Annotated in this window: 52 protein-coding genes, 5 tRNA genes, 1 other RNA gene and 2 pseudogenes (2 of these 60 only partly in view); 34 read left to right on the top strand and 26 right to left on the bottom strand. The window is 65.4% G+C overall.

Features of this window, described 5'->3' with window-relative positions:
• The 3 genes from VVS03_RS07220 to VVS03_RS07210 all read right to left on the bottom strand — a co-directional run.
• Positions 1–585, bottom strand: the 5' portion of a protein-coding gene (locus tag VVS03_RS07220; RefSeq protein ID WP_368520544.1) for a decaprenylphospho-beta-D-erythro-pentofuranosid-2-ulose 2-reductase. 174 nt of this gene lie to the left of the window's left edge; the window shows 585 of its 759 coding nt (coding positions 1–585); it begins with the start codon at positions 583–585; the stop codon falls past the left edge of the window.
• 12 nt (positions 586–597) lie between these two features.
• Entirely contained in the window at positions 598–2,013 is a 1,416-nt protein-coding gene (locus VVS03_RS07215; RefSeq protein WP_368520543.1) for an FAD-binding protein, read from the bottom strand.
• 161 nt (positions 2,014–2,174) lie between these two features.
• Complete coding sequence (locus tag VVS03_RS07210; RefSeq protein WP_368520542.1) at positions 2,175–2,450, bottom strand: hypothetical protein; 276 nt, start codon at positions 2,448–2,450, stop codon at positions 2,175–2,177.
• A 33-nt stretch (positions 2,451–2,483) separates the two neighbouring features.
• Here VVS03_RS07210 and VVS03_RS07205 point away from each other — a divergent pair, with 33 nt between their 5' ends.
• The 4 genes from VVS03_RS07205 to VVS03_RS07190 are packed head-to-tail and all read left to right on the top strand — an operon-like array spanning position 2,484 to position 4,879.
• Entirely contained in the window at positions 2,484–2,957 is a 474-nt protein-coding gene (locus VVS03_RS07205) for a hypothetical protein (RefSeq protein WP_368520541.1), read from the top strand.
• A gap of 57 nt (positions 2,958–3,014) precedes the next feature.
• Positions 3,015–3,917 (top strand): hypothetical protein, encoded by a 903-nt coding sequence (locus VVS03_RS07200; protein ID WP_409338200.1) that lies wholly within the window; start codon positions 3,015–3,017, stop codon positions 3,915–3,917.
• Between the two features lie 49 nt (positions 3,918–3,966).
• On the top strand, positions 3,967–4,383 hold the full coding sequence (locus tag VVS03_RS07195; protein WP_368520597.1) for a GtrA family protein: 417 nt from the start codon (positions 3,967–3,969) through the stop codon (positions 4,381–4,383).
• Between the two features lie 19 nt (positions 4,384–4,402).
• Entirely contained in the window at positions 4,403–4,879 is a 477-nt protein-coding gene (locus VVS03_RS07190; RefSeq protein WP_409338199.1) for a GtrA family protein, read from the top strand.
• A gap of 24 nt (positions 4,880–4,903) precedes the next feature.
• On the opposite strand, the gene VVS03_RS07185 is transcribed toward VVS03_RS07190, so the two are convergent.
• Genes VVS03_RS07185 through VVS03_RS07175 form a run of 3 tightly spaced genes read right to left on the bottom strand, consistent with a single transcriptional unit; the run spans position 4,904 to position 7,534 of the window.
• A complete protein-coding gene (locus VVS03_RS07185; protein WP_368521455.1) occupies positions 4,904–5,815 on the bottom strand; it encodes a glycosyltransferase in 912 nt (303 codons plus the stop codon).
• Between the two features lie 55 nt (positions 5,816–5,870).
• Positions 5,871–6,671 carry an ABC transporter ATP-binding protein gene (locus VVS03_RS07180; protein WP_290224192.1) on the bottom strand — a complete coding sequence of 267 codons (801 nt, stop codon included), beginning with the start codon at positions 6,669–6,671 and terminating at the stop codon, positions 5,871–5,873.
• Between the two features lie 14 nt (positions 6,672–6,685).
• A complete protein-coding gene (locus VVS03_RS07175; RefSeq protein ID WP_409338202.1) occupies positions 6,686–7,534 on the bottom strand; it encodes an ABC transporter permease in 849 nt (282 codons plus the stop codon).
• 300 nt (positions 7,535–7,834) lie between these two features.
• Here VVS03_RS07175 and VVS03_RS07170 point away from each other — a divergent pair, with 300 nt between their 5' ends.
• Positions 7,835–9,079 (top strand): aminotransferase class V-fold PLP-dependent enzyme, encoded by a 1,245-nt coding sequence (locus VVS03_RS07170; RefSeq protein WP_368520538.1) that lies wholly within the window; start codon positions 7,835–7,837, stop codon positions 9,077–9,079.
• On the opposite strand, the gene VVS03_RS07165 is transcribed toward VVS03_RS07170, so the two are convergent.
• On the bottom strand, positions 9,080–10,042 hold the full coding sequence (locus VVS03_RS07165) for an NAD(P)H-quinone oxidoreductase (RefSeq protein WP_368520537.1): 963 nt from the start codon (positions 10,040–10,042) through the stop codon (positions 9,080–9,082).
• A gap of 123 nt (positions 10,043–10,165) precedes the next feature.
• Between VVS03_RS07165 and VVS03_RS07160 the strand changes: the two genes are divergently transcribed.
• A tRNA-Ser gene (locus VVS03_RS07160) sits at positions 10,166–10,250 on the top strand.
• A 93-nt stretch (positions 10,251–10,343) separates the two neighbouring features.
• Here VVS03_RS07160 and VVS03_RS07155 read toward each other — a convergent pair.
• Genes VVS03_RS07155 through VVS03_RS07140 form a run of 4 tightly spaced genes read right to left on the bottom strand, consistent with a single transcriptional unit; the run spans position 10,344 to position 13,664 of the window.
• Positions 10,344–11,492, bottom strand: coding sequence for a ThiF family adenylyltransferase (locus tag VVS03_RS07155; RefSeq protein ID WP_368520536.1), 1,149 nt, complete (start codon positions 11,490–11,492; stop codon positions 10,344–10,346).
• Entirely contained in the window at positions 11,489–11,956 is a 468-nt protein-coding gene (locus VVS03_RS07150) for a molybdenum cofactor biosynthesis protein MoaE (RefSeq protein ID WP_368521456.1), read from the bottom strand. Before VVS03_RS07150 ends, VVS03_RS07155 begins: the two co-directional genes overlap by 4 nt.
• Complete coding sequence (locus VVS03_RS07145) at positions 11,946–12,419, bottom strand: MogA/MoaB family molybdenum cofactor biosynthesis protein (RefSeq protein WP_368521457.1); 474 nt, start codon at positions 12,417–12,419, stop codon at positions 11,946–11,948. The genes VVS03_RS07150 and VVS03_RS07145 overlap by 11 nt, the downstream gene beginning before the upstream one ends.
• A 45-nt stretch (positions 12,420–12,464) precedes the next feature.
• Positions 12,465–13,664, bottom strand: coding sequence for a molybdopterin molybdotransferase MoeA (locus VVS03_RS07140; protein WP_368534644.1), 1,200 nt, complete (start codon positions 13,662–13,664; stop codon positions 12,465–12,467).
• 128 nt (positions 13,665–13,792) lie between these two features.
• Here VVS03_RS07140 and VVS03_RS07135 point away from each other — a divergent pair, with 128 nt between their 5' ends.
• Entirely contained in the window at positions 13,793–14,068 is a 276-nt protein-coding gene (locus VVS03_RS07135) for a MoaD/ThiS family protein (protein ID WP_368520532.1), read from the top strand.
• Here the strand turns inward: VVS03_RS07135 and VVS03_RS07130 are convergent.
• Genes VVS03_RS07130 through VVS03_RS07120 form a run of 3 tightly spaced genes read right to left on the bottom strand, consistent with a single transcriptional unit; the run spans position 14,065 to position 17,313 of the window.
• Positions 14,065–14,517 carry a phage holin family protein gene (locus VVS03_RS07130; protein ID WP_368520531.1) on the bottom strand — a complete coding sequence of 151 codons (453 nt, stop codon included), beginning with the start codon at positions 14,515–14,517 and terminating at the stop codon, positions 14,065–14,067. The genes VVS03_RS07135 and VVS03_RS07130 overlap by 4 nt on opposite strands.
• A gap of 44 nt (positions 14,518–14,561) precedes the next feature.
• Complete coding sequence (gene hisC / locus VVS03_RS07125) at positions 14,562–15,620, bottom strand: histidinol-phosphate transaminase (protein WP_368521458.1); 1,059 nt, start codon at positions 15,618–15,620, stop codon at positions 14,562–14,564.
• Between the two features lie 10 nt (positions 15,621–15,630).
• A complete protein-coding gene (locus VVS03_RS07120) occupies positions 15,631–17,313 on the bottom strand; it encodes an alpha-keto acid decarboxylase family protein (RefSeq protein WP_368534643.1) in 1,683 nt (560 codons plus the stop codon).
• A 266-nt stretch (positions 17,314–17,579) separates the two neighbouring features.
• On the opposite strand from VVS03_RS07120, the gene VVS03_RS07115 reads away from it, so the two are divergent.
• Positions 17,580–17,668, top strand: a tRNA-Ser gene (locus tag VVS03_RS07115).
• A gap of 119 nt (positions 17,669–17,787) precedes the next feature.
• Positions 17,788–19,290 (top strand): MFS transporter, encoded by a 1,503-nt coding sequence (locus VVS03_RS07110; RefSeq protein WP_368520528.1) that lies wholly within the window; start codon positions 17,788–17,790, stop codon positions 19,288–19,290.
• Positions 19,291–19,304: 14 nt separating this feature from the next.
• Here VVS03_RS07110 and VVS03_RS07105 read toward each other — a convergent pair whose 3' ends face one another.
• Complete coding sequence (locus VVS03_RS07105; RefSeq protein WP_368520527.1) at positions 19,305–20,267, bottom strand: TIGR00730 family Rossman fold protein; 963 nt, start codon at positions 20,265–20,267, stop codon at positions 19,305–19,307.
• Between the two features lie 189 nt (positions 20,268–20,456).
• Here VVS03_RS07105 and mgtE point away from each other — a divergent pair, with 189 nt between their 5' ends.
• From mgtE to VVS03_RS07090, 3 genes are all read left to right on the top strand, one after another.
• Positions 20,457–21,821 carry a magnesium transporter gene (gene mgtE, locus VVS03_RS07100; protein WP_368534642.1) on the top strand — a complete coding sequence of 455 codons (1,365 nt, stop codon included), beginning with the start codon at positions 20,457–20,459 and terminating at the stop codon, positions 21,819–21,821.
• Positions 21,822–22,044: 223 nt separating this feature from the next.
• Positions 22,045–23,628 carry an SLC13 family permease gene (locus VVS03_RS07095; RefSeq protein WP_368520525.1) on the top strand — a complete coding sequence of 528 codons (1,584 nt, stop codon included), beginning with the start codon at positions 22,045–22,047 and terminating at the stop codon, positions 23,626–23,628.
• Positions 23,629–23,749: 121 nt separating this feature from the next.
• A tRNA-Arg gene (locus VVS03_RS07090) sits at positions 23,750–23,825 on the top strand.
• Positions 23,826–23,922: 97 nt separating this feature from the next.
• Here the strand turns inward: VVS03_RS07090 and VVS03_RS07085 are convergent.
• The 4 genes and pseudogenes from VVS03_RS07085 to VVS03_RS07070 form a co-directional block, all read right to left on the bottom strand.
• Positions 23,923–25,116: pseudogene (locus VVS03_RS07085) on the bottom strand (IS481 family transposase).
• Between the two features lie 171 nt (positions 25,117–25,287).
• Positions 25,288–25,650 carry a DoxX family protein gene (locus VVS03_RS07080; RefSeq protein ID WP_368521546.1) on the bottom strand — a complete coding sequence of 121 codons (363 nt, stop codon included), beginning with the start codon at positions 25,648–25,650 and terminating at the stop codon, positions 25,288–25,290.
• Positions 25,647–26,222 carry a TetR/AcrR family transcriptional regulator gene (locus VVS03_RS07075; RefSeq protein ID WP_368521545.1) on the bottom strand — a complete coding sequence of 192 codons (576 nt, stop codon included), beginning with the start codon at positions 26,220–26,222 and terminating at the stop codon, positions 25,647–25,649. The genes VVS03_RS07080 and VVS03_RS07075 overlap by 4 nt, the downstream gene beginning before the upstream one ends.
• 62 nt (positions 26,223–26,284) lie before the next feature.
• Positions 26,285–26,674, bottom strand: a complete 390-nt coding sequence (locus tag VVS03_RS07070) for an NUDIX domain-containing protein (protein ID WP_368520522.1) — start codon at positions 26,672–26,674, stop codon at positions 26,285–26,287.
• A 205-nt stretch (positions 26,675–26,879) separates the two neighbouring features.
• Between VVS03_RS07070 and VVS03_RS07065 the strand changes: the two genes are divergently transcribed.
• The 3 genes and pseudogenes from VVS03_RS07065 to VVS03_RS07055 all read left to right on the top strand — a co-directional run.
• On the top strand, positions 26,880–29,420 hold the full coding sequence (locus VVS03_RS07065) for a YhgE/Pip family protein (RefSeq protein ID WP_368521544.1): 2,541 nt from the start codon (positions 26,880–26,882) through the stop codon (positions 29,418–29,420).
• Positions 29,420–31,468 carry a YhgE/Pip domain-containing protein gene (locus tag VVS03_RS07060; protein ID WP_368534477.1) on the top strand — a complete coding sequence of 683 codons (2,049 nt, stop codon included), beginning with the start codon at positions 29,420–29,422 and terminating at the stop codon, positions 31,466–31,468. Before VVS03_RS07065 ends, VVS03_RS07060 begins: the two co-directional genes overlap by 1 nt.
• 74 nt (positions 31,469–31,542) lie before the next feature.
• Positions 31,543–31,848, top strand: a pseudogene (locus VVS03_RS07055) (TrkH family potassium uptake protein); the annotation flags it as partial.
• A 210-nt stretch (positions 31,849–32,058) separates the two neighbouring features.
• Here VVS03_RS07055 and VVS03_RS07050 read toward each other — a convergent pair.
• The 3 genes from VVS03_RS07050 to VVS03_RS07040 form a co-directional block, all read right to left on the bottom strand.
• On the bottom strand, positions 32,059–32,847 hold the full coding sequence (locus tag VVS03_RS07050) for an acetoin reductase (protein WP_368520519.1): 789 nt from the start codon (positions 32,845–32,847) through the stop codon (positions 32,059–32,061).
• Positions 32,848–33,076: 229 nt separating this feature from the next.
• Positions 33,077–33,583, bottom strand: coding sequence for a DUF1990 family protein (locus VVS03_RS07045; protein ID WP_368521542.1), 507 nt, complete (start codon positions 33,581–33,583; stop codon positions 33,077–33,079).
• Complete coding sequence (locus tag VVS03_RS07040) at positions 33,570–34,598, bottom strand: prephenate dehydrogenase (RefSeq protein ID WP_368520517.1); 1,029 nt, start codon at positions 34,596–34,598, stop codon at positions 33,570–33,572. The genes VVS03_RS07045 and VVS03_RS07040 overlap by 14 nt, the downstream gene beginning before the upstream one ends.
• A 39-nt stretch (positions 34,599–34,637) precedes the next feature.
• On the opposite strand from VVS03_RS07040, the gene VVS03_RS07035 reads away from it, so the two are divergent.
• From VVS03_RS07035 to VVS03_RS07005, 7 genes are all read left to right on the top strand, one after another.
• Complete coding sequence (locus tag VVS03_RS07035; RefSeq protein ID WP_368520516.1) at positions 34,638–35,162, top strand: tRNA adenosine deaminase-associated protein; 525 nt, start codon at positions 34,638–34,640, stop codon at positions 35,160–35,162.
• Positions 35,163–35,221: 59 nt separating this feature from the next.
• The gene (locus tag VVS03_RS07030; protein ID WP_368520595.1) at positions 35,222–35,653 is read left to right on the top strand and encodes a nucleoside deaminase; all 432 of its coding nucleotides are present in this window, start codon (positions 35,222–35,224) and stop codon (positions 35,651–35,653) included.
• A 96-nt stretch (positions 35,654–35,749) separates the two neighbouring features.
• Positions 35,750–35,956: a CsbD family protein gene (locus tag VVS03_RS07025; protein WP_070768522.1), complete on the top strand. Its 207-nt coding sequence runs from the start codon at positions 35,750–35,752 to the stop codon at positions 35,954–35,956.
• Between the two features lie 73 nt (positions 35,957–36,029).
• Positions 36,030–36,120, top strand: a tRNA-Ser gene (locus VVS03_RS07020).
• A gap of 174 nt (positions 36,121–36,294) precedes the next feature.
• Positions 36,295–38,709, top strand: a complete 2,415-nt coding sequence (locus tag VVS03_RS07015; RefSeq protein ID WP_368521541.1) for an MMPL family transporter — start codon at positions 36,295–36,297, stop codon at positions 38,707–38,709.
• On the top strand, positions 38,693–39,952 hold the full coding sequence (gene tgt / locus VVS03_RS07010) for a tRNA guanosine(34) transglycosylase Tgt (RefSeq protein ID WP_368521540.1): 1,260 nt from the start codon (positions 38,693–38,695) through the stop codon (positions 39,950–39,952). The genes VVS03_RS07015 and tgt overlap by 17 nt, the downstream gene beginning before the upstream one ends.
• A 49-nt stretch (positions 39,953–40,001) precedes the next feature.
• Complete coding sequence (locus VVS03_RS07005) at positions 40,002–41,777, top strand: ABC-ATPase domain-containing protein (protein WP_368521539.1); 1,776 nt, start codon at positions 40,002–40,004, stop codon at positions 41,775–41,777.
• Between the two features lie 17 nt (positions 41,778–41,794).
• On the opposite strand, the gene VVS03_RS07000 is transcribed toward VVS03_RS07005, so the two are convergent.
• A complete protein-coding gene (locus VVS03_RS07000; protein ID WP_368520512.1) occupies positions 41,795–42,505 on the bottom strand; it encodes a queuosine precursor transporter in 711 nt (236 codons plus the stop codon).
• A 41-nt stretch (positions 42,506–42,546) separates the two neighbouring features.
• Here VVS03_RS07000 and gluQRS point away from each other — a divergent pair, with 41 nt between their 5' ends.
• Both gluQRS and VVS03_RS06990 read left to right on the top strand, forming a co-directional pair.
• Positions 42,547–43,473: a tRNA glutamyl-Q(34) synthetase GluQRS gene (gene gluQRS / locus VVS03_RS06995; protein ID WP_368521538.1), complete on the top strand. Its 927-nt coding sequence runs from the start codon at positions 42,547–42,549 to the stop codon at positions 43,471–43,473.
• Between the two features lie 67 nt (positions 43,474–43,540).
• Entirely contained in the window at positions 43,541–45,097 is a 1,557-nt protein-coding gene (locus VVS03_RS06990) for a cation:proton antiporter (RefSeq protein ID WP_368521537.1), read from the top strand.
• A gap of 11 nt (positions 45,098–45,108) precedes the next feature.
• Here VVS03_RS06990 and VVS03_RS06985 read toward each other — a convergent pair whose 3' ends face one another.
• A complete protein-coding gene (locus tag VVS03_RS06985) occupies positions 45,109–45,477 on the bottom strand; it encodes a hypothetical protein (RefSeq protein WP_368521536.1) in 369 nt (122 codons plus the stop codon).
• Between the two features lie 98 nt (positions 45,478–45,575).
• On the opposite strand from VVS03_RS06985, the gene VVS03_RS06980 reads away from it, so the two are divergent.
• The gene (locus tag VVS03_RS06980; RefSeq protein WP_368521535.1) at positions 45,576–46,109 is read left to right on the top strand and encodes a GNAT family N-acetyltransferase; all 534 of its coding nucleotides are present in this window, start codon (positions 45,576–45,578) and stop codon (positions 46,107–46,109) included.
• Between the two features lie 154 nt (positions 46,110–46,263).
• Here the strand turns inward: VVS03_RS06980 and VVS03_RS06975 are convergent, their stop codons facing one another.
• Positions 46,264–47,346: a 2,3-butanediol dehydrogenase gene (locus tag VVS03_RS06975; RefSeq protein WP_368534478.1), complete on the bottom strand. Its 1,083-nt coding sequence runs from the start codon at positions 47,344–47,346 to the stop codon at positions 46,264–46,266.
• A gap of 131 nt (positions 47,347–47,477) precedes the next feature.
• Between VVS03_RS06975 and VVS03_RS06970 the strand changes: the two genes are divergently transcribed.
• Positions 47,478–47,759 carry a GIY-YIG nuclease family protein gene (locus tag VVS03_RS06970; protein ID WP_368521533.1) on the top strand — a complete coding sequence of 94 codons (282 nt, stop codon included), beginning with the start codon at positions 47,478–47,480 and terminating at the stop codon, positions 47,757–47,759.
• A 33-nt stretch (positions 47,760–47,792) separates the two neighbouring features.
• Positions 47,793–48,557 carry a hypothetical protein gene (locus VVS03_RS06965; RefSeq protein WP_368521532.1) on the top strand — a complete coding sequence of 255 codons (765 nt, stop codon included), beginning with the start codon at positions 47,793–47,795 and terminating at the stop codon, positions 48,555–48,557.
• 182 nt (positions 48,558–48,739) lie between these two features.
• Here VVS03_RS06965 and VVS03_RS06960 read toward each other — a convergent pair.
• Positions 48,740–48,828, bottom strand: a tRNA-Ser gene (locus VVS03_RS06960).
• 194 nt (positions 48,829–49,022) lie between these two features.
• On the opposite strand from VVS03_RS06960, the gene ffs reads away from it, so the two are divergent.
• The 7 genes from ffs to VVS03_RS06925 all read left to right on the top strand — a co-directional run.
• Positions 49,023–49,121: signal recognition particle sRNA small type (ffs, locus tag VVS03_RS06955), an RNA gene on the top strand.
• A gap of 155 nt (positions 49,122–49,276) precedes the next feature.
• On the top strand, positions 49,277–49,645 hold the full coding sequence (locus VVS03_RS06950; protein ID WP_368521531.1) for a GntR family transcriptional regulator: 369 nt from the start codon (positions 49,277–49,279) through the stop codon (positions 49,643–49,645).
• Positions 49,642–50,400, top strand: a complete 759-nt coding sequence (locus VVS03_RS06945; protein ID WP_368521530.1) for an ATP-binding cassette domain-containing protein — start codon at positions 49,642–49,644, stop codon at positions 50,398–50,400. The genes VVS03_RS06950 and VVS03_RS06945 overlap by 4 nt, the downstream gene beginning before the upstream one ends.
• A gap of 2 nt (positions 50,401–50,402) precedes the next feature.
• Positions 50,403–51,131, top strand: coding sequence for a hypothetical protein (locus tag VVS03_RS06940; RefSeq protein ID WP_368534479.1), 729 nt, complete (start codon positions 50,403–50,405; stop codon positions 51,129–51,131).
• Between the two features lie 92 nt (positions 51,132–51,223).
• Positions 51,224–52,495, top strand: coding sequence for an aminotransferase class I/II-fold pyridoxal phosphate-dependent enzyme (locus tag VVS03_RS06935; protein ID WP_368521528.1), 1,272 nt, complete (start codon positions 51,224–51,226; stop codon positions 52,493–52,495).
• Positions 52,496–52,637: 142 nt separating this feature from the next.
• A complete protein-coding gene (locus VVS03_RS06930; RefSeq protein WP_368521527.1) occupies positions 52,638–53,081 on the top strand; it encodes a suppressor of fused domain protein in 444 nt (147 codons plus the stop codon).
• 59 nt (positions 53,082–53,140) lie between these two features.
• A protein-coding gene (locus VVS03_RS06925) for a DNA polymerase III subunit gamma and tau (protein ID WP_409338400.1) crosses the window boundary here: on the top strand, positions 53,141–55,366 show its 5' portion. The gene runs 330 nt beyond the window's last position; only the first 2,226 of its 2,556 coding nucleotides appear in the window; its start codon is at positions 53,141–53,143; its stop codon lies off the right edge, out of view.

The raw sequence follows: 55,366 nt of genomic DNA, 5'->3' as shown, positions 1-55,366 counted from the left end.
CATGCGGGTGCGGACCTGGCCGGGGCGGACCACCAGCACGTTGACGCCGTCGCCGCGCAGGGCCTCGCCCAGGTTGACGTAGAAGCCGTCCAGGCCGGCCTTGGAGGCGCCGTAGACGAAGTTGGAGCGGCGCACGCGCATGCCGGCCACCGAGGACAGCGCCACGATGGTGCCGTGGCCCTGCGCCTTGAACCGCTCGCCCAGCAGCACGCCGACGGAGACCGGCGCGGTGTAGTTGACCTGGGCAGAAGCCACGGCCTTGGCCTGGTCCTGCCACAGCTGTTCCTGATCGCCCAGGGTGCCGAAGGAAACGATGGCGACGTCGACGTCGCCGCGGGCGAAGGCGGCATCGATAACCGCCGGGTGGGAGTCGAAGTCGGTGGCGTCGAATTCGATGACCTCCACGTCCGCGCCCTTGTGGGCCAGCTCCGCGCGGGCGGCCTCCAAGTGCTGGGAGCCCGGGCGGGCCGCCAGGGTGACCTTGGCCGGGCCGCGGTCCAGGAATTCTTCGACGATGCCCAGGCCGATTTCGCTGGTGCCGCCGAGCAGGAGAATGTGTTGTGCTTGGCCTACTGCGTTAAGCATGAGTGTCCTTTCTTAGTGCAGCTCGAGGCGCCGCGACATATCGGAGGCAAAGACGCCGGTCGGGTCGATTTCGTTGCGGGTTTTCAGCCAGCCCTCCAGGCCGGGGTACATGCGGTGGAAGTTCTCCGCCGAGGTACGCGACTCCTTGGCCAGGTAGAGGCGGCCGCCGAATTCCATAACGCGGCGGTCCAGGTCGTCCAGGAAGGAGCCCAGGCCCTCGCGGATGGGGAAGTCCACGCAGACGTTCCAGCCCGGCATCGGGTAGGACAGCGGCGCGCGGTTGCCTTCGCCGAAGAGCTTGAAGACGTTCAGCGCGGAGTAGTGGCCGGAACGCTGCATGTCCCGGATGATCTCCTTGAACGGCTCGACCGCGTCCATGGGGACCACGAACTGGTACTGCAAAAAGCCCTTGGAGCCGTAGCCGCGGTTCCATTCGCCGATGAGATCCAGCGGCTGGTAGAACTGCGTGAGGTTCTTGACCTGGTTCCGGGCGGGAGCGCCCATCAGGTAGTAGGCCTCACCGATGGCGGACAGCGTCAGCTTGTTCATGGTCCAGGACGGGAAGATGTCCGGCACGGTCATCAGCTGCGGCGCGTTGAACTTCAGCGGATCCTGCGCCAGCTTCGGCGCGAATTCCTTGAGCTGGTCCAGCGTGGCCAGGCTGCCGCGGGAGATGGTGGAGCGGCCCAGCTTCGGCTCCGGGGAGATGACGTCGAACCAGGCGGAGGAGTAGGTGTAGTTCTTCTCCGAGCCGTCCGAGTGGAAGGCGATGGTCTCTTCCAGGTTCTCGGTGCGGTCCGTGTCCGCGATGAAGTAGGCGGTCTCCGTCTTGGTCATGCGGATCTGCGCGCGCAGGATGATGCCGGTCAGGCCCATGCCGCCGACGGTGGCCCAGAACAGGGTGCCGTCCGGGTCATCGGAGCTGCCCTCCGGCTCCAGGTGGAGCACGCGGCCGTCGGCCACCAGCAGTTCCATGGAGACCACGTGGTCACCGAAGGAGCCGGCGGAGTGGTGGTTCTTGCCGTGGATGTCCGGGCCGATGGCGCCGCCGATGGTCACCTGGCGGGTGCCCGGCAGGACCGGGACCCACAGGCCGAACGGCAGGGCGGCCTTCATCAGCTGGTCCAGGGTGACGCCGCCGTCGACGTCCACGATGGCGCTGTCAGGATCGATGGAATGGATCTGGTTCAGTGCCTGCATGTCGATGACGAGGCCGCCACCGTTTTGGGCCGGGTCGCCGTAGGAGCGGCCCATGCCGCGGGCGATGACGCCGCGGCGCAGGTGCTGCGGGGCGTCGGCGTTGGCGTCCGCAACCTGTGCGACCGCGTTCTTGATGACATCTACATCCGGGGTGGACAGCACGTGCGCGGTGGTCGGCGAGGTGCGGCCCCAGCCGTGGAGAGACTTCTCAGTGGTGTGTAATTCCATCTTTCAACTCTTTGCTTGACGGATAGTTCAATGCCCTAGCCTACCTAGTGCCGATCGGTATAGGTGTGAAAGCCAGCGCGGCGAGTTCGTGATATTCGGAACAAAACGGGCAGTACAACCGTATTATTTGTGCCCGGTTTCTATCTTTTCGGGAAGGAAGCCTAGAGATCCATGAGCTCGCGGATCTCGGCGGGAAGCTCCTCCTGGGCGCAGATGACCGGGCCGTCGTAGGCCTTGATGATCTCCATGACCCGGGTGCGGGAGGCCGAGTCCAACATCGGCAGCTCCTGGGCCATCAGCCGCGTCATGAACCCGTCGAAGGGAAGGTTGGTGTGCTCGGTGGCCAGAAAGTGGCCGTGGCGGTGGTCGTCTTCGTGGGTCTGGTCTTTCGCCGCCTGCTGCGCCGGGGTGAGGTGTTGCGGATCCGAAGAATACATGCGCCCAATTCTAGCCCTGCCTACAGTGGTGTCATGACTTCTACCGACCGCGAACGGACCGAAACCACGGTCAGCGCAGACAATACTGACAACTACGCCCTGGATGACACGCTCGCCGGAAGGATCGCCCAATCGGCGATCATCGGCGTGGTGACTTCCTACCCGGACTGGATCAAAAACCGCACCGTGCTCATCGGCGCCTACGCCCTGTCCGCCGCCGGCTTTTTGGGCCTGGTGGGCTACCTGAACGCCCAGGACGAAGACGACGAGGAGTTCGGCCAGGTCCCGGACGACGCCCCGACCCTGCCCGCGTGGTCCATCGTGGCCGGCGTGGCGGTCTTCGCCCTCGGCGCGGCGCTGGACATCGCGGTCACCCGCCGGGTGGTCGGCTGGCTGCGCAAGCGCGGGGTCAGCAAGCCGTGGACGCTGCTGGGGGCCATCGGGGCGGGGTTGACCTTCGTGGTCAGCGAGGCAGAGGCCCGGGAGATCGCCCGCCGCGCGGATTAAGGTCCGTCTCAACTGGGGCAACGGTTAGCTAGCGGCGAAAGCGCTACGCTGGGGCCTATGTCAGAGATGGCCAGCGTCACCGATATCCGCGCCGCCCGCGGCCGCGGGGATCAGCTGGTGCGCCTTGCGCGCGAGCCGCTGACCGTCATCTGCCAGGTCTCCAACGTGCGCGCCGACGCGGAGGTCCACCGCCAGATCGGGCTGAACGACGCCCTGTCCTTCCACGACCTCCACGACGTCCTCACCGTCTGCTTCGACCTGCCGGACGAGGACTCGCCCTGGCACTTCTTCGAGCACCACGACGCCCGCGGCAAGCGCATCGATCCCACCCACCAGGTCTCGGAGTTCCTGTGGCGCGTGGGCTCGCAGGTGGACTACACCTGGGGGCTGTGGGACTTTTCCCTGGTGGTCGCCGATATTTACCCGCGCGACGCGGGATCGCCCCGGGCGCTGTGCGTGGGCGGATCGGGTTCCTTCCCGGGCTCGAGCTTCAACCTAACCGCGGTCAATGCGGCGCTGACCGGGCAGGACACCATCGACGAGGTCCTGGAGCTGGTCACCGACGAGGTGCGCCAGATAGTCGAGCGCACCCGGCTTTATGATTTCGTGCCGCTGCTGCAGGCGCTCGACTTGGAGCGCGAGGGGGATATCAGCCCCCAGGCGCAGCGGGTGCTGGCGAGCCTGCCGCGGGAGGTGACCTCCCAGGGCAAGGACGCCTTCTGGTCGACGGTGCTGGGGCTGGCCTGCCTGTCCGGGCCCGAGGTCACCGACAGCGTCATCGAGACCACCATGAACGCCCTGGGCTGGGTCGATGACGACGGCTCCGAGCTCGCCGCCGACCAGGCCCGCCACGAGTGCGAGGCCTCGCTGAGCGCCCTGGCGGAGATTGGCGGGCTGGGGGAGAAGAAGGCCTCCCCGGTCGAGCGCCTGGATATCTACCGCGCGCTGCTGCGGCGCTGATCATCAAGGCCGCGGGGCGCAGGCGGTAGGCTAGTGACCCGTGAATGACATGCCGGAGAATACCGAAGTCCAACGCGGATCCCTGAAACAGCAGCTGGGGCGCTTCATCGCGGTGGGCGTTTTCACCGCTGCCTTGGACTACGGGCTGACCATGCTGCTAATCGCGCTCGGCCTGCACCGCTCCGCGGCCAAGGCCATCGGCTGGGTCTTCGGCACCATCGCCGCCTACATGGCGAACGCGCGCTGGACGTTCGGCGCGCAGGTGACCGGTCGCACCGCCGCGACGGTGGCGGTGCTCTATGGCTGCACCTTCGCGGTGCAAAACCTGTTGTTCTGGCTGCTCAACTCGCCGCTGATGGCGCTGGGCCTGGACGGCGCGGTCAAAAACACCGTGGCCTTCGTCATCGCCCAGGGCGTGGCGACGGTGACCAACTTCGTCGTCCAGCGAGTATTCGTGTTCAAGTAGGCAAGTAGCGGAGAAACTAGTGGCGGAGCAAGCAGACCTATCGAAGATGGCGGGGCGGTTGTCCCAGTCGAACTCGCTGCGCGCCCAATCCACCAAGTTTATTATCACCGGCGCCATCTCCGCGGTCGTGGACTTGGGTCTGACCTGGCTGCTGCAGATCGCCCTCGGCGTGCTGGGGGAGACCGGGGCGCGCTCCGTCGGCTTCGTCGTGGGCACGCTCACGGCCTACCTGCTCAACCGCAAGTGGACGTTCAACGCGCGCCCCAGCCTGCGGCGCCTGCTGGCGGTGGCCGCCACCTACGCGCTGACCTTCCTGGTCAACATCACGCTCTACCGCTGGGGCTTTGGCTTCCTCGACCACGACCTCGACTGGCCGTCCACCCCGGCGCTGGTGGTGGCCTACGCCGTCTCCCAGGGCCTGGCCACCTTCGTGAACTTCTGGGTCCAGCGCTGGATCATCTTCCGCTCCACGCGCAAGAGCTTTGAGGTGGACTAGGCGCTAGCTACTAGGGCTTTAACGCTAATTCTTAGGCCGGCGGAAGTCCTCGGTGCGGCCGCGGTTGTGCAGCTTTAACCACTCGATGAAGCCGGCCGGGTCGCGGCGCTGGATGAGGAAGAACCAGCCGAAGCGGGCGAATTCCTGCGGCAGCAGCTTGCGCATGCCGCGCTGCCACAGCAGGTAGCCGCGGTTGCGGTAGGTGAAAAAGCGCTTGAACTCGCCTTCCGGGTACTGGGTGTGCATCCGCCCGCCCAAAATCGGCTTGAACTCGTCCGAGCCGTCCGGGTGCAGGTAGGCGCAGTTCAGTGCGGTGCCGAAGGGCAGGCCCGAGCCGACCAGCCGGCGGTGGTACTCGACCTCGTCGCCGCGGATGAACAGACGGTAGTCCGGCACGCCGATGACCTCCATCGCCTTGGCGGAGAGCAGCGCGCCGTTGAACAGGCTGGCGATGCCGGGCAAAAAGTCGCCCTCCAGCTCGTCCAGGCGGCGGCGCCAGACCAGGCCCTGGCGCAGCGGGAAGGCCAGGCGCTGCGGGTCGTCGATGTTGCAGACCGCCGGGGAGACCTCCGCCAGGTGGTGGGCCTCGGCCACGCGGTAGAGGGTTTCCAGCACGGAGTGGTCGGCCGGCCGGCCGTCGTCGTCGGCGCACCAGATGGCGTCCGCGCCCAGGGATAGCGCGGTCAAAAAGCCCAGCGCGAAGCCGCCGGCCCCGCCCAGGTTGGTCTCCGAGGGCACGTAGACCGCGCGCTCGCCCGCCAGTTCCTCGAGGGAGTCGCGCACGGCGTCCTCCGCGCCGTTGTCCACCACGATCACCCAGTCGACCGGGTGGGTCTGGTTGACCACCTGATCCAGCGAAAGGCGCAGCAGTTTGGCGCGCTGGTGGGTGACGATGACGGCGGCGGTGGTGCCGGAGGAATGCAAGGTGGCAGTCATGCGCTCTATTGTGCCACCGGCGGGGCGCCGGCCCGGCTACTGACACCCAGCGGAACTAGGATTGCGCGTCCTCGTTTTCGAAGCGCTTGCGCAGGTCGCGGACGTATTCGCCCACTTCGGGGCCTTCGTAGTCGGCCACCACGTCGGCGACCTCGCCGGCCGAGCGGATCTCGCCGTGGTCGATCCACAGGGCGGTGTTGCACAGCTGCGCCAAGAAGTCGTTGGAGTGGGACGCGAAGACCAGGATGCCGGAGCGCTTGACCAGCTCCTCCAAGCGGACGCGGGCCTTGGCCATGAAGGCGGCATCGACGGCGCCGATGCCCTCGTCCAGCAGGAGGATCTCCGGCTCGATGGAGGTGACCACGCCCAGGGCCAGGCGCACGCGCATGCCGGTGGAGTAGGTGCGCAGCGGCATGGACAGGTAGTCGCCCAGCTCGGAGAACTCCGCGATCTCGTCCATCTTCTTTTTCATCTGCTTGATGGTCTGGCCCAGGAACAGGCCGCGGATGATGATGTTGTCGTAGCCGGAGACCTCCGGGTCCATGCCCACGCCCAGATCGAAGACGGGCGCGACGAGGCCGCGCACGTCGGAAGAGCCGCGGGTGGGCTCGTAGATGCCGGACAGGAGGCGCAGCAGCGTGGACTTGCCGGCGCCGTTGTGGCCGACCAGGCCGACGCGGTCGCCCTCCCGCAGGTGCAGGTTGATGTCCTTGAGGGCCTCGACCACCACGGTGTTGTCCGAGTTCTTGCCGATGGCGCCGCCGGCGGAGGAGAGCACTGCCTTCTTTAGGGAGCGGGACTTCGCGTCGAAGATGGGGAAGTCCACGCAGGCGTTGTAAGTATCGATAGAAACCATAGTTGGTGCTCCTTCTAGACCCAGTAGCTCACGCGGAAGCGCCACTTGCGCATGGCCAGACCGGCGATGAACAGGCCGGCGATAGTGCAGCCGATGACGATCCACCAGTGGTAGGCGGCCACCGGCTCACCGATCATCGGGGCGCGCACGACCTCCAGGTAGTGGTACAGCGGGTTGATCTCCGCGATGCGGGCGCGGTCCGCCACGGCGCCGCCCTGGTCCTTCAGGGTGTTGGTCATCCAGACGATCGGCGTGACGTAGAACAGCAGCTGGGTCAGCGCCTCCAGCAGCGGGGCCACGTCGCGGAAGCGGGTGGCAATAATGCCGAAGAACATCGCTACCCACACGCCGTTGACCAGCAGCAAGAACAGGCCCGGGATGAACAGGAAGAACTCCCAGCCCAGGTGGCGGGGGAAGATGAGGATGAGCAGCAGCCAGATGATCATGTTGTGGCCCAGAAACAGCGTCTGCCGCCAGACCAGGCGGTAGACGTGCACCGACAGCGGGGCGGGCAGCTGCTTGATGAGCCCCTCGTTGTCGATGAAGATGGTGGAGCCTTCCTTGATGGCCCCGGAGATGAAGTTCCACATAATCAGGCCCACGGTGACGTGGGGGAGGAACTCCGCGACCGGGATCTGGAACAGCATGGAGTACAAAAGGCCGAGCGCCGCGGCCATCACGCCCGTGGCGATGGTGATCCACAGCGGGCCCAGCACCGAGCGGCGGTAGCGCTGCTTGATGTCCTGCAGGCCCAACATGAACCACAGTTCGCGCTGCTTGGCGCCTTGGATGAGATCGCCGAAAGCGGCGCTGAACGTCATGGACTTCGACTCCGGGGCGCCGCCGTCCGGAGTAGCCGTCATGCGCGCTACGTCTTCCTGCAGTTTATTTTCGTCTTGCACGTGAAATACCCTATCGCGCTGAAGGGCAAAAGTGGGTCTTGCCGCCCGAGAGTTAACGCACAACTGGCCAAATTACCGGCCGGCTCCGCACGCCTCCAGCGCAGCTAATGGCGGCATAAAGATGGTGAATATATACCTAATAACAGAGCGGAATAGCCGATCCTGGGCATTTCAGTATTGTGGTGAAGTGGCGTATAAAGTGGGGTGGCATAAGGCGCGAAGCCGCGCCCGCAACAACCACCCAAGGAGGGTTCGAACCGCATGGTCACACGGTACGATGTCGCCAGTGTGCGCGGCCTATATACCGGCTTGTCGGGCGGTTGGACGTATCTGAATGCACACGACGTGCCGCAAATCCCGGAAAAGGTGATCGCGGGCGTATCCCGTGCTTTCCGCACCTCCGCCTCGGTGGCGGATCAGGACATCCCCTCCGGCACGCACTCCGCAGCGCCGCAGCCCGGCCGCCTGGAGGGGCAGTACTATATCGACTCCGCGCGCACCGCCGTGGCCGACCTGGTGGGCGCTACCGCCGACCGCGTGGTGCTCGGCGCCAACCTGCCGGTGCTCTACCAGGCGCTGGCGCGGGCGATCGCGCCGCTGCTGCGCGCTAATTCCTCCGTGGTGCTGTCCAAGCTGGACCCGCCGGAGCTCTACTCCGCCTTCACGGAGGTCGACGCGCAGGTGCGCTGGGCGCAGCCGGACCTGGGGACCGGGGAGATGCCGGCCTTCCAGTTTGCCGATCTCGTCGACGGCTCGACCCGCCTGGTCTCCCTGGCCGCCGGCCACGAGCTGCTGGGCACGGTGGCGCCGGTGGCAGAAATCATCGAGAAGGTCAACACCCGCTCCCGGGCCTGGACCCTGGTGGACATCTCCGCCACGGCGGGCTACCGGCCGGTGGATATCGACGCGCTCGGCGCCGACATCCTGGGCGTCGACCTGGGCAAGCTCGGCGGTCCGCAGGTCGCCGCCCTGGTCTTCCGGGACACCCGCATGTTCAAGCGGATCGACGCGCTCAGCCCCGGCCGCCACGGCGCGGCGAAGCTGGAGACCCCCGTGTCCACGGGCCTGGCTGGCGGGGTCAGCCCGCTCATCGATCACTTCGCCGCCCTGGGCGGCGAAGCCGTCGGCCGCGGATCCCGGCGGCGCCGCCTGACGGCCTCGATGGAGCTACTCGAGCCCTACCTGAACGGGCTGCGCGACGATCTCTACCAGTTCCTCGGCACCCTGCCCGCCGTCCACATCCTGGGCGTGACCGGGGAAGCCGCCGCGGGCGCGAAGGAGGATCGCCTGCCGCGCCTGAGCTTCGCCGTCAACGGCGTGCCCGCGGAGACCGTCCACCAGCGGCTCTTTGATAACCGCCTGGTGACCACGCTGGCCCCGGCGACCCCGCTGCTGAGCGAGATGGGCGCCGACGAAATTGGCGGCGCCGTCACCGTCGCCCTGGGGCCGTTCAACACGGCCTGCGACGTGGAGCACCTCACGCGCGTGGTGGCCTCGCTGGCTTAATTAGTCCGCGACCTGCAGCACCAGCGTGCCGGTGACCTCGCCGGAATCCAGGGCCGCGTGGGCCTCGGCGGCCTCGGCCAGCGGGTAGGTGGCGTGCCAGTGGTGGCGCACCGTGCCGTCTGCCAGCCACGGCCAGACGTTGTCCACGGTATCCCGCACGATGGCCGCCTTGTCCTCCAGGGAACGCGCGCGCAGCGTCGTGCCCTGCAGGGTCAGGCGCTTGGCTACCAGGATGCCCATGTTCAGCTCTTCCTTGGTCCCGCCCTGCAAGCCGATGGTGACCATGTGGCCGTCCTTGGCCAGGGCCTTCATGTTCTGCTTCAGGTACTTCGCGCCGATGATGTCCAGGATGACGTCGCAGGAATTCTTGAGCTCTTCGGCGAAGTCCTGCTCGTGGTAGTTGATGAGGATATCCGCGCCGAGCTTCCGGCAGGCCTCCAGCTTCTCCGCCGAACCGGCGGTGACCGCCACCTGGGCGCCGAGCGCCTTGGCGACCTGGATGGCGAAGGTGCCGATGCCGCCCCCGCCGCCGTGGATCAGGATGGTCTGGCCCTCGTGCAGGCCGGCCTCCATGGCGATGTTCGACCACACCGTGCAGGCGACCTCGACGACCGAGGCCGCGTGCTCCAGGCTGTAGCCCTCCGGGATGGGCAGCAGCTGACCGGCCGGCACCGCGACGTATTCCGCGTAGGCGCCGCCGGCGAGCAGCGCGGCGAACTCCTGGCCGACCTCGAGATCGGTGTCGCCCGCGTCCGCGATGGTGCCGGCGCACTCCAAGCCGAGCAGCTCCGAGGCACCCGGCGGCGGCGGGTAGTTGCCCTGCGTCTGCAGGATATCGGCGCGGTTCACGCCGGCGTAGTGGACCTTGAGCAGCACCTCGCCGGGCTGCAGCTCGGGCCGGTCCACCTCGGCGAGCTCGAGCGAGCGTGGGGTATCAGGATCTTTTTGAATGATTGCCTTCATGCCCTTCCACGGTACCGAAACTTCCCCAGCTTCCGCAGGTAGAGAATCCGCAGCAAAGGCCCCGCTTTACCGGAGCGGAGACCCGCTCGGGTAAGGTGAGCATGTCGCCTGCGGGCGGCAGATGGAGACGTGGCAGAGCGGCCGAATGCACTGGTCTTGAAAACCAGCGTGGGGAAACTCACCGCGGGTTCAAATCCCGCCGTCTCCGCCGAAGGCTTCGGAAAATATCGCCTTCTGTCCTTTTCGCCGAACCCCGACCTGGGGAAACGTGCGCGCGGGGCGGCAAAGGTCGATATTTTCCTTAGCCCTTCGAATCCAACCAGGCATCAATCCCGCCGCGCAGCGAGTAGAGCGGGCCGGTAAGCCCGCGCTCGTGGAAAAGGTGCACGGCCTCGGCCGAGCGGACGCCGCCGGCGCAGTGGACCACCACGGTCCGATCATTATCCAAGGCGGCGGTCACCTCGGGCGGGGTATAGCCCTCGCGCAGGCGGGGCAGGGGACAATTCACCGAACCGTCGAGGGCGAAGGTGGCGACCTCGTCCGGGTTGCGCACGTCGAGCACGAGCGCGCCGGCGGGGATGGTCTCGGTTTCTTCTACGTCCGGGTAGGCCGCCGGCGAGGAGGCGGTGGGCTCCTCCGTGGCTGGGGCGTCGGTGACCGGCCCGTGCGCGCAGACCCGCTCGGCGACGGAAGGATCGCCGTTTACCGGGATGTATTCCCAGATCCCGTCGAGGGCGGAGAAGTATCCGAGCCGGCCGATGAGCGGGGCCCCGACGCCGGTCAGCAGCTTGAGGGCCTCGAGCGCCATGGCGGAGCCGACGGTGCCGACCACCGGGCCCAGCACGCCGGCCTGCGAACAGCTGGGCACCGAACCGGCCGGCGGAGGGGTGGGGAAGAGATCCTCGTAGATGGGCCCGCGGCCGGCCCAGAAGACGGTCATCTGCGCGTCGAAGCCGAGGATGGAGGCCCACACGTGCGGGATGCCGCGCCGCGCGCAGGCGTAGGAGGCCAGGTAGCGGGTGGCGAAGTTGTCGGATCCGTCCAGGACCACGTCGGCATCCGCCAGCAGCTTCTCGGCGTTGTCCGCTGTCAGGCGCGCGGAGACGGCGTTGACCTCGACAGTCGGGTTGAGGGCGAGCATGGCCCGCCGGGCCGACTCCGCCTTGGGCTCGTTCGCGCGGGCCGCGGCGTCGGTGTGGATGACCTGGCGGTGCAGGTTGGATACCCCGACGGTGTCGTCGTCGAAGACGGTAATATGCCCGACCCCGGCCCCGGCCAGGTACAACAAGGCGGGCGAGCCCAACCCGCCGGCGCCGATGACGGCCACGTGCCCCGCGCGCAGCCGCGCCTGGGCCTCACGGCCGAAGCCGGCCAGGCTGAGCTGGCGGCGGTAGCGCGCGACTTCCGCAGGGCTGAACTGCGGATCCGCGCCGGGCTGCCCTGTGCTCATTCGATTCCCACCCACTGCACCGAGTCGTCGTCCAGCAGCTGTTCCTTCCAGATCGGAACCTCGGCCTTCACGCGGTCGGCGAGCTCCGCGGCCGCGACGAAGGAGTCCTTGCGGTGGGCCGAGGCCGCGATGACCACGAAGGCCAGCTCGCCGATCGTGAGGGGCCCGGTGCGGTGGGCGGTCCACAGGCGCACCGCCGGGTGCGCGGCGGCGACCTCGCCAGCGATGCGGGCGATCTCCGCATCGGCGCTGGGGTGGGAGGAATAGGTCAGCAGTTTTACCCGCTGGCCGCCGTCGTGATCGCGGACGATGCCATCGAAGGTCACCGCCGCGCCCATCGCCGGGGTCAGGACCTCCTCGCGGGCGGGGCCGACCAGTTCTTCGAGGGGCTGTTGCGTCAGGAAAGCGCCCAGGACCTTGCCGGTCTGGGCGTGGACGTAATCCGGATCCCCGTTAGTGCTCATGTGTCCCTTCTAGCATGTCAACCAGGGGAACCACTAATTCTTCCAGGACTGAACAACCGTCCTTCACCCCTCCCGTAGAACCGGGCAGGGTCATGGCGAAAGTCGTGCCGGTCACCCCGGCCACCGCGCGGGAGGCCAGGGCTGTGGGCACGGATTCCAGGCCCTTCTGCCAGAAGGCCATGGGGATGCCGGGCAGCTCGCGCTCCAGGTGCTTGGCGACGGCCTCGACGGTGCGGTCGTCCGCGCTCAGGCCGGTACCGCCGGAGGTCAGGATGACGGAGTGCCCGGCGGCGAAGGCGGTCTCGACGGCCTGCTCGATCTCGGCGTCGGGGACGACCACCGGGTCGGGAGTATCAAAGCCCTTGCGGCGCAGGAACTCCACGGCGATGGGGCCGGAGCGGTCCTCGTAAATCCCGGCGGCCGCGCGGGTCGAGGCGACGATGACGAGTCCAGTGCGGGTCATGGCAGCTCCTTCAATTCCTTCACATTCGGGGAAAATTACAAAGAATTACAGCGGGTAGATGGTCACTTGGGCGCCGGCGTCCAGCTCCGCGGCGATGGGGATGCGGATGAGGCAGTCGGCGCCGATGGCCTGCGCGACCAGGTGGGAACCCGGCCCGCCGACCTGGCTGGCGGTGATGGCGTCGGCCCCGATGGTCATGTGGCCGCGCAGGAAGCGCTCGCGGTCGTCCAGCCCGGTCACCGGGTGCGCGAGCTGGGCGGGCAGGGCCGGCAGGGTGGTCCCCAGCAGGTCGGCTACGTAGAGGTGGAAGCTGACCAGCGAGGAGATCGGGTTGCCCGGCAGGCAGATGACCGGCGTCCCGGAAAGCTTGGCCAGCCCCTGCGGGCCGCCCGGCTGCTGGTCGACGTAGCCAAACCAGCCGTGCGGTTCCAGCACCTGGCGCACGACCTCGAACTTGCCGGCGCTGATGCCGCCGGAGGTCACGATGGCGTCCGGCTGCAGCTCCGCGATGGCGGTGTCCAGGTCGCGGCGCAGCTTGTCCGGATCGTCGTCGGTGCGCACGTGGCCGGCCACGACGATGCCGGCTTCCGCGGCCAGGGCCGTGAGCATGGGCCCGTTCGAGTCCGGGATGGCGGCCGAGCGATCCGCCAGGTCCGCGCTGCTGCTACCGATCTCCGCCCCGCCGGTGCAGATCACGATCCGCGCCGGGGCGACCACGTTGAGGGTCGGGATGTCCTGGCCCGCCAGGGTGGCGATGACCGCCGCGTTGATGCGCGTGCCGCCGGTGACCAGCGTGGAGCCGCGGGAGATATCGCTGCCGGCGGCGCGCACGAACTGGCCCTCCGGCACGGCCGGGGCCGTGACGGTCTCACCTTTAGCCAGAAAGTCCGCCGGCTCGGTGCGCTCTACTGGCACGATGGCGGCGGTGCCGCGCGGGACCTTCGCGCCGGTCATGATGGGCGCGGCCTGGCCGTCCAGGCCGTCCGCGTAGAAGCGATCCGGATCCGTGCCGGCCGGGATGGTCTCACCGACCGTAAAGGTCCCTCCCGCCGCGGTGGGCAGGGCATAGCCATCCATCTGCGAATTATCGAAGCGGGGGGAGTCATAGGCGGCGACCACGTCCGTCGCCAGCGTGGCGCCCAAGGATTCTCTCAGTGCTACCTCGTGGTGCCGGCTGCGGTGGAGCGCGCCGCAGTCATCCAGCAATTGCTTGACTTCCGCATGGTGCTGTTCCGGAGTACGCATGGGCCCCATCTTAGCCGCCCCGGCGCGGCGGCCGCGGAAAAGAGTTGGCCGCGGACTGAACGAGCGTTCTAGTCGCGCTGGGGTGGCGGGTTCGACAAGGAACGCCCTAGCCCGGCATAGTAGAGGCCATGTTGGAGGTGCACTATTTCGCGGCCGCCCGCGCCGCCGCCGGGACGGCCCAGGAGCAGATCCCGGACGCGCAGGTGCCCGCCCGCCTAGGCGAGCTGCTGGACCAGCTGGCCGCCGCGCACCCGGGGACCACGGAGGCGGGGATGGGCCTGGAGGAAATCCTTCCTCGCTGCACCTTCCTCGTCGACGGTTCGGCCGCCGGGGACAGCTACCGCGAGGTAGCCCTGGCAGGGGTCGCCCGCGTGGACGTCCTGCCGCCTTTCGCGGGCGGCTAGGAGCGGCCGCCGCTGGCCAGGCGCCGGACCGGGCTGGTGAAGAAGTTGACCACGCCGGAGACCAGTGAGAGCACCACCGCGCCCAGGATGGCCGGCCACCAACCGTCGATGGCCAGGTTGCCCACGCCCAGATCCAGCTGGTTGAGCAGCCATTCGACCAGCAGCAGGACGGCGCCGTTGATGACCAGGATGAACAGCCCCAGCGTCAGGCAGGTAATCGGCGCGCCGAGGATCCGCAGCACCGGGGTAACCACCGCGTTGACCACGATGAAGGCGATGGCCACGGCGATGAACGTGCCAGACGAGCCGGGCTCGTTGGTCGATCCGATTTCGTTGAAGCCGTTGGCCGCCGGCGGGACGATGTCCACGCCCGGCACGAAGGTGACCACGACCCACAGGGCGATCGCGATGGCCACCACGTTCAGGGCCAGGTTGACGAGGGTACGCATGGCGGGGCACTCCTAGCGGTTGACGTTTCGCCCCATTCTAGCGGTCAGTCCGCCTGTGCCGTGGCGGCGCGGAAGGCGGCCACCAGCGCGTCGGTTTCCTCCGCGGTGGTCACGGTGATGCGGATGCCCTCGTCGAAGGCGCGCACCAGCACGCCCTCGGCCGCGATCTGGGCGGCCAGCTCCTGCGGGGTGCCAAAAGCGGCGATGGCCGGCGCCGGCAGCCACACGAAGTTGGCCTCAGAGTGCGGGCTGCCGAAATCGGCCAGCTCGGCGGCGACGCGCTCGCGCTGCTCGACCGCCTCGTCGGTGCGGGACTGGAGCGTGGCAGCATCCGCCAGCGATGCCAGGGCGCCGGCCTGGCCCACGGCGTTGACGGAAAACGGCACGGCCACCTTATTGAGCGCGGCGATGATATTCGCGGCGCCGAAGGCGTAGCCCACGCGCACCCCGGCCAGGCCGTAGGCCTTGGAAAAGGTGCGCATGCCCACCAGGTTCGGGTACTGGCGCAGGTACTGGGTGGCGTCCGGGGTATCCGCGGCGCGGTTGTACTCGAAGTAGGCCTCGTCGAGGGCGACGATGACGTCGCCGGGCACTTGGTCCATGAAGTCGGTGAACTCCTGGTTGGTGATGGTGGTGCCTGTCGGGTTATTCGGGTTGCACAGGAAGATCAGGCTGGTGCGCTCCGTGATGGCACCGGCCATAGCGGCCAGATCCATGCCGTGGTCCGCGCCCAGCGGGATGGCCACCGGCTGCGCGCCGACCACCTGGACGAAGATCGGGTAGGCCTCGAAGGAGCGCCACGGGAAGATGACCTCGCTCTCGGCGGTGGAGGTCACCTGCACCAGCTGCTGGCAGATGGCCGAGGAGCCGGTACCTACCGCCACCTCGTCGAAGTCCACGCCCAGGTGCTGGGCCAGGGCCTCGCGCAGGGTCACGGCGCCCATGTCCGGGTAGCGGTTGGCCCCGGCGGCGGCACGGTTCATCGCCTCCTGCGCGGCCGGCAACGGTGGGTGGCTGGCCTCGTTGGAGGACAGCTTCACGGCGTCATCGTTGCGCGCGCCGGGCCGGTAGGCGGGTAGGGAGGAAAGGTCAGGGCGAATCATGGAATTAACCTTAGGGGTTGCGGGGCCCGCGTGGGCCGAAATCGAAATCAGCGGTGGTCGGGCCGAAGGCCTTGAGGTCTTGCGGCGCGTCGAAGGGATCGAGGCGGACCTCGAGGAAGGCGCCGGTCCCGCTGGCGGCAATCTGCTCCAGCGCGGCGTCGAGCTCGCCCTCGGTGGCGGCGCTGTAGGAGGCCATCGTGGTATCGGCCTTGAAGACCTTGGGCAGGGCGCCATAATCCCAGTTCTGGATGTCGTTGTACTCCTGCTCCATGCCCAGAATGTAACGCTCGATGGTGTAGCCGCGGTTGTTGACCAGCACGATGATGGGGTCCAATTCCTGGCGCAGGATGGTCGATAGCTCCTGGGCGGTCAGCTGGAAGGAGCCGTCGCCGATGAAGAGCACGTGCCGGCGGCCCGGCGCGGCCAGCTGGGAGCCGAGCAGGGCGGGTAGGGTGAAGCCGATCGAGCCCCAGATGGGGGAGTTGATGTACTTGGTCGCCGTGGGCATCGGCAGCGGCCCGAGCCCGATGTTGGAGGTGCCGGCCTCCGTGATGACCACGTCGCCCTCCCGCAGGAACCGCGCCATCCGCGGCCAGATGCGCGCCTGGGTGAGCGGGGTGGAAGGATCCGCGCCGAAATCGTCGGTGGCGGAACTGTCGGCGGCGAGGGCGGGGGAGGCGGGCATGCGGGCCGGGACCTTCTCGACGAGGGCGTCTAGGAGCTCGCGGGTGTTGATGCCCACGAAGTATTCGCCGCCGACGTTGACGTGCTGGTCGCCGAAGTTGATGATGGCGCTCTCGTCCAGCTGGTGGGTGTAAGAGCCGGAGTTGACCTCGATGAAGCGCGGGTTGGTGGTGACCAGGAAGTCGGCGGACTCGACGCGGTCCTGCACGCCCGGCGCGGAGGAGGCGCCGTTGTAGGTGCCGAGGAAGAGCGGATCGTTCTCGTCCAGGATGGCCTTGCCGGAAGACAGCTGGGAGTACGGGATCTGGGCCCGGTGCACCAGCGCGTCCAGGGCCGCGGTGAAACCGTGGCGATCGGTGTCCTGGTCGATGAGCACGAGCGGCTGGTCTGCTTTCTCCAGCCGCGCGAGGACGGCCTCGGTGGCGGCCTTCAGCCGCTCCGGGTCGGAGGGGGCCAGGGCGGTGCTGAACGGGGCATCGTCGACCTCGATCTCCAGGTGCGTGATGTCCGAGGGGATCTGGATGTGCACCGGGCGCTTTTCCCGCAGGCACGTATGCAGCGCGCGGTCGAATTCCTCCACGACGTTCATCGGGGAAACCCGGGTGGAGACCTCCGTGAAGGGGGCGAGGGCCTCCAGCATGTTCGCGTAGTCGCCGTCGGCCAGGGAGTGGTGCATATTCCACCGGAACTCCGTGGCGTACTGCGGCGGGGCACCGGCCAGGGAGACGACGGGCACGTGCTCGGCGCGGGAACCGGCAATCCCGTTGAGGGCGGACAGTTCCCCCACCCCGTAGGTGGTCAGCAAGGCCCCGACGCCGCGCTGCCGGGCGTAGCCGTCGGCCGCGTACGCGGCGTTGAGCTCGTTGCAGGCGCCGACGAAGCGGATGCCGCTGGCGGCGTCGATCTGCTCCAGGAAGCTTAAGTTGAAATCGCCGGGCACGCCGATGATCTCCGTGATGCCGATGGCCTTGAGCCGGTCCAGCAGGAACTCGCCGATGGTGGTGCGCATGAAAAATCCTTTCCGGTTAAGGTGCGCCAGCACGGCGCGGGGTGGTGGCTCGTGCTGTGGACGTCCTGCCTTCCGATTATGCCGCGAAAAGTGCGCTGGGTCACTATTTCTAGCGGAATTGTCCTGGCTTGTGGGTCTGGCGGGCGCTGCCGGGATGGTAGGGAGGGGCGAGTTTGTTTCTGTTTTGGTTAACAGGTACCCTAAATCTTCGTAACTCATGGTGCGATGGCTGGTTCGCGCTAGCTAGTAGCACCACGTTTTACGTTGGAGACGTGCCAGAGCGGCCGAATGGGGCTCACTGCTAATGAGTTGCCCTCTTAACGGAGGGCCGGAGGTTCAAATCCTCTCGTCTCCGCCGCATTTATAGCCCGCGCTCCGAGGTAGTTTATTCCTCGGAACGCGGGCGTTTTTGGCTTTGTGCAGGCCTTGTCCCGGCGGATTGCGAATCTGCGCGAGCAGAGTATAAGTAGTGTAATGACAAAATCCGGGCGCTTAGACAACGACGCATCTACAGTATCGGAGGCGAATGCCTCGGAGTACCCGGCCGGGCAGGATCCCGCCCGGTGGCGCGTGCTCATCGTCCTGCTTGTCGCGATCTTCATGTCGCTGATTAGCGTGTCCATCGTCAACGTGGCCCTGCCGTCCATCCAGGCCGGCCTGGACGCCAGCGACTCCGACGTGCAGTGGGTGCTGTCCGGTTACGCGCTCACCTTCGGCGTGGTGCTGGTGGCCGCCGGGCGCGCCGGGGACCTGGTGGGCCGCGGCGGCATCTTCCTCGGCGGCATTGCGATCTACACCCTGGCCAGCGCCTCGGCGGGGTTTGCGCCGAACGCCGAGTCGCTCAACCTCTCCCGCTTCATCCAGGGGGTGGGCGCGGGCCTGCTCAACCCGCAGGGCGTGGGCATGATCCAGCAGTACTTCCGCGGCGCGGAGCGCGGCCGGGCCTTCGGCTACTTCGGCTCCACCGTGGGTGTGGCGGTGGCCATCGGGCCGGTGCTGGGCGGCTTCCTCATCCGCATCGGCGGCGCGGACCTGGGCTGGCGCCTGACCATGCTGGTCAATTTCCCCATCGGGCTTCTGGCCATCGTCTTAGGGCTCATGTGGTTCCCGCGGCCGCTGTTTTCTAGGGTGCGCGACAGCGCCGGGGAGAAGGTCGGCGCGTGGCAGGCGTTTAAGTCCCTTGACCCGGTCGGCGCGCTGCTGCTGGGGCTGGCGGTGCTGTGCGTGCTCTTCCCGTTCGTGGAATCCTCCGGCTCGCGGTGGGTCTGGGCCCTCCTGCCGGCCGGGGCGGTCTGCGTGGCCATCTGGGTGGCCTGGGAGCGCCACCACAAGTCCACCGGCCACGAGCCGATGGTGGACCTGGGTATCTTCCAGACCTTTACCTTCCGCAACGGCACCATCATCGCGACGCTGTGGTTCATGGGTATTACCAGCATCTGGGTGCTGGTCGCGCTGTACTTCCAGAACGGGCTGGGTTATTCCGCGCTGGTGGCCGGTTGCGTGGGCCTGCCCTCGGCGCTGCTGAATTCTGTGACCGCCACCCTGGCCGGCAAGAGCGTCTCGGTCTACGGGCGGCGCGTGGTGATTATCGGCATGCTGACCACGCTCTTCGGTCTGGTGACGACCATCGCGGTGATTTGGGGGACCACGCACTGGTCCGTCAGCGAGTGGTGGCTGGTGCTCACCCTGTGCTTCGTCGGCGCCGGCCAGGGCGCGGTGGTCTCCCCGAACCAGACGCTGACGCTGGCCGAAGTGCCCGCCAACTACGCCGGCTCCTCCGGCGCGGTCATGCAGACCGGGCAGCGAATCGGCACCGCGGTTGGCCTGGCGGTGACCACCGCCATCGTCTTCGCCACCCTGGGCAACACCGACGCCGATTGGCCCGGGGCCATCATCATGGGCTTCGCCATGATCACCGCGGTCTGCCTGGCGGCCCTGGGCTTCGGCGTGGCCGACCGGGTGGGGCGCCGGCGCTAGGCGCGGGCGGCTGACTAGGACCACTTGGGCCGGGGCGCGACCCAGCGGTCCAGCTGGGCGAAGAGCTCCTCGGCGGTGTCCGCCACGATGAGGCTGTCCCGGTCGGCAGCGCGCACCAGGCCCTGCTCCACCAGGTGGTCCAGCAGGTCCACCAGCGGGGCCCAGAAGGCCGCGCCGAACAGGGCCAGGGGCGTGGCGTGCAGGCCCAGCTGCTGGCGGGTCCAGACGTCGAAGAACTCGTCCAAGGTCCCGGCGCCGCCCGGCAGCGCCACGCAGGCCTCGGCCAGATCACTCATGCGCTGCTTGCGCTCGTGCATGGTCTCTACTACCTCCAGCCGGTCGAGGCCCGGGTGGGCGATTTCGCCGTCGACCAGGTGCTGGGGGATGACCCCGGTGATGGGCGCGCCGGCGGCGTGGGCGGCGTCCGCCACCGCGCCCATCAGCCCGACCTTGCCGCCGCCGTAGATAAGGCGCACCCCGTGGGTGCCCAGCGCGGTGCCCAGCTCCCGCGCCAGCTCCAGGTTGTGCGGGTCCGTGCCGGTGCTCGCGCCGGTGTACACCGCGACTGAGTGCGGCGCGGATCTTGCCGCCAGCGCCGGGAAAACCTCCTCGGCCAGCAGCGGGGCGAGCGGCTTGTCCGGCGCGTGCGGGTTGACCCAGGCCAGCTCGGCGATCTCGTGGCTGGCCTGGGCGGAAACCTCGTAGGGGTAGCTAAAGACCGCGGCGGACACGGCGTACCCGGCCTCGTGGGCCGCCGGGGCGTTAAACGTGCCGAGCTCCTTCAACGCCGCGCCGGCAAGTTCCACGCCCAGCTCCTCGGCCACCTCGCGCACCGCGGCCTGACGGGCGTTTTCGCCCGGCTCCGGCTTCCCACCGGGGAACTGGAAGAGCTCGGTGCCGGCCTTGCGGACGGTGAGCACCTGGCCGGTGCGGTTGCGGAAAATGACGGCGCTGACGTTAATGGTCGGAGTGGGCATGGGCCATAGACTACACCGGGACCGCCGGCGCTTTGGCCGGTTGATGCGGTGCATCGAAAGGCGCAAAAGGCTGGCAGTCGCGTCCGTTGCCCAAATTCCGCACTTTGGGTTTATTCTTAGCAAGGCACGCCGGGAATCCCGGCACCAAACCAACGCCAATCAGTGTGGATATCAAGGGAGGTGGCGGGTATGAGCAACTCGGTAGACGAGGCCATCGATCGGCTAGAGGAATTGCTGCGGACCGAAGGGGAAATCGATCCGAAAGCGGCGCCGGACATGCAAAGGCTCCTAGACACGCCTCCCATCCAGGACATCGTGGCGCTGGTCGAGCGCCAGAACAACGTCCGCGCGGCCGTGGTGCTGCGCCTGTTGCCGCGGGAGAAGTCCATCGAGGTCTTTGACGCGCTGGACTCCGCGCACCAGGCCGATATCATCGACGAGCTGGGCAACGCCGACGTCTACGCCTTCTTCGACGAGCTCGACCCGGACGACCGAGTCTCCCTGCTGGACGAGCTGCCCGCAGAGATCGCAGATCGCCTGCTGCGCTCGCTGGACAAGACCGAGCGGGACGTTACCGGCGTCGTGCTGGGCTACCCGAAGGGCTCGGTCGGCCGCCGCATGTCCCCGGAGGTCCCGGAGATCTACCGGGAGATGACCGTGGACGAGGCCCTGGCCAAGCTGCGCGCTACTGCCGATGCCGTCGAGACCATCTACACCCTGCCGGTCACCCGCAAGGACCGCCGCCTGGTCGGCGTGGTCAGCTTCCGCGAGCTCTTCATGGCCCGCGGCAACCGCATGGTCGAGGACCTGATGCGCGAGCCGGTCTTCGCCTATGCCTACGACGACGCGGAGGAAACCGCCCGTTGGTTTTTGCCCCTGGACTTGCTGGCGATGCCGATCGTCGACGAATCCAAGCGCCTGGTCGGCCTGCTGACGTGGGACGACGCCACGGACATCGTGGAGGAAGAGGACTCCGAGGATAGCGCCCGCGCCGGTGGTACTGAGGCCCTGCAGCAGCCGTATATGTCCACCCCGCTGCTGAAGCTGGTGCGCTCGCGCATCGTCTGGCTGTTGGTGCTGGCGGTCTCCGCCCTGTTGACCGTCCAGGTGCTCGACGCCTTCGAGGAGACCCTCGCGGCCGCCGTGGTGCTCAGCCTGTTCATCCCGCTGCTGACCGGTACCGGCGGCAATACCGGCAACCAGGCCGCGACCACCGTCACCCGCGCGCTGGCGCTGGGCGACGTGCGAAAACAGGACATCCTGGCGGTAATGTGGCGCGAGCTGCGCGTGGGCATGCTGCTGGGCGCGGTGCTCGGTCAGCTCGGCGTCGGCCTGGCCACGCTGGCCTACGACTTCGACATCGGCCTGGTCATCGGGATCACGCTGTTCTTGGTCTGTTCCATGTCCGCCACGGTGGGCGGCATGATGCCTATCCTGGCCAAGGCCGTGGGCGCGGACCCGGCGGTCTTTTCCAACCCGTTCATCTCCACCTTCTGCGACGCCACCGGCCTCATCATCTACTTCTTCATCGCCAAGGCTGTCCTGGGCATTTAGGGGCCGGGGGAGTTACCGGGCTTAAGCGGATGTCGAGGCGGCCCCGCGCGGGCCGTTTTCGGGGGTGGCTAGGCGGCCAGGTTGTGGCATATGTGACACAAGTTTTGTAAAGTTCCCCACATTAGGCAACAAAGTGTTGTTTGTTTCCTTACCCCATATGCGCACTCCTAGGCGCTATATCACCTAGTCGCGATATCTCAGTCTTACAGATTGGTGTTTCCCCATGACAACTCCACAGACTCACGAGTCCACTGCCCACCCAGAAGGCGAAGAGGACAAAGGCGTCAAGAAGGGTGAACTGCGCCGTCAGCTCATCGGGATCGTCGGCGGCCTCGCGCTCGCCATCATCGTCTTCTTCATCTTTCCGGCCAGCTCGGTGGAGACCGTGATGAACTCCAGCGGCGCGGATCCGGACGCGGACTACAGCCATATGGCCCTGCGCACCGTCGCGGCGGTGACCATCCTGATGGGTGCCTGGTGGATGACCGAGGCCCTGCCGCTGGCGGCGACCGCGCTCATCCCGCTGGCTATCTTCCCGCTGGCCGGGGTCGGTGAGATTTCCGACGTGTCCTCGCCGTACGCCTCGTCCACCATCTTCCTGTTCTTGGGCGGCTTCCTCGTCGCGCTGTCGCTGCAGCGCTGGAACGTCCACCGGCGCATGGCGCTGATGGTGGTCAAGCTGGTGGGCACCTCGCCCAAGCGCCTCATCCTGGGCTTCATGATCTCCACCGGCTTTTTGTCCATGTGGGTCTCCAACACCGCGACCGCGGTGGTCATGCTGCCCATCGGCATGTCCGTGCTGCAGCTGACCGCCGACACGGTGGGCGGCATGAAGAACCAGAAGCGGTTCGCCACCGTCCTGATGTTGGCGATTGCCTACTCGGCCTCCATCGGCTCCCTGGGTACCCTCATCGGTACCCCGCCGAACCTGCTGCTGGCCGGCTACATGAAGGAAACCCACGGCATTGAGATCGGCTTCGCCCAGTGGATGCTGGTCGGCATGCCGGTGGCCATCATCTTCACCTTCCTGGCCTGGGTCGTGCTGATTACCGTCTTCCCGCCGGAGATGAAACAGATCCCGGGCGGTAAGGAGCTCATCGACCAGGAGATCAAGGACATGGGCCCGTGGACCGCCCCGCAGATCCGCGTCGCCATCATCTTCGCGCTGGCCGCCATCTCGTGGGTCTTCGTCCCGCTGCTCATCGACTGGCAGGGCTGGGAGGTCGGCTACGACGACGCGATCGTCGGAATCATCGCCGGCCTGCTGCTCTTCCTGCTGCCCGCCGATAGCAAGAACGGCGTGCGCCTGCTGGACTGGAAGACCGCCAACGAGCTGCCCTGGGACGTGCTCCTGCTCTTCGGTGGCGGCCTGTCGCTGTCCGCCATGTTCACCAAGTCCGGGCTGTCCCTGTGGGTCGGTGAGATGGCCAAGGGCCTGCAGGTCCTGCCGCTCTTCCTCCTCGTGGCCGCTGTCGCCGCGCTGGTGCTGGTGCTCACCGAGTTCACCTCGAACACCGCCACCGCCGCGACCTTCCTGCCGATTATGGGCGGCGTGGCCGTCGGTATCGGCCTGACCGACGCGGCCGCCATCAACGTGATGATCCTGACCGTCCCGGTCGCGCTCGTGGCCACCTGTGCCTTCATGATGCCGGTGGCTACCCCGCCGAACGCCATCGCCTACGGCTCCGGCTACGTCACCATCGGCGAGATGCTCAAGGGCGGCCTCTGGCTCAACGTCATCGCCCTGGTCCTGGTGACCCTGGCGACCTATTTCATTGCCGTCCCCGTCTTCGGGATGGTCTTGTAAAAACCCGCCTCCGAAACGCCGGTTTATGTGCAATAAGCTGGCGTTTTGGTACTCGCCACAAGGACGGGTATAGTAATTCTTCGTTGCCGAGAGAACAGCAGTTCTTCGAGTTAGGCAACATGCGCCCGTGGCTCAACGGATAGAGCATCTGACTACGGATCAGAAGGTTGGGGGTTCGAATCCCTCCGGGCGCACCAATTGTCATGAGTCGCGACATGGTTGACAAACCGGCATCTCAGTTTCTTTTTGTTCTGGGGTGCCGGTTTCTTCTTATTCTGGGGTGCCGGTTTCTTCTTATTCTGGGGCTAAGTGTGGGTCTGTTTGTTTCCAGTAGGGCTTTTGATAGTTGCGGCTGGTATCGATGTAGTGCTCGGTGATGACTTCGCCAGTTTCGGCTAGTGATGTGATGACGTGGTTGTCGGCGATGACCATGAGGATTTTCTGTCTTTTCCATTGGCGGCCGATGCCTGGGTGGAAGAGTTTGCCGGCGTAGCGCACGGTGGTTTTGCCGTTGTCCCAGACGACGTCGTTTCTGGTGCGCCATTCTTGTGTTGGGTTGTGGGCTGGGCTGGCTTTGGCGCCGGTGGTGTAGGCTTGGTGTGGGGTGCGTCGGCCTAGGGCTTTGTGGGGGCGTGTGGTGTTGTAGTAATCGCGGAATTCGTCAAGGCGTTTCTGCAGTTCAGCAACGGTTTTAGCGAGTGGGCGGGCAGTGATCCATTTTTTGAGTGTTTGGTGGAAGCGCTCGATTTTTCCTTGGGTTTGGGGATGTCCTGGCCGGCCGTTTTTCTGTTGGATTTTGTTGGTGGTGAGGACTTTTTCAAAGGCGTTTCGTCCACCTTTGCGCCCTGCTAGGCGGGCGGTAAAGACGAGGCCGTTGTCGGTGAGGGTGGATGCTGGCGGTCCGTATTCAGTTATCAGGCGTGATAGTTCCTCGGCGACTTGTGTGCCGCTAAAGGCTGGGGCTGCGGTGATTGATAGGAGGTAACGGGAGTGGTCGTCGAGGAAGTCAAGGACTTCGATGCGGGTGGTGTCTGCTAGGTACAGGTGGGTGATGTCAGCCTGCCAGCATTCGTTGGGCATGGCCGCTTCAAAGCGGATGAAAGAGCTTTTGGGCGTCTTCTTGGGTGCTGGGGTGAATAAGTCCTGCTGTGGTGAGGATGCGGCGGATTGTCGAGGTTGAAGGGACTCGTTTGCCGTCTTGTTGCAGGTGGTAGGCAATGGTTTCTGGGCCTGCGTCGAGTCCGTGGCGTGTGAGTTGTTTTCGGATGGCGATGATGTCTTTGCGCACGGTGTCTGGCACGGCTTGGGGTGAGTGCGTGGGGCGCGGGATTTTGGCGCGATGGCGTCGGTGCCGCCGGTGTCGAAGGCGTTGAGGATTTGGTAGACGCGTTGGCGAGAGATGCCGAATTGCTTGGTTACTTGTGATGGGCTTCGCTTTTGCTCACGGACTGCTTTGACGATGGCGAGGTTACGGTTGGGACTGTTCATGGTGTCAAACATGTCCCGACTCACCTGTCAAGTATCAGGACCGCCGTCGCAGGAACAGGGTGTCAAATATGTCGTGAACTCAGACACTCTCGTCTCCGCAAATTGTAGAACCCGAATCATCGATTTACCGGTGGCTCGGGTTTTTCTGTTTTCTTCGTCGGGAATGAGTGCTTAATTCAGTACTAACGTTAGGGCGAGCACTGCGGTCGAGAATGCGAGCATTCCCACACAGTTGAGCCAGAACGCGCTGCCGAGAAAGTGGGCGCGGATATGGGCTGCTGCGGCCGCGCAGAAATAAGCGATGACGCCAACCATGGCTGCAATTCCTACGCCGGGGAACCAGAGGCCGGCGATGAGGCCTGTGGCTGCAAGGCACTTGATGACAATGAGCGCCCACCACCAGTCTTGAGGAAGTTTGACGCCGCTAAGGCAGGCCTCGATGAAGGGGACTGGTTTGAGGGAGAGTGCGGCGTCGCCAAGCAGAATCGTCGCTAGCAGCAGGGATGGCCAGGCGGGGGAGGATTCTAGAATCATTGGTTGACTCCAAATGCGGTGTTGAGACGTTCGATCGATGAAGCGGCTTGGGATGTGAGGTGTTCGGTGTCGTAGAGACCGGCGGCCCAGCCGATGAGTAAGCCGAGGTAGACGTTGTACAGCAGGTTGGAGTATTCGGTTGCATCTTCGTTGCTGAACCCGGAGCCGAGGCGCAAGGTGATTTCATCTGTCAGGAGCGTTTTGAGCGCAGTGAGCGCTTCGCCTTGGTTGCCTTGTTGGATGAGCGCCGCGCCAAAGGCGCGGGAGAGCTCTTCGTGGCCAGTAAACATCTGGAGTAAAGGTCTCAGGACATCGAGGAGACTATCGGATTGCCCCCGAATTTCGTCGTGCAGATCTGAAATATGCTGGCCAATAGTGCGGATGAGCAGCGTCTGTTTGTCGCCGACTCCCATGACGGTGCCCACGCTAACGCCTGCCTCGGATGCGATGGTCCGGATGCTGGTGGTGGCGTAGCCCTGAGTGAGGAAGAGGTCGTAGGCGGTGGCTAGGACCTTGCTGACGGTGTCGGCTTTGGCGGCTGCACGTGGTGAGTGAACGTGTTCAGTGAACATGTTCAAAAGGGTAGTTCCTGGCGCCTTGAGGGTCAATGGGGTCGCAGTATGGGCAGCTTCTGCTAGTTCAGCGCGGGGAAGACGCGGTCGCGCAACAGGTGTGCGAGGTCGCGGTCGGGTGCTGCTGGGTTGACCCAGGCAATATCGCCGATTTCGGCGGCGGCGTGGGGTTCGTCGTTTGTGACGGTGTGGGTGCAGGTGAAGATGGTGCCGACGACTGTCTCGCCCGGCTCGTTGGCGGCGGGGGCGTCGAAGGTTCCTAGTTTGTCGAGGTTTTCCGCATCGAGGTGGAGGCCTACTTCTTCGGAGACTTCGCGGAGGGCGGCGTCGACAAGCGCCTCGCCCTCCTCGAGCTTGCCGCCGGGCAGCTGGTATTTCGTGGAGGACTTCTTGCGCACGGTGAGCACGTGGCCTTGCGGGTTGCGGATGACGATGGCGGCGACTTCAATCATGGCCGTCGATTTTAGCGCCTATGTATGCCGGTTTTCTGCCTAGCGGAAATGTTGACGGCGTTTAGTTGTTAAGACAAGTTCATGTTTCATAACCAAGGGGTTTGATTCGGTAAACTATATTAATCTTTAATTGTTAATCATCGAAATTACTTTATGTGTTTTGGCAGGTTAGAGACTCGAACCAGCAACGAGTACACTGTCTTCAGTGCGCCAAAGTTGGAAGATTTTTATCAGAGATGTAGCCAGGCTTGGCCGCGTCCCCAGGGCGTGGATCATCCTCATCGGGCTTATCATCACCCCCGCGTTGTATTCATGGGTGAACATCGCGGCCTTTCGAGACCCCTATGGCCATACCAACAACATCAAGGTGGCCGTGGTCAACGAGGACAAGGGTGCAAACAACGAGCTCACGGGGGACATTGATGTCGGCAGCGAAGTTATAGAGAAGCTGAAAAAGAATGATCAGCTCGGCTGGCAATTCCTCGACGGTGAGAAGGCAGAGAAGGCCCTGTTAGAGGGAGACGTGTATGCCTCGGTGACGATCCCGGAGGACTTCAGCAAGAACCTCGTGAGCATGCTCGACGGGAAGTTCACGCAGCCACAGCTGATCTACCGCGTTAATGAGAAGAACAACGCCATTGCCGTGAAGATTACGGACACCGGTGCTAAAGGTCTGGACAAACAGATCACCTCGGCGTTCAAGGAGCAGGTGGCCACCGTCGCTGCGGAGAACGTCAAGGACACCGGTACGGATTTTGAGCGAAAAGTTACGCGCGCGATGAACAACACCAGTTCCGCGTTCGGGGAGACCGCGCAGGAGATCGACAGCAACCGCGAGAATCTTGCACGCATTCAGGACAAGCTTGACGCCGCTGCCGACTCCACGTCTGGAGCCAAGTCCACCGTGGCGGATGTGAGTACTGCGCTGGGCGACGCCCAAGCGGCCCTCGCTGAGATCTCTTCCTTGGTTGAGCAGGCCCAAGGGGGCATCGGTGACTTCACCGACCAGACCACGGCGGCCTTCGTCAACGGCGCTACTGCGGTGGCTGACGGCACCGCCCAGGCCCAGGATTCCATTGCGGATGTCACTGCGGGCTTGAACCAGGCCGGTGACCGTTTCGACTACGCCACGCAGCGAGCAAACACCGCTATCGATGCTAGTGCTGACTCGATTGCCCAGCTTAAGGCATTGCGCGATTCCGCGACGCTATCACCCCAGGCGGCCAAGGAAATTGATGATGCGATCCAGCGCCTCGATGAGGGAAATGAATCCAACCGCCAGCTTGTTGGGAACCTTAATGCGCTGAGCAAGGATACCCAGGCCGCGGCGACAAACGTGCAGGCTAGTGCAGACGCCATCAACCAGGCGGCGGCGGATACCAAGGCCACCTCGCAGACGCTGCGCGATACCGTGACGTCCGCCGTCCCAGGGATCAACCGAGCGATGAGCAGCCTGAGTACCACCGCGAGTGCTTTGAGCTCCACGCTGGAGGCGCAGAAGGGTACCATGCAGGAGGCCGATGGTCTTTTGGATGGCGTGGCCAAACAGCTTCGGGCTACGAAGGACACTCTCTCGGACTTCGACACCAACCTCGTTGCGCTCCAGGGCAGCCTGCGCGCCATGCAGGGTGATGTGCGCTCGCTGCAAGCCGCGATGAACTCCAAGGTGGCCCAAGATGTCACCGGGCTACAGGCTGAAGAGATCGGAAAGTTCTTCGCAGAACCCATCGAGTTGAAGTCCGAGACCGTGTACCCGGTGAATAGCTACGGCTCCGCGATGGCGGCGCTGTTTACAAACCTTTCGCTGTGGATCGGCGCCTTCGTCCTCATGGTGATCTTCCGTGTCGAGGTGGATAAGGAAGGGTTCCACCGCATCACGGTGGGGCAGGCCTACCTGGGTCGCTTCCTTCTCATGGCCTTGATGGTCATTGTCCAGGCCGTCACGGTGACCGTGGGTGACCTGCTCATCGGTGTGCAGACCGTGAATGCGCCGGCCTTCGTCTTTACGGGCGTGCTCGTGGGATTAGCCTACTTGAGCATCATCTACGCGCTGTCGACCTCGCTGGGTCACCTCGGCCGCGGTCTGTGTGTGGTCTTTGCCATCATCCAGATTCCGGGTGCTTCGGGCCTGTATCCAATCGAGTTGCTGCCCAACTTCTTCCACGCCATCTACCCGTTGCTGCCGTTTACGTATGGCATCGACGCGATGCGCGAAACTATTGGTGGGTTCTATGGCGGCCATTACTTCAAGTTTATGGTCGTGCTGGCCTTCATGTTCATCCTGTTTTTCGTCTTCGGCCTGCTGCTGCGTAAGGCCTTGGCGCACTTCAACGTCATCTTTAACCGCGAGCTGCGGGATACCGAGCTCTTTGACTATGAAAACGTGCAGGTGGTGGGCTCTGGCTACCGCATCGCAGACGTTATCCAGGCGCTCGATAGCCGCAGTGGTCTCAAGAAAGACTTGGACCGCCGCGCACACGACTGGGGCTATTGGCTCAAGCTGGTGGCCATTGCCGGCGTCATCGGAGTGGTGATCCTCATCGTGGTCTCAGGGCTGCTGCCTGCCCAGAAGCCACTGATCCTGGGCATTTGGACCGCATGGTGCTTCCTCATCATCGTCGCCGCGGTGACCCTGGAATACCTGCGCATCAGCCTCAAGCAGTCGGCAAAGCTCGTGACGATGGATGAGGACGAAATTAAGCATCCGGCCCGCATCGGCGCAGATTCCACGGAGGGGGAGAGCTAATGCGTGGAACACTCGATCTTTTCCTCAATGACATGCGCACCGCATGCCGCAACGTGATGAGCGCGGTGATGCTGGTGGGCCTCGTCGTGATTCCAATGCTGTTCACGTGGTTCAACGTGCTCGCTAGTTGGGATCCCTTCGACAACACGAGCCAGCTCAAGGTGGCGGTGGCTAGCAAGGACACCGGCTATGAAAGTGATCTACTACCGGTGCCCATCAACGTCGGCAACCAGGTGCTCAATGAATTGCGTGCAAATGAGCAGCTAGATTGGGTTGTGACCACATCCGACGAGGCGATTGAAGGTACGAAGTCCGGTGAGTATTACGCAGCCATCGTGCTTCCGGAAAACTTCAGTACCGACATGATGAACTTCTACACGGATGGTTCCAAACCCGCGGAATTGTCTTTCTACATGAACGAGAAGAAGAACGCACTGGCGCCGAAGATTACCGGCCAAGGTGCAGAAGGCGTGTCGGCCCAGGTTGCTGAGGCCTTCACCACGACGGTCGGTGACGTATCCTTCGACCTGGTGACCTCGCTGTCGGATTTCTTGAACAAGGGCGATACCAGGGCTGTCCTGGACCGGATGCAGGCGCGCGCGGATGGCGTGCAGACACAGCTGGATATGGCGGCGCGTACCGCGCGCTCCTTTGCCGGCCTGGTCGATACTGCGGTTCCACTCATGGAGAGCGCTCAGCGCATTGCGGACTCGGCGGATCTGGATCTGCCGGAAGTCCAGTCCTCCTCACTCAACATTTCCACGGACGCCCTGCAACAATCTCTTGATGCCACCAGTGCTAGTTATGACGTGGTGCGTCAACGCGTTGATGCGCTTTTCGACGACGCCTCCACCTCCCGCGCCGACCGCGTAGCTGCGCTGAACACCTGGGCCGGCCAGGTAGAGGGCACCATTGCCCAGTACCAGAACCTACACGGCCGCATTGAAGCCCTGCCACTTCCTGCCGGAGATAAGGAGAAGGTGCTGGGCCGTATCGAGGAGGCGATTGAGGCTCAACGTACTCTCCACGCGCGCCTCACCGCAGCGGCCAACGCGCCTGAACCCACGAAGCCCGACCTGTCTAGCTTCGACGATGCGAAGAAGGCAGTGGAAGGAATTTCTACCTCTGGCCTGCGTGAATCCCTGCGTGCGCTGCAGGATTCCTTGGGGCAGGTGAGCGCGGACCTGGATATCGCGAAGACCCCCGTCACTATCGATTCCTCCTCGCTGACGGACGCGCAGGACGCAGTGCAGAAGCTTGCCTCTGGCCTGCAGGATAAGGCCAACAAATTCGCCGATCTGAAGAAGGATATTGATTCCGCTGCGGCGTCCGGTGACCTCAAGAAGCTGGCGGACCTCATTGGTTCTGATCCCGATGCTTTGGCGCGTGCGATTGCTGCGCCAGTGGACGTCGACAGGCAAGCGGTCTACCCAGTCAAGAGCTTCGGCGCTGGTATGACGCCCATGTATACGGCGCTCGCGCTGTGGGTCGGTGCACTGCTGACTGCAGTGAGCGTGCGCACGGATGTGGTTGACAAGGATAAGTACTCGCCGATGCAGCGTTTCTTCGGCCGCTTCGGAATGTTTGCCACGGTTGGCCTCGTGCAGTCGACGATGCTCATTCTGGGCCTCATCTTCTTCGTGGGCATCGAGCCCGCGCACCCGATCCTCATGCTGTTGGCCGGCTGGGTTAGCTCGCTTATCTTTATGCTGATTTGCTACACCTTCGTGGTTTCCTTTGCCAACGCGGGCAAGGCGCTGGCGGTGCTCATGTTGGTGATTCAGGTGTCTTCGTCGGGAGGCGCCTACCCCTTGCAGGTGCTTCCTGAGTGGTTCCAAAACATTAGTCCCTGGCTGCCAGCCACCTACACCATCCGTGCCTTCCGCGCGGCCATCGCTGGTACCTATCACGGTGATTTCTGGCTGTCTTTGCTGTGCTTGCTGCTCTTTGCGGTGCCGATGCTGGTGTTGGGCGTTGTCTTCCATAAGCCGTTGGAGAAATTCACCAACGGCTGGGTAGAGACCTTGGAGAAGACCAAGTTGATGTAGCGCATAAGATTGTCGGAATATTCACAGGCCAATGGGTTTCCTCAGATTGGTGCTAAGCGTTAGTGTGAATCGCTGTGAAACGCGGTCATTTCTTGGGCCCAGCTCGGCTCACTGCCGCGGGCTTTATCCTGCTCATTCTTGCGGGAACGGTGCTTTTGATGCTGCCGATTTCCGCCAACGTTCGGCAGTGGACTCCGTTTCTTCCTGCGCTTTTTACGGCGACCTTAGCAGTTTCTCTGACGGGGCTTGTGTTGGAGGACACCGGTACGTATTGGACGCCCTTTGGCCAAGCAGTCATCATTGTGCTCATCCAGCTGGGTGGTCTCGGCATCATGAGTTTGGTGTCGTTATCGGGCATGCTTCTGACCGGCCGGATCAGCTTAACAACGTGTCCACGATTTGCGGGTAACCCCAGACACGGTAAGGGTGGGCTAAGTGTCAAGTTTGTCGCGACTCACCTGTCAAGTATCAGGACTGCCTTCGCAGGAACAGGGGGTCAAATATGTGGTGAACTCAGACACCTCCGGGCGCACAACACAAAGCCCCTAGCTGTGAAAACAGCTAGGGGCTTTAGCTATGCACGGGTTGGTTTAGCGGTAGACCATGCCACCGTCGGTCAGGATGGCCTGGCCGGTGATGTAGTCCGCGCCGGGGCTAGCCAGGAAGGAGACCAAGTCGGCGACGTCCTCCGGGGTCTGGGCGCGGCCCAGGGCGATTCCCTCGACGTTCTTCTGGTAGGTCTCGCCCAGCGGGGCGCCGGTGAGCTCGTGGAAACGCTCGTCGATTTCGACCCACATGTCGGTGCCAACAATGCCCGGGCAGTAGGCGTTGACGGTGATGCCGTCTGCGGCGTATTCCTGCGCCGCAGTCTGGGTTAGGCCACGTACGGCGAACTTGGTGGCGGAGTAGGCGCCTAAGACTGGGAAGCCGTCGTGGCCGGCGATGGAGGAGGCGTTAATGATCTTGCCGCCGTGGCCCAGCTCCTTGAACTTAGCGGCGGCCGCCTGGATGCCCCACAGAACGCCCTTGACGTTGATGTCGAAGATGGAGTCGACCTCCCCGTCGGCGATTTCCGCGATGGGCTGGACTTGGGCGATACCGGCGTTGTTGACCATGATGTCGAAGCCGCCGAGCTCCTCAGTGGCCTTGTCGATGGCGGCGTAGATCTGGTCGCGGGAGGAGACGTCGGCGCCAATGGCGATCGCCTTGCGGCCGGTGCCTTCGATCTTCGCGACGGTGTCCGCGCACTTATCGGCGTCCAAGTCCAAGACTGCCACGTTGGCGCCGTCCTCGGCCAGTCGCAGGGCGATGGCCTGACCGATGCCGCGAGCGGCGCCGGTAACGAGTGCGACCTTGTCATCAATGCGTTGGTTTGTCATGAAACTCCCTCCGGTAGGCGGGCGGGAACCCGCGTTTATTGGTTCACCATTCGAGTATCCGGGAGAATATAACTTCAGTCAATGATGTGGATCACGTGTCGGGTTTGGTGTGGCGTGGGGAATTTTTTGGGCGTGCGGAGAATATCGACTTGTGCCCGTATCCGACCATTCCACTTGGGAAAACGGCGAAGAAATCTGTCAGAGGTCGATAATTTTCCGATGGGAAACCCTAACCCAGCGCCCGCAGGTACCGCCGCGAGGTGAGGGCCCGCCGGGCGAGGTCGATGACGGGTCGGGTAAGCCGCAGCCACCGGGTGGCGGGTTCGGAGCGGGCGAGGATGTCCAGGCGGGCGCGGTTTCCGGGCAGGCGGGTTAGGGTGAAGGTTTCGGCGCCGCGCTCGAGGTGGCCGGAAAGCGTTCCGTAGGTGAAACCGCAGCGGTCGGGCTCGTCGATGACGTCGGTGACGCGGCAATAGAACTTCTTCACCAGTGGGCCCAGGCCGAAGCCCAGCTCAACTACTGCGCCGTGCAGGGCCGGGCCGGTGGCGCGGATGCGGAAGACGCTGGCCTGGACCCGCCAGCCGCGCAGGCCGGCCGCGGCGGTGTCGAAGTCGGCGTCCAGGACGCGGCTGGCGCGCAGCTGCGGGAGGCGGTAAAGCTCCGCGGGCTGGTAGGTCAGCGGCTGGGCGCGCCGGCGGGCGGCGAGGTGTTGGGGGAGCGGGCTAAAAGATTTCAATCCGTCCGCCCAGGGACTGGGACTGGCGCAGCAGCGCGACCCAGCCGTGGCCGCCGGGGTGCAGGCGCAGGACCGGGCGGGAGGAGATCTTGATGGGGGAGACCGACTCCTTGCGCGCGCCGGAGCGGGCCTCAATGCGGGTGCGGGCGCGGTAGCCGGCATCGGCGAGGTCCGCGATGGACGGCTCCGCGGAGGACAGCGAGTCGCGGGCGGCCTGGAGGAGCTCGAGGGACTCGTCCAGGGCGTCGACCAGGGCCGGGGCGTTGGTCTCACACATCTGCTGGACGAGCTCGGGGCGGGTGCCCGCCACGCGGGTGCCGTCCTTGAAGGAGCCCGAGGCCAGCGACTGGGCGAGGATGCCGCCGTTGTCGCCCACCACGGCGAGCAGCTCGGCCAGAATGTGGGGCAGGTGGGAAATCCGGGCCACGGCCGCGTCGTGGTTGTCCACGGTCACCGGGACGGCTTCCGCGCCGACCATCTGGGTCATCCGGGTCACGTCGGCGAAGAGATCGATCCAGAATTGGCCGATCCGCTCGCCGCGGGCCTCGCATTCCTGGGCGTGGTCGAAGGTGATAGCCCAGGCGGCGCGCTTGAACATGCCGGTCTGGGAGTTGTTCCAGCCCGAGTTGGAGGTGCCGGCCATCGGGTGGCCGCCCACGTAGCGGGTCTCCATCTGGCGCTGCTTAATCAGGTCGTAGACGGCGGTCTTGACGGAGACGACGTCGGTGACGCCGCAGGTCGGGGCGTGTTCAGCGATGGCGTCGAGGACCTCTCCTACGGCCTCCATGGGCACGGCCACGACGATGAGGGCCCCCTCGGCCTCGGCGCGGCGGAGGATGCCCGGCAGATCGTCCGTGACGTCGTAGCCCTGCTTGATTGCGGTGCGGGCGCCGGACGTGGAGTGGTTGTAACCGAAAACGGAGTGTTTACATTCGGTCAAATCGCGCAGCAGAGAGCCGCCGATAAGGCCGAGACCGATAATGCAAATGGGACGTTGGACATCTGAAGAACTCACAGTGACAATCTTCCCACATTGCGACTACTCTCACGAGGTATGAGCGACGCAAATTTTTCCGGGTACTCCTTCGCGGTCACGGTTCACCAAGATAACGGCCGCTGGGTGGTGCGCGAATTCGACGACGACTTCGACGACGCCGAGCGCACCGTGCGGGCCGTGCGGAGCCTGCGAGCCGAGGGTGCCGCTTTCGGTTTGGTCTGCGTCGACGACGACTATTTCGTCATCATCCGCCCCGTGCCCGGCGGGGTCTACATGCTGCTCTCGGACGCCACGATGGCGGTCGATGATGATTACGCGGCGGACTTTCTGGACATGCGGGGCCTGGACGTGCCGGATATCGACCCGGATGATTTGGACGACGTGGACGGCTTTGCCGACGGCGACTTCGATATCCTGGCGGATCTCGGCTTGGGCGAGGACCAGCTCGGCTTCATCGTGGACAACGACGAGGACTGGCCCTCGGACATGCTGCTGCGCATCGCGGGCGATATCGGCTTCGGCGACGAGCTGGAGGAGGCCATCGACAACCTCGACAGCGACACCGACGACGAGCTCGACTGATGCCCGCGCCCACCCACGGCCTGCCGGCCAGCGAGGGGTCGCGCCGGGCAGTACGCCGCATGCGCCGCGCGCTCGAGGTGGCGGCCGGCACCCCGGCCGGGGACGTGCCGGTCGGTGCCGTGCTTTTCGATGCCGCCGGGCGCGAGCTGTCCACCGGAGTCAACCGCCGCGAGCAGCGCCAGGACCCGACCGCCCACGCGGAGGTGGAGGCCATCCGGGCCGCGGTCAAAGAACACGGGGACGGGTGGCGGCTATCCGGCTGCGAGCTGGTGGTCACCCTGGAGCCGTGCGCCATGTGCGCCGGGGCGCTGCTGGGGGCGCGAATCGCCTCGGTGGTCTTCGGCGCCTTCGAACCGAAGACGGGGGCCTGCGGATCGTGGGTCGATCTGCTGCGCGCGCCGGGCGGGCTGCACGTCCCGCAGGTGCGGGCGGGGATCCTCGAGGAAGAATGCGCCCAGCTTATGGCAGGATTTTTTGAATCACTACGCTAAAGTGTGAGCCACGACACCTTCGTGGCGGCGCGGTCGAGTAATCACGGGTATGCTGGTTCCTGCGAAACAATTCCGCGTGAAACAAGGAGGAAAATCATGGCTGATTTCGAGAACGCCAAGGACAAGGTCGTCGGTCAGGCTAAGGAAGCTTACGGCGAGGCCACCGACAACGATCAGGTTGCCAACGAGGGCAAGGGCGAGCAGACCGCTGCTGACGCCAAGGACAAGCTGTCCGACGCTGCTAACAACATCAAGGACAAGGCCTCCGAGGCCCTGGGCAAGCTGACCGGCGACGACAAGTAAGTCTAAGACCCGGTGCGGCGGGCGCTACCCGGCGATTTTGTTAACGCGGGGCGCCTGCCGTAACCTGTTACGCGGTGGCGTGTCCGAGCGGCCGAAGGTGATCGCCTCGAAAGCGATTGTTGGGTAACCCCCAACCGCGGGTTCAAATCCCGCCGCCACCGCCAACTCAATTCCCTATCTGACCGGCGCATTCCGGTGGGATAGGGAATTTTTTGATCCATAACTTAGACTAGGGCAATACGGCTATGCAGTCCTTAACCTAGAATTTTTTTAAACTTCCTTCCCGTTTCTTTCCCGCGCAGCGGTGGGAATATTGATGCAGAAAAGGTGTTCACCTCGTGGCTAAACTCCTGTACCGGCTGGGGCATTGGTCCTACCTGAACAAGTGGAAAGTCATCGTCACCTGGCTTGTGCTCCTGGCCGCGACCGCGGGCGCGGCCGTGGCGCTGATGAAGCCAATGACGAGCGAATTCTCCATCGCGGGCACGCCGTCCATCGACGCGACCTACCGGACCATGGAGCTCTTCCCCGAGGGTGGCAACCCGGCGAACGCGCCCACGGTGAACCTGGTCTTCCACGCCCCGGAGGGCGAGAAGCTCAGCGACCCAGACAACGCGCAGGCCATCGACCAGGTGGTGGACTACCTCCGGGACAACCTGGAGATGGGCGACACCATGCGCTTTGGCAACCCGCTGGAGGTCTCGCCCCAGCTGCAGGACCAGGTCGTTGATCAGTTCACCTCGATGGGACTGCCGGAGGAGTCTGCCCGCCAGGACGCGGACAACCTGGCGATGGTCAGCGAGGACGAGACCATCGCCTACACGACCTTTGACTTCGACGCCGAGAGCCCCTATTCGGTGGACTCGGAAGACAAGGAGATTGTCAACGACGCGATGGACTTAGGCCGCGCGGCGGGCCTGCAGGTCGAGGCCGGCGGCGCCGGCTTCGGCGACGATATCCGGGTCAACTCGACCTCCGAGGTCATCGGCCTGGGCGTGGCCTTCCTGGTGTTGATCTTCACCTTCGGCTCGCTGGTCTCGGCGGGCATGCCGCTCATCTCCGCGGTGGTTGGCGTGGGGCTCGGCTCGCTGGGCCTGATGATCGCCACCCACTGGGTGGAGCTGAACAACATGACCCCGGTGCTGGCCGTGATGATCGGCCTGGCCGTGGGCATCGACTACGCCCTGTTCATCCTGTCGCGCTACCGCGCCGAGCGTGAGCGCATGTCCGGGCCGGAGGCCGCGGGCATGGCCGCCGGCACCGCCGGCTCCTCGGTGGTCTTCGCCGGCACCACGGTCTTCGTGGCCCTGTTCGCGCTGGTGATCGCCCGCATCGGCTTCCTGTCCGCCATGGGCCTGGCCGCCGCCGGCACCGTGGCCATCTCAGTGCTGGTCGCCCTGACCCTGATTCCGGCCCTGCTGGGGCTGCTGGGCGACAAGGCCTTCGCCGGCCGCATCCCGGGCGTGGCCGGCAACCCGAACCGCAAGGGCAAGCGCTCCCGCCGCCGCACGATGGGCAACCGCTGGGTCCGCGCGGTCCAGAAGGTGCCGGGCCTGACCATGGCCGGCGTGGTCCTTTCCCTCGGCCTGCTCTCGGCGCCGGTGCTGAACATGGAACTGGCGCTGCCGGCGGATACCACCTCGAACCCGGACACCACCCAGCGCAAGGCCGCGGACCTGCTCGCGGAGGGTTTCGGCCCCGGCGTGAACGGGCCGTTTTTGGTCATCGTGGACGCGGCCGACGTCAACGAGGACTCCGCCGCGCTCCAGCCGCTGATGTCCGCGCAGGAGGGCGACGACGAACATTCCAAGGCCGCGTTCTCCTCCTTCATGTACGCCACGGATCAGCTCAAGGGCGTGGGCGGGGTCAAGCACGCCCAGCTGGTGGGGCTCAGCCAAGACCAGAACGCCGCGCAGATCATGGTCACCCCGGAGACCTCGCCCACGGAGGAGGCCACCGTGGGCGTGGCCAACGCCCTGCGGGATACCAACTCCCGGATCGAGGACGCGACCGGCACCGAGGTCGGCATGACGGGCTTGACCGCCGTGCAGCTGGACATCACGGAACACCTCGAGCAGGCCATGCCGCTCTACCTGGGCATCGTGGTGGGCCTGGCCATCCTGCTGCTGCTCGTGGTCTTCCGCTCGGTCTTGGTCCCGCTGGTGGCCGGCCTCGGCTTCCTGCTCTCGGTGGGCGCGGCGTTCGGTGTGACCGTGCTGTTCTGGCAGGAGGGCCTGTGGGGCCTGGTGCCGGCGCCGGGCCCGCTGATTTCCTTTATGCCGATCTTCCTCATCGGCGTGACCTTCGGCCTGGCCATGGACTACCAGGTCTTCCTGGTCACTCGCATGCGCGAGCACTACACGCGGACGGGCGGCACCTCCCGGCCGGGCTCGCCCTACAACGGGGTCGAAGAGGCCACCATCGTCGGCTTCACCCAGGGCGCGCGCGTGGTCACCGCGGCGGCCATCATCATGATTTCGGTCTTCGTGGCCTTCATCAACCAGCCGCTGCCGTTCATCCAGATCTTCGGCTTCGCCCTGGGCGCGGGCGTGCTTTTCGATGCCTTCTTCGTGCGCATGGCACTCGTGCCCGCCACGATGTTCCTGATGGGCCGCGGCACCTGGTGGATGCCGCGCTGGCTGGACAAGATCCTGCCCACCATCGACATCGAGGGCAACGAGCTGGAAAAGGAATGGGAAGCCCAGGCCACTAAGCAGAGGGAATATACTGACCAGCATGACGCACGCAGGTGACTTGAGCTTTAAGGTCCGTACCCGCCTGGAACAGGAAGGGGCGGGAAAGCACGGCCGCACCGGGGTGATTAGCACCCCGCACGGGGACATCCAGACCCCGGCTTTCATCCCGGTGGCCACCAAGGCCACTGTCAAGACCCTGACCCCGGAGCAGATCCGGGCCACCGGCGCGCAGGCAATCCTGTCGAACGCGTACCACCTCTACCTGCAGCCCGGCCACGACATCGTGGACGCCGCCGGCGGGGTCGCCGCCTTCGAGAACTGGCACGGCCCGACGTACACCGACTCCGGCGGGTTCCAGGTGATGAGCCTCGGCGTGGGCTTCAAGAAGGTGCTGGCCATGGACCTGGCCGACCTGACGGAGCAGGACATCCGCGCGGCCAAGAAGGAGCGCATGGCGCAGGTGGATGAAGACGGGGTGGACTTCAAGTCCGTCATCGACGGGTCCAAGCACCGTTTTACCCCGGAAAAATCCATGCAGATCCAGCACGGGCTGGGCGCGGATATCATGTTCGCCTTCGACGAGCTGACCACGCTCATCGACACCCGCGCCTACCAGGAGGAGTCGGTGGCGCGCACGCACCGCTGGGCGCAGCGCTGCATCGATGAGCACACGCGGCTGACCCAGGAGCGCACCCACCGGCCCAAGCAGTCCCTGTGGGGCGTGGTGCAGGGCGCCCAGTACGAGGACCTGCGGCGCCAGGCCGCCCGCGGCCTGGTGGAGATCTCCGATAAGGCCTGGGAGTCCGGCAGCCGCGGCTTCGGCGGCTTCGGCATCGGCGGCGCGCTGGAGAAGGAAAACCTGGGCACCATCGTCGGCTGGGTCTGCGACGAGCTGCCGGAGGACAAGCCGCGCCACCTGCTGGGCATTTCTGAGCCGGACGACCTGTTTACCGCGGTGGAGGCCGGCGCGGATACCTTCGACTGCGTCGCGCCGACGCGCCTGGCCCGCCGCGGCGGGGTCTACACCCTGGAGGGGCGGCTGAACCTGTCGAACGCGCGCTTCAAGCGCGACTTCGCGGGCGTGGACGAGGAATTCGGCGGCTACGTCTCCGAGAACTACTCGCGGGCCTACCTCCACCACCTGCTCAAGGCGAAGGAGTACCTGGCCGGGACGCTGTGCACCATCCACAACCTGGAGTTCATGGTCCGCCTGGTGGACAATATCCGCGCCGCCATCGACGGCGGCTACTACGCGGCCTACCGCGACGAATTCCTGGGCCGCTACTACGCCGGCCGCTAACGCGAAGGGCCCGCGCTGTGCCGCCTAGGCGGGTGTTACGGTGGCGGGTATGTCTGGAAAGAATTTTCGCGGTGACCGCCGCTCAGGCGGTACTTTAGAGGACCTCGCTAAGGCCTGCCACGGTATCGACGGCGCCGGTTACGGCGCGTACAAGAAGCTGGCCGGCACCTATACCGAGCCCGGCGCGGACGGGCTGACGGTGGCGATCGACAAGGTGCAAAGCGATCCCTTCGCCGCCCCGTCCAAGGTGCGGGTGCGCGTGCCCCGCGCGGTGGCCGACCTGCCGGCCGAGGTGGTCACCGATGAGCTCGACAAGGTCGCGGTGGCCGACTTTCTCGCCCGCCGGATTGCGCGCACCGTCGCCGCCATCGGCGGCGGCAAGGCAGGCAAAGGCCGCAAGGGCAGCGGCAAGTCCAACAGCGTGAGCGTCGGCTTCATCGGCCAAGAGGTACTCGAGCGCAGCGCCGTCGTGGTCACCGACGAGGTGATCGAGGTGCGCCTGCTGGTCGGCCTGCCGGCCCAGGGCCGCCGCGTCTTAGGCCACCGCGCCGCCGGCCTGCTGGCCGAGGACCTGCCGGACGCGGTGGAAGAGGCCGTTGTGGCCGAGGAATTCAACCCGGATGACCTGGCTGGTCACGTGTGGCTCCTGCGCGACCAGGAGGCCCTGCGCGCGCAGCTGGCTACCCGCGACCTGGTCGGCTTCGTGGGCAACGGCGCGATCCTGCCGCGCCGGGCCGGTGATAGCGACAAGCCGATGGACGCGGATACCGCCGCGGCCTTCATCGCCCCGGAGGAGCTCACGCACAGCTTCGAGCTGCCCAGCGGCCGCACCGTGACCGGCATGGGGGTGCCCGCCGGCCTGACCGTCATCGTGGGCGGCGGCTACCACGGCAAGTCCACGCTGCTGCGCGCCCTGGAGCGCGGCGTCTACCCGCACGTGGCCGGCGACGGCCGCGAATGGGTCATCACCCGCGCGGATGCCGTCAGCGTGCGCGCCGAGGACGGCCGCCCAGTCACGGACCTGGATATCTCCCCGTTCATTACCAACCTGCCGACCGGGGCGGATACCCGCCGCTTTTCCACCACCAACGCCAGCGGCTCGACCTCCCAGGCCGCCAACGTCGTCGAGGCCGCTGAGGCCGGCGCCACCGCCCTGCTGATCGACGAGGACACCTCGGCGACGAATTTCATGATCCGGGACCGCCTCATGCAGGAGCTCGTCCCCGGCGACCAGGAGCCCATCACCCCGTACGTGGCGCGGGTGAAGGCGCTCTACCAGGACAAGGGCATTTCCACCGTCCTGATTGCGGGCGGCTCCGGCGCCTACCTCAGCCTGGCCGACACGGTCATCGCCATGGACCGCTACCAGCCGCACGACATCACCTCCCGCGCCCATGAGATTGCCGCCGGCTCCCGCCCGCACGAGCTGGCGCTGGGGCCCGGCATGTTCGATCCCAGCTTCCGCGCCCTGGCCCCGGGCTGCCTCAAACCCACCGCCGGGCACAAGGGCAAGCCCCAGGGCGCGAAGCCGCGCGGGCTAGACACCATCAGCTTTGCCAAGAGCGACATCGACCTAAGCGCGGTCTCGCAGCTGGCCGATGCCCCGCAGACCGCCGCCATCGCGCTGTGCCTGGAGTGGCTGGGCAAGCACAACGACTCCCGCCCCGTCACCGAACTGGTCGACGAGCTGCTGGCGACCATCACCGCCGAGTCCCTGACCGCGCTGACCCCGGGGCGCTCCCACCCCGGGCACCTGTCCCGCCCCCGCAAGCACGAGATCCTGGCCGCGGTGAACCGTTACCGGAGGTTAGATATTAAGCGCTAAGGGGAAAGCCCGCGAATTTAGGCCGCCGCCCCGCCGGCGACGTAGTTCTCCTTCTTCTTGACCCACTTGATGACCTGGGTGGTCACCGGCAGGAGGACGACCTCGATGAGGGTCTTCCACAGGAAGCCGACGATGACGTAGTTGATGAAGTCGCCGGCGGTGGAGATGCCGATGACGGGCGCCGCGATGGCGCAGAACAGGAGGGTGTCGCCGAACTCGCCCACGACGGTCGAGGCGATGAGGCGGACCGGCAGCTTCTTCTCACCGTTGCGGCGCTTGAGCACCGACATGACCCAGGCGTTGAGCAGCTGGCCGACGAGGTAGCCGCAGAGGGAGGCCAGAACGATCTGGGGGACCAGGCCCAGGGTGGCGGCGAAGGCCTCCTGGCCCTCGTAGAACTCGGCTTCCGGCAGCCAGATGCCGATGTAGAAGGACAGCACGGCCAGCAGGGCCATGGCGAAGCCGATGTAGATGGCGCGCCGGGTGGACTTGAAGCCGTAGCACTCGGCCAGCACGTCGCCGGTGATATAGGCCAGGGGGAAGAGGAAGAAGGCGCCGTCGGTGACTAGGGGGCCAAGCTCGACGCCCTTCGTGGCGTTGATATTCGAGATCAGGAAGGTGACGACGAACAGCGTGACCAGCCACGGGTACAGGCTGGCCTGCACCGGGATGAATCGGATGCTCTCGCCACCGGGGTTGGTGGTTGCGGTTGCCGATTGTTTTGTCATGCACCTTATCGTGCCAGAACGCGGGCGGTACGCTGTAATTTATGAGTTCTGAGACCCTTCCTGCGGCCGGGCGTTACGCGCCCAGCCCGAGCGGCGACCTGCACTTTGGAAACCTGCGTACTGCGCTGCTGGCCTGGCTGTTTGCGCGCTGGTCCGGCCGGAAATTCTACCTGCGGGTCGAGGACGTGGACACCCAGCGTTCCTCGCTGGAATCCGCCGCGCGGCAGCAAGAGGACTTGCAGGCCATCGGCCTGGACTGGGACGGTGAGGTGCTGCGCCAGCAGGATCGGTTTGCGGCGTACGAGGCGGCGCTGGCGCGCCTGCCGCACTACGAGTGCTATTGCTCCCGCAAGGACATCCAGGAAGCCGCCCGCGCCCCGCACGCCATTCCGGGCCAGTACCCGGGCACGTGCCGGGACTTGAGTGATAAAGAGCGGGAGGCCAAGCGGGCGGAGCTGGCCGCGGCCGGCCGCGTGCCGGCGTTGCGCCTGCGCGCCGACCGCGACGAGTACACCGTGCACGACTACCACCGCGGTGACTACACCGGCGAGGTTGATGACTTCATTCTGCGCCGCGGCGGGAACGCGAACCAGCACCAGGACTTCGCCTACAACCTGGCCGTGGTGGTTGATGACGCCTACCAGGGCGTGGACCAGGTGGTGCGCGGCGACGACCTGCTTACCTCCGCCCCGCGCCAGGCGTACCTGGCGCACCTGTTGGGGAAGGCGGCCCCGGAGTACGTCCACGTGCCGTTGGTGCTCAACAGCGACGGCCGGCGCCTGTCCAAGCGCGACGGGGCGGTGACCCTGCGCCAGCTGCTGGAGACCGCCAGTGTCCAGCAGGTGGTGGGGCAACTGGCGGCATCGTTGGGGCTGGCCGGGGCCCGCACTGCGGAGGAGATCTTAGAGCGCTTCGACCCGGCCCGGATGGGCTGGGATCCGGTTTTCTGGGAGCCGGCAGGAAACTGACTGGTGGCTGCCAGCCCCGCGTCCTACACTTAAAACGTAAAGAGAAAAGGCGCGGGGAGAAGGCGTTGTGGAAATAGTTCTAGGGGTAGTGGCGTTGCTGCTGCTCAGCATCATTTCAGTCGCAGTGGGGGAAAAGATCGGGCTGCCGTGGCCTGCTCTGCTATCGGTCGTGGCGATGGTCATCGTCTTCATCCCGGGCATCCCGGCGCTTAACGTGCCGGCCGATCTCATCCTGCCCATCTTCCTGCCGCCGCTGCTGTGGGCGCTGGCGCGCCGGACCTCCTGGGGAGTTATCCGGCAGCAGTGGCTGACCATCGTGAGCTTGTCCGTGCTGCTGGTGGTGGTGACCACGGCCGCGGTGGGCGCGGCCGCGTACGTCTTCCTGCCCGGCGTCGGGGTGGCCGCGGCCCTGCTGATTGGTGCGGCCATCGCCCCGCCGGATCCGGTCGCGGTGGACGCGGTGGCCGAGCCTGCCGGCATCCCGCGCCGTATCATTTCGGCCCTGCAGACCGAGGGCTTGTTTAACGACGCCGCCTCCATCGTCGTCTTCCACATGGCCCTGTTGGCCGTGACCCGCGGTGCGGAACTCTCCGTGGGAGAGGGGATCTTGAAGTTCGCGTACTCCGCCGCGGTGGCCAGCGTCATCGGCCTGCTGGTCGGCCGGGTGGCCAGCTGGTTTATCAAGCACGTGCACGATGTCACCGCGCGCAACGCACTGACCTGGGTGATCCCTTTCGCCACCTATATCCTTTCCGAGGAGCTGGGCGCCTCCGGCGTTATCGCCGTGGTCATCGCCGCGGTGGAGCTCAACTCCCGCGCGCCCATTGAGGCCGAGGACCGCGTCAGTGGTCAGGCCTTCTGGTCCACGGTGGACCTGTTGTTTACCGGCCTGGCCTTCGGGCTCATCGGGCTGTCCGTTAACGACGCCATTACGCAGGTCGGCTCGGATCTGTGGCACTCGGTCCTGGTGGGCGTCATCCTGTCCCTGGTGGCCTTCGCCGTGCGCCTGGCGTGGATGTACATCTTCTACCGCATCAACCTGCGGCGCGGGAAGCCCGGCGTCGCCCCGCTGCGCCTGCAGGAGGTCCTGCTGATGACCTGGTCCGGCATGCGCGGACTCGTCACGCTGGCCCTGGTGCTGTCGGTGCCGAGCGGGGCCATCCCGTTCTACAACGAGCTCGCCGTCATCGCCCTGACCGTGCTGCTGGTGACCATGGTGCTGCCTGGCATGCTCCTGCCGTGGCTGATGAGCAAGCTGGATCTGGCGGCGGATTCGCAAGCCGCCTCGGACAAGATGCACGCCGAAGTCACGGAGCGCGCCCGCAAGGCCGCCATCGATAGCCTGCGCAAACAGCACGATGACTTGGATCCGGAGGTCGCCGCCAACATCGACGACTGGTTCGACAAGGTCTTCGGCACCGACGACCTCGACGCGGAGGATCAGAAGGCCCGCCTGGAAAAGGCCCACCGCGCCCGCGCCTTCGCGGCCCAGGCCCGCGCCACCGCCTTCCAGGCCTCCCAGTCCGTCCTGCTGGAGATGCGCAACGATCCCCGCTACAACCCAGCCCTAGTCGACGAGGTCCTCCACGAGGTCGACCGCATGGTGCTCGCCGCCCGGAAATAAGCCGCCGGTGATTAGGATTCGCGGCCGGTCAGCTTGTCGATTTCACGGCGGATGGGGCTTAAATCAAAGCCGTCTTCGCGCAGCCACTCCACCTGCGGCGGGGTGTTCATTCCCCACTCCGCCCGGCAGAAAACGTAGGCCTGCTCCACCTCTGCGGTGTCGAAACCGCCGTCGGCAAGGTACTGGCGGAAGCCGTTGGCGCCGGAGTCTTTAAACCACAGCCACACGAAGTCCTCGAGCGAGTCATCCAGCAGGAAGTCCTCCATCCCGGCCGGGATGTACTGCAGCTCGTCTTTAATCCGTGCCAGCAGGTCAGAGTCCAAGAACGCGTAGAGATAGTCCAGCGAGTCTTCTAAACCGGCGTAGGTGAGGGCGTCCATGGGGCCCAGCTTAGCGCCTGCCGTACACCGGCCGCGCACGACTGTGAGACAACCAGTCACCCGCCCGGCGTTTGGTGCCCTGAGGCATCCGGCAACCCATGCCGCCTTCAGCCAACAAAGGAGCCGCCCTGGCCACCATCCGCCCTGAGAACCCCGCCGATAGCACGGGTATCCACCAGCTCGTGGAGGCCGCCTTTGCCCCCGTGGAGCTGTCCGATCACACCGAGCAGCACATCGCCGATGCCCTCCGCGCTGCAGGCGCACTGACTGTCTCCCTGGTTGCTGAGGACAACAACACTCTGGTTGGTCACGTGGCCGCCTCCCCAGTCCCCCTGGGCACCAGTGGCGAAGGCGCGCACGGCTGGTACGGAATCGGCCCCGTCGCTGTCGCACCGCAGCGCCAAGGCGAAGGAATCGGCAGCGCCCTCCTAGAAGCCGCACTAGACCACCTGCGCGCAGCAGGCGCAGCCGGCGCAGTAGTCCTCGGTGAGCCCGCCTACTACAACCGCTTCGGCTTTCACTCCGTACCCGGCCTGGAATACCCCGGCGTACCCGCACGGTACTTCACCGCCTGCTCCTTCGGACCCGAGATTCCACTCGGTGAGGCGCGTTACCACCCGGCGTTCGGCTAGCCTGGGGCTAGTACCTGGACATCACCTGCCAGTAAGTGCCCGGTCAACGGTGTCACCGTGCAGGAAAAGAAAATGAAGTTCTTCCTCTTGTTTGTTGAGCTTGTTTCCCAGGGTATGCGCCCGCCGCACTTAGTGCGGAGGGCTGAGGCGCGCGCTAGCTGCGGCCTTGGACGTCGATGAGGATTTTCACCTCGGTTGGGTCTTCCTTTAGGGCCTTGTACCCCTTCTCCACGAGATCGTCCATGGGGATCCGGGAGGTGATGTACGGCGCGAGGTCTAGGCGGCCGTCTTGGATCATCTTGATTACCTGTGGGTGGTCGTTGTTGTATCCTACGGAACTGCCGATGGAGCGTTCGGGCATCGTCAGATCTCCCACGATGTCGAGCTCGAAGTTCCGGTTGTGCAGGGCGATGATTTCGATGTGCGCGCCGGGTCGGGTGACGTCGATCAGCTGCTGGAGCACCGTGGGAACGCTGGTGCACTCGAAAGCGACGTCGGCCATGGCGCCGTCGGTGAACTCGCGGACTTTCTCGGCTAGATCCTCGTTCATCGGGTCCACGCTCAGGTCTGCGACCCCGGTCTCCAGGGCTTTCTCGCGCCGGGCCTGTGACGGTTCGGAGATGATGACCTTCACCCCGTAGGCCTTCAGCACTGCGGCGGCGAGCAACCCAATGGGGCCGGCGCCGCCGATGACTGCGACTTCGCCGGTGTGGTCGCCGTTGGCGAATCCGGCGTGTGCGATGGAGTGGTGGGACACGGACAGCGGCTCGATCAGGGCCGCCTGGTCTAGCGGGATATCGCCGATGGGGTGGGCCCAGCGCTTTTCGACCACGATATGCTCGGCGATACCGCCGCCCCGGCCGGAGATGCCGATAAAGCCCATGTTGTCGCACAGATGGTAGTCGCCACGCTGGCACGCGTGGCAGGTGCCATCGACCATGAACGGCTCGACCACGACGGACTGACCTGGCTTGAACCCCTCGACATCGTCAGCGACCTCCTCCACAACGCCGGAGAACTCGTGGCCTAAAACGACGGGCAGCGTCTCCCCGGAGACCGGGTGCGGTGCGGTCTCACTGGGTGCTGGCCGGAACGGGCCGTCGAAGTAAAGGTGCACGTCAGAACCGCAGATGCCGCTGTAGGCGGGCGCGATCTTTACCGTACCGGGCTGCAGTTGGGGCTCTTCAATGTCATCGATCCGGACGTCTTCCTTGCCGTAAAGACGGGCGGCTTTCATGGGCGTTCCTTCCTGTTGTGTGCGCTCGCTTAATTCCCAGGATACGTCGTATTTTCAAGTCCTTCCTGGTAACTGAAACTGGGGAGTTGGGAAGCGCTCTACAGGCGGCTAGAACTGGTAGAAAGGGATAGGTGAGTAATAAAGACACCTTCAATCGTTGGACTTTGAAGGATCCGAGGCGTATTTCCGCGTTGTTCGCGGGCAAAGGCCGCCGTGGCATCTACGTGCTCGAGTACGCGGACGGTTCGATGTACGTGGGCCAGGCAACGGACGTGGTGGGGCGGTACAACAGTCATTACCACGGGAGTGGCCACCACGAGGCCTGGGAGGACGTTGTAGCGCTGCGGTTTGCCGAAGTCCCAGCGGGGCAGGACCTCAACGAGCCGGAGCGCGCGGAGATTCACCGGCTGTAGGCCAAAGGTATTCCGCTTCGTAACCGGCAGTTCGTGCTCGACAGCGTCTCGCCCTCGCCGATGGACCAGGTGGTGACTGTCGTAGAGCAGGAGCATTGGATCCAGGGCCACGAAAGTGTATGCCGGAGCGATTTCGAATCGCACCCGCTGCGACAGCGAATTAGGCCCGGGAAATTCAAATCGTGGTCGAAAAAGAAACGGGGACGTCCGGCGCTTTACGATGCCGTCCTGAACGATCTGGCCATCGCCATCGGTTGCCTCATCCCGGCGCCACTAGAGACCGACGGGCACTATTGGACGCTCAGCGATTTTCCGTCGACTTCCGGTGGCCGGTTCGCCACGTTGAATACCGGGCGCTTGGAATTTCTGTATTTCCCGCGGTGGACTTTTGGCGACTGGTATGGCGCTCCGAAGCGCTTTACGGCAGAGCAACTCGAATGCTTCCCGGGCAATCTCAATATTGAGTATTACCGTTCAGGTGGGCCCCACCCGAGTTTGAAGATTGAGAAACGGTTGAAGAATTCCTACTTGTGGTCGAAGGGGATAGCCAACTACATTGGCCGCGGCAGGCCCACCCAGCGTGTGAGCTTTCCCATTGGTCACCTAGGCGACCTCTTGCTGGAGCGGCCCGACGTGACCGTCCGAGCACGCGAGTTTGCTCTTACCGAAATGCGCTACACGGGCTCTAATCTTTTCCGCCGCTGGCACAGCAGGGATTTCACTGACGATGTGTACCGGCGCGTGAAGCAATCCTCTGAGATCATTAACGCTGTAAATGCTGCGGTTTCTGAAGAATAAAGATGTGACAGACCAAATCGGTGTTTAGGCTGAAGCTACGTAGTGGTTGTGGATCATCGTCCCCTTCGAGCAAGGCGCGCTCACTGGGGCTTCGAGGGGATCGTCGTCCGGCTGCTGAACCTAGAGCTCTTATCCCAAGTTGGCGCAAAGAAAAACGCGCCTCACCGAAGTGAAGCGCGTTGTGGCGGAGGATGTGGGATTTGAACCCACGAGGGGCGTGAGCCCCGCACGCGTTCCAGGCGTGTGACATAGGCCGCTAGTCGAATCCTCCGAGAAGAAACTGTAGCAGCCCCGGCAAGTAGCGACAAAATCGGCAGGTCAGCTTGGGAAATGGGTGGGTGTTCTAAGGCCATAAAGGTGTCTGTCGGGTGGGTGGTTGCTGGGGCCGGTGGTGGTGGCGCGCGTGGGCGCCTGGGCGGGGAGTGGACTGTTTGGACTATCGCCGGAATCCCGGCTAGAGTATGGAGCAGGATCTCGCGTGGCGTCCATCCTGTGAACTCCCCCAGGGCAGGAATGCAGCAAGGGTCAGCAGGCTCTGACGGGTGCGCGAGGTCCCCTTAATTTTTGTGGCCATCCGGTTAGTGCCGGGTGGCCTTTTTCTATGTCTGGTCCGCTTGTGGGTCTTGACGGGGTGGGCAGTCTGGGTTAGGTTTACTACCTACGTAGTAAACCATGTTGGTAGGTCGGTTTGCTGCGGGAACGACAAGGAAGGTGACGGGATGGCTATAACGGCTAAGGATCCCCGCCCTATCTATCAGCAGATAGCGGAGGAGCTGCGCGGCATGATCTTGTCCGGGCAGCTGCCCGAAGGCGACAGGACACCGTCGACGCACGAACTAGCAAATTTTCATGAGGTCACGCCCACGACAGCATCGAAGGCGCTCACGGCGCTGGCGCAAGCCGGGCTCGTGGAGAGCCAGAGAGGACGAGGGATGTTTGTCATGCCCGGGGCGCGGGAGCGCATTAGGGACCAACGGAAGAAGGCGTTCGCCCAAGACTTTGTCCGCCCACTGGTGGCGGAGGCCAGTGCCCTGGGCTTGGGGGAAGACGATATCGCCCAGATGATCGCTAAGGAGTTAAGGCCATGACTAGCACGCAAGATACGGGGAGCCCGCGGCCCATCGTGGGGCTGATCGGGCCGAACGGCTCCGGCAAGACCACGTTTTTCCGCCGGCGCAGCACGGAGCCCGATGTGGCCTTCGGCCAAGCCAGCGCCGATATTCACTTCTTCGGCACCACGCCCCGAGACCATTTTCGCGCTGTGCAGCGCGGTTGGCAGGGGCTGGACGTGAGCGAAGCGGAGAAAACGCTGGGCTTCGACCCGACCACGCCGCTGGCAAAGCTGAGCGTGGGCCAGCGCCAGCTGGTCATCGTCGGCAGCGTAGTGGCCGCCGGCAAACCGGTGTTGCTACTGGACGAACCCTTCAACGGCTTGGACGCCCCACACCGCAACCAGGTGCGGGAGCGGCTGCGGCAGGCCGCAGAAACTGCCGAAGTATGGGTCAGTTCCCAGCACTCGCAGGATCTAGCGGGCCTGGTTGATGCGGTGGTGGTCATGTGCGATTTCCGCGCCCAGGAGCCTGTGGCCATGGATGAACTGCGCGAGACCCACCCCGTGCTGAACGGGCCGGCGGAGGCGGTGGCGGAGGTCATCGGCAACGCGCCGGTGCTATCCGACAAGGCGCTGGGTGGGCACCGTCGGGTGGTGCTGGGTACCGGTCTTTCGGCCTCAGCCCGGGATTTTGCCCAGTCCCGCGGCGTAGACGTGACGTATCTCGAAGCCAGTGAGCTGCTGGACGTAGCGGTAGCGGGTGCGCTGGTGCAGAAACAAGGGGAGGAATAACAATGAAAATGCCAGTATTTATCGCCAGCCAACCGTGGCTGATCATCGGGTGCATGGCGGTGGCCCTGGGGCTGGCCGCCGGCGGCCGCTTCCTTTTTATGGACGGCGGGTCGTGGACCATCCTGACCGTCGTGGCCACGACCGTGATTTTCACCCTCGCCGCGGCGGACTCGGCCCACCTGCTCGACTACCAGGTCGCACCCGGCCGCTGGTTGGGTTCCGCGGTTGTGTGCGCGGTAGTCGCAGCCGCGGTGGCCGCGGGCGTGCTTGGTGTGGCGATGTTTGTCATGCAGGATGACTCGCCGTATTACTCCGGCTACGACAGCTTCATCGTCACCTCCGGCCCGGTGGAATGGCTCGATACCAATGGGCAGCCCTATATCGTCCCCGACGCCGGGGTAGGCGGGCGCGAGGTGGTCCTGACTCTCCTGGTGGTCTTCACCATCTTCTTAGCCGCCGCGCTCGTCGGGGTGGGGCTGGGCGCGGTGCGCGCCCGCCGCTCGGCCCGCGCGCAGTGGGTGGTGGTCTTCGCCGGTATCGCGGTTGCCATCGCCGTCGCGTGGTTCATCGACCAGGTGCTGGGCATTTCCGTGCCCGCGCCGCTGCCGGGGGTATTCCTCTTTTGTATCCCGGTAGCCGTGGTGGGGGTAGTGGCGGCCGGCGTGAGTATCCAGCGGTCCCGCACACGCTGGGCGGGTAGTGCGGATAGGGTTAAACTCGCCCGCAGCTGAGTGCTAAATCACGTAGGCGGCGCTATGCTAGGGGGCCAATAAGCAATCACTGATCTCTCCTCGGATACCGGAAGGTAGGCAGACTAGCTCCTATGTCTCTTCTAGATTTGGGCGCGGCAGAGCGCGCCGAACTAGCAACTCAGATTCGTGCCGATTACGAAGATTTGAAGGCCAAGGGCCTGAAACTGGATCTGACTAGGGGCAAGCCCTCCAAGGAGCAGCTGGCGCTGTCCGAGGACCTGCTGGAGCTGCCGGGCCGCAACAACTACACCGACGCCACCGGCGCGGATGTGCGCAACTACGGCAACCTGCAGGGCATCGTTGATATCCGCCAGCTGTGGGGCAAGCTGCTGGGCATCAACCCGGACCTGTTAATGGCCGGGGACTCTTCCTCCCTGAACTTCGAGTTCGACGTCATCTCCTGGGCCTACACCTTCGGCACCAACGACTCGGAGCGCCCGTGGAGTCAGGAAGACACGATCAAGTGGATTTGCCCGGTGCCGGGCTACGACCGCCACCACGGCATCACGGAGCGCTTCGGCTTTGAGATGGTCACCGTGCCCATGCTGGAAGATGGCCCGGACGTGGAGGCCATCCGCGAGCTGGTCAAGGACCCGCAGGTCAAGGGCATGTGGGCCGTGCCGATGTTCTCCAATCCTTCGGGCGTTACCTTCACCGAGGAGGTCGTGCGCGAGCTGGCCTCCATGGACACGGCCGCCCCAGACTTCCGCATCATGTGGGACAGCGCCTACGCGGTCCACACGCTGACCGACGAATTCCCGGAGATCATCGACGTGCTGGGTCTGTCCCGCGAGGTGGGCAACCCCAACCGCTTCTTCGTTTTCTCTTCGACCTCCAAGATCACCTTCGCCGGCTCCGGCGTGGGCTTCGTGGCTTCCTCCGAGGCGAATCTCGACTGGTTCAAGTCGATCGCCGGCAAGCGCGGCATCGGCCCGAACAAGGTCAACCAGCTCGCCCACGCGGAGTTCTTCGGCTCCGCCGAGGGCGTGCGCGCGGTCATGCGCCGCCACGCCGCGCTGCTGGCCCCGAAGTTCGAGGCCGTGCTCCGCATCCTGGACGAGCGCCTGGGCAAGTACGAGGTCGCGCAGTGGACCAAGCCCACCGGCGGCTACTTCGTCTCCCTGGACGTCATCGACGGCACCGCCACCCGCGTGTGGGAGCTGGCCAAGGAGGCCGGCATTGTGCTGACCCCGGCCGGTTCCTCCTTCCCGCTGGGCCAGGACCCGAACGACCGCAACATCCGCCTGGCGCCGTCGATGCCGCCGCTGGAAGAGGTCGAGGCCGCCATGGACGGCGTGGCCGTCTGCGTGCTTCTGGCCGCCCTCGAGAAGCTGGGGGCGTAGCGCAATTAACAACACGGAAATTGCGTATTGGCTCGATCAAGTAATCCCGGCCTCCCTGGAGTTCCGCGACGTCTCCTCCGCTGACGGTGGCACCCGCTGGCGGATCGGAACCGCCGAGCTCGGCGACGGCCAGGCGCTGGCGGTGACCGTGGGCTTTAGCCAGGTTGATACCGGCCTGCAGCGCGCCGACGATGGCGTCGACGTGCGCTGTGAGCTGCTGGCCGTGGGCCGGACGAACCCCGCCACGGTGGCGGCGGCGGTGCAGGCTGCCGCGGATCAGATTGCGGCGGCGGCCGGGGTCATCCCGGCCCAGCCCGGCGTCCTACTGCCGAACATGGCCGCGGGCAGCGCCCTGGAGCGCGACGAATCCGTCACGGCCCGGCACGGGCTGCTCATCGCCCCCTACCTCTGGGGCGGGCAGACCCCGCAGGTGGCAGAGGACAAACGCCTGACGCTGATCTGCCAGCTGCTGGTGCTCACCGACGCCGAATACTCCTACGCCGCCGACGAAGGCGTGGGGCCTTTCCAGCAGGCAGTCGCCGACAGCGGGATTGACCTGCTCGACTTCTCCCGGGCCGATGGCTAAGCGGTAGGATTTACGGCGTGGCTCTTTACCGGAAATATCGTCCCGCAAGTTTCTCCGAGGTGGTAGGCCAAGAACAGGTCACCACCCCGTTGTCGGCTGCCCTGGACTCGGGGCGCATCAACCACGCCTACCTGTTTTCCGGGCCGCGGGGCTGCGGCAAGACCTCCTCGGCGCGCATCATGGCGCGCTCGCTCAACTGCGTGGAAGGGCCCACCTCCACCCCGTGCGGGGTCTGCGAGTCCTGCGTCTCCCTGGCCCCGGGTGGGCCGGGCAACCTGGACGTCACTGAGCTGGATGCCGCCTCCCACAACGGCGTGGAGGACATGCGTGAGCTGCGCGACCGCGCCTACTACGCCCCGGCGGAGTCCCGCTACCGTATCTTCATCATCGACGAGGCGCATATGATCTCCGCCTCGGGTGCGAACGCCCTGCTCAAGGTGGTTGAGGAGCCGCCGGAGCACGTCATCTTCATCTTCGCGACCACGGAGCCGGAAAAGATCATCGGCACCATCCGCTCGCGTACCCACCACTATCCCTTCCGGCTGCTGACCCCGCCGGCGATGAAGGGGCTGCTGCAGCGCACCGTCGCCGCCGAGGGCGTGCAGGTCGAAGACTCCGTCTACCCCATGGTCATCCAGGCCGGCGGCGGCTCCCCGCGTGACACCCTCTCCATTCTGGACCAGCTGCTGGCCGGCGCCGGCCCGGACGGCCTGACCTACGAGCTCGCCCGCCCGCTGCTGGGCGTCACGGACATCACCCTCATCGACGACGCCGTCGCCGCCCTGGCCAGCGGCGACAAGACCGCCCTGTTCCAGCTGGTCGACCACGTCATTGAGGCCGGCCACGAGCCGCGCCGTTTCGCCGTCGATCTGCTGGACCGCCTGCGCGATCTCATGGTGCTCCAAGCCGTCCCGGACGCCATCTCCGCCGGCCTGGTCGACGCCCCCGCCGACCGCGCCGAGGTGCTAACCGATCAGGCGCAGCGCTTCAGCGGCGACCACCTGGTCTTTCTGGCCGAGACCGTCAGCGAGCAGATCGCCGGCCTGCGCGGGGCGACCTCGCCGCGCCTGCTGCTGGAGATCCTCTGCGCTCACCTGGTCTCCGCCGCCCGCCCGGCAGTCGGCCCCGCGGCGCCGACCACCAGCGGCCAGCCCCACCCGGCGGCCCAGTCCGGCCAGCCGCAGCAGCAACCACAGCAGGCCCAGTCCCGGCCCGCCGGCTCCGCCCAGGAGGGCGCGGCAGCCGCCGCGGCCACCGCCGCTCGAATCGCAGCCGCCCGCCGGGAGCGCCAGCAGCAGGGCAACGCTCAAAACCGCGACGCCCAAGCCCACGGCACCCAGGCCCAAAACTTTCCGGCCCCAAGCTCTCAGGCCCAGGGCAACCAGGACCACGGATCCGAACCAACACCCGCACAGGAACCGGCACCGGTCCACGTCGAAAAGCCGGTGCCTGCCGAGCACCCGGGTGAGCAACCGGCGGAAACCGCAGCTGCTGACGCGCAGCAGGAGCAGCCCCAACAGGAACAGGCCCCGGCCGCCGCGCCGGTAACGAACGGCGCGGACGCGGAGCCGGAGCGCCTGGCAGCGGAGCCCGCTGAGCAGGCGGAAAACGCCGAGCAGTCTGAGCAGGCCGCAGAATCGGCACCGGAGCAGGCGCAGACTGCTGCCGCACCGGTACCGGCTTCCGACCCGGAGGAGCTGACCGCGGCTATCCGAAACCAGTGGGCCACGTTGCGCGAACGCGTGGGCGCGACCAACAAGGTCGCCGAGATCATGCTGACCGAGGCGCGCGTGCTGGGCATCCGGGACAACACCCTGGTCTTAGGGCACACCACCGGGGCGCTGGCGCAGCGCTTGAACGCCCCAGAAAACGCAGGGGACCTGCAGCGGGTCCTGCGCGAGGAATACCAGGTCGAGCTCGGCATCGAGTGCGTGGTCGGAACCGACCCCGTACAGCAAGGTTTCAACGCCCAGCCGGGCGCCAAGCCGGCCTGGGACCCGCAGAAAAACCAGCGCGAATCCAGCGACGATCAAGAGTCCGAGAGGCCTAGCTCTGCTGCCCCCACGCCCGAACCGCAACCCGCGGATAATTCTGGCTGGGGCAGCCCGCGGCCTTTAGGCGGGCCGGAAGAGTCGGGGACAGCACCGTCCCCGCAGCCCCAACCGGCCCCGCCCGCCGCGCCCACCGCGCAGGGACCCGGTGCGGGTGCAGGTGCGGGTGCGGGCGGAGGGAACGCCGCTAACGCGCGCCCGAGCTGGCAGGACCGCATTCAGCAGGCAGCGGCG

This window comes from Corynebacterium sp. LK2537, assembly GCF_040946485.1.
Lineage (GTDB): Bacteria > Actinomycetota > Actinomycetes > Mycobacteriales > Mycobacteriaceae > Corynebacterium.
The sequence above is the reverse complement of the archived record's forward strand: the minus strand, read 5'-3'. Positions and strand labels throughout refer to the sequence as shown.

Bases quoted from the DNA above. Each gene is read 5' to 3' on its own strand.
- hisC (WP_368521458.1), bottom strand. From the start codon at position 15,620: ATGATTCGCCCTGACCTTTCCTCCCTACCCGCCTACCGGCCCGGCGCG.
- VVS03_RS07060 (WP_368534477.1), top strand. From the start codon at position 29,420: ATGCGTGGAACACTCGATCTTTTCCTCAATGACATGCGCACCGCATGC.
- VVS03_RS06980 (WP_368521535.1), top strand. From the start codon at position 45,576: ATGCCGCCTTCAGCCAACAAAGGAGCCGCCCTGGCCACCATCCGCCCT.
- VVS03_RS07095 (WP_368520525.1), top strand. From the start codon at position 22,045: ATGACAACTCCACAGACTCACGAGTCCACTGCCCACCCAGAAGGCGAA.
- VVS03_RS07025 (WP_070768522.1), top strand. From the start codon at position 35,750: ATGGCTGATTTCGAGAACGCCAAGGACAAGGTCGTCGGTCAGGCTAAG.
- VVS03_RS07185 (WP_368521455.1), bottom strand. From the start codon at position 5,815: ATGACTGCCACCTTGCATTCCTCCGGCACCACCGCCGCCGTCATCGTC.
- VVS03_RS06950 (WP_368521531.1), top strand. From the start codon at position 49,277: ATGGCTATAACGGCTAAGGATCCCCGCCCTATCTATCAGCAGATAGCG.
- gluQRS (WP_368521538.1), top strand. From the start codon at position 42,547: ATGAGTTCTGAGACCCTTCCTGCGGCCGGGCGTTACGCGCCCAGCCCG.
- VVS03_RS07070 (WP_368520522.1), bottom strand. From the start codon at position 26,674: ATGATTGAAGTCGCCGCCATCGTCATCCGCAACCCGCAAGGCCACGTG.
- VVS03_RS07030 (WP_368520595.1), top strand. From the start codon at position 35,222: ATGCGCCGCGCGCTCGAGGTGGCGGCCGGCACCCCGGCCGGGGACGTG.
- VVS03_RS07135 (WP_368520532.1), top strand. From the start codon at position 13,793: ATGTTGGAGGTGCACTATTTCGCGGCCGCCCGCGCCGCCGCCGGGACG.
- VVS03_RS07120 (WP_368534643.1), bottom strand. From the start codon at position 17,313: ATGCGCACCACCATCGGCGAGTTCCTGCTGGACCGGCTCAAGGCCATC.
- VVS03_RS07050 (WP_368520519.1), bottom strand. From the start codon at position 32,847: ATGACAAACCAACGCATTGATGACAAGGTCGCACTCGTTACCGGCGCC.
- VVS03_RS07075 (WP_368521545.1), bottom strand. From the start codon at position 26,222: ATGTTCACTGAACACGTTCACTCACCACGTGCAGCCGCCAAAGCCGAC.
- VVS03_RS07210 (WP_368520542.1), bottom strand. From the start codon at position 2,450: ATGTATTCTTCGGATCCGCAACACCTCACCCCGGCGCAGCAGGCGGCG.
- VVS03_RS07140 (WP_368534644.1), bottom strand. From the start codon at position 13,664: ATGCGTACTCCGGAACAGCACCATGCGGAAGTCAAGCAATTGCTGGAT.
- VVS03_RS06945 (WP_368521530.1), top strand. From the start codon at position 49,642: ATGACTAGCACGCAAGATACGGGGAGCCCGCGGCCCATCGTGGGGCTG.
- VVS03_RS07155 (WP_368520536.1), bottom strand. From the start codon at position 11,492: ATGAGCACAGGGCAGCCCGGCGCGGATCCGCAGTTCAGCCCTGCGGAA.
- VVS03_RS07175 (WP_409338202.1), bottom strand. From the start codon at position 7,534: ATGACGGCTACTCCGGACGGCGGCGCCCCGGAGTCGAAGTCCATGACG.
- VVS03_RS07165 (WP_368520537.1), bottom strand. From the start codon at position 10,042: ATGAAGGCAATCATTCAAAAAGATCCTGATACCCCACGCTCGCTCGAG.
- VVS03_RS07110 (WP_368520528.1), top strand. From the start codon at position 17,788: ATGACAAAATCCGGGCGCTTAGACAACGACGCATCTACAGTATCGGAG.
- VVS03_RS07205 (WP_368520541.1), top strand. From the start codon at position 2,484: ATGACTTCTACCGACCGCGAACGGACCGAAACCACGGTCAGCGCAGAC.
- VVS03_RS07170 (WP_368520538.1), top strand. From the start codon at position 7,835: ATGGTCACACGGTACGATGTCGCCAGTGTGCGCGGCCTATATACCGGC.
- VVS03_RS07000 (WP_368520512.1), bottom strand. From the start codon at position 42,505: ATGACAAAACAATCGGCAACCGCAACCACCAACCCCGGTGGCGAGAGC.
- VVS03_RS07200 (WP_409338200.1), top strand. From the start codon at position 3,015: ATGTCAGAGATGGCCAGCGTCACCGATATCCGCGCCGCCCGCGGCCGC.
- VVS03_RS07150 (WP_368521456.1), bottom strand. From the start codon at position 11,956: ATGAGCACTAACGGGGATCCGGATTACGTCCACGCCCAGACCGGCAAG.
- VVS03_RS07145 (WP_368521457.1), bottom strand. From the start codon at position 12,419: ATGACCCGCACTGGACTCGTCATCGTCGCCTCGACCCGCGCGGCCGCC.
- VVS03_RS06985 (WP_368521536.1), bottom strand. From the start codon at position 45,477: ATGGACGCCCTCACCTACGCCGGTTTAGAAGACTCGCTGGACTATCTC.
- VVS03_RS07195 (WP_368520597.1), top strand. From the start codon at position 3,967: ATGCCGGAGAATACCGAAGTCCAACGCGGATCCCTGAAACAGCAGCTG.
- VVS03_RS07005 (WP_368521539.1), top strand. From the start codon at position 40,002: ATGTCTGGAAAGAATTTTCGCGGTGACCGCCGCTCAGGCGGTACTTTA.
- tgt (WP_368521540.1), top strand. From the start codon at position 38,693: ATGACGCACGCAGGTGACTTGAGCTTTAAGGTCCGTACCCGCCTGGAA.
- VVS03_RS07180 (WP_290224192.1), bottom strand. From the start codon at position 6,671: ATGGTTTCTATCGATACTTACAACGCCTGCGTGGACTTCCCCATCTTC.
- VVS03_RS06935 (WP_368521528.1), top strand. From the start codon at position 51,224: ATGTCTCTTCTAGATTTGGGCGCGGCAGAGCGCGCCGAACTAGCAACT.
- VVS03_RS07080 (WP_368521546.1), bottom strand. From the start codon at position 25,650: ATGATTCTAGAATCCTCCCCCGCCTGGCCATCCCTGCTGCTAGCGACG.
- mgtE (WP_368534642.1), top strand. From the start codon at position 20,457: ATGAGCAACTCGGTAGACGAGGCCATCGATCGGCTAGAGGAATTGCTG.
- VVS03_RS07130 (WP_368520531.1), bottom strand. From the start codon at position 14,517: ATGCGTACCCTCGTCAACCTGGCCCTGAACGTGGTGGCCATCGCGATC.
- VVS03_RS07105 (WP_368520527.1), bottom strand. From the start codon at position 20,267: ATGCCCACTCCGACCATTAACGTCAGCGCCGTCATTTTCCGCAACCGC.
- VVS03_RS07035 (WP_368520516.1), top strand. From the start codon at position 34,638: ATGAGCGACGCAAATTTTTCCGGGTACTCCTTCGCGGTCACGGTTCAC.
- VVS03_RS07215 (WP_368520543.1), bottom strand. From the start codon at position 2,013: ATGGAATTACACACCACTGAGAAGTCTCTCCACGGCTGGGGCCGCACC.
- VVS03_RS06940 (WP_368534479.1), top strand. From the start codon at position 50,403: ATGAAAATGCCAGTATTTATCGCCAGCCAACCGTGGCTGATCATCGGG.
- VVS03_RS06975 (WP_368534478.1), bottom strand. From the start codon at position 47,346: ATGAAAGCCGCCCGTCTTTACGGCAAGGAAGACGTCCGGATCGATGAC.